General features: G+C 72.0%; 33 protein-coding genes, 1 tRNA gene and 1 pseudogene. 14 read left to right on the top strand and 21 right to left on the bottom strand.

All coding sequences use genetic code 11. The annotated features are described in order from the left end of the window. From B3G12_RS12055 to B3G12_RS12040, 4 genes are all read right to left on the bottom strand, one after another. Positions 1–1,724 (bottom strand): siderophore-interacting protein (locus tag B3G12_RS12055; protein WP_290500562.1); only part of this gene is annotated, 1,724 nt, incomplete at its 3' end. A gap of 135 nt (positions 1,725–1,859) precedes the next feature. Next, positions 1,860–3,167, bottom strand: a complete 1,308-nt coding sequence (locus tag B3G12_RS12050; RefSeq protein ID WP_290500560.1) for a lysine N(6)-hydroxylase/L-ornithine N(5)-oxygenase family protein — start codon at positions 3,165–3,167, stop codon at positions 1,860–1,862. A 52-nt stretch (positions 3,168–3,219) separates the two neighbouring features. Beyond that, positions 3,220–4,893 (bottom strand): (2,3-dihydroxybenzoyl)adenylate synthase, encoded by a 1,674-nt coding sequence (locus B3G12_RS12045; RefSeq protein WP_290500558.1) that lies wholly within the window; start codon positions 4,891–4,893, stop codon positions 3,220–3,222. Next, complete coding sequence (locus B3G12_RS12040; protein WP_290500556.1) at positions 4,886–5,551, bottom strand: isochorismatase family protein; 666 nt, start codon at positions 5,549–5,551, stop codon at positions 4,886–4,888. Before B3G12_RS12040 ends, B3G12_RS12045 begins: the two co-directional genes overlap by 8 nt. Before the next feature lie 62 nt (positions 5,552–5,613). Between B3G12_RS12040 and B3G12_RS12035 the strand changes: the two genes are divergently transcribed. Next, positions 5,614–6,810 (top strand): isochorismate synthase, encoded by a 1,197-nt coding sequence (locus B3G12_RS12035; RefSeq protein ID WP_290500554.1) that lies wholly within the window; start codon positions 5,614–5,616, stop codon positions 6,808–6,810. A gap of 122 nt (positions 6,811–6,932) precedes the next feature. On the opposite strand, the gene B3G12_RS12030 is transcribed toward B3G12_RS12035, so the two are convergent. Both B3G12_RS12030 and B3G12_RS12025 read right to left on the bottom strand, forming a co-directional pair. Then, the gene (locus B3G12_RS12030) at positions 6,933–7,157 is read right to left on the bottom strand and encodes an MbtH family protein (RefSeq protein ID WP_290500552.1); all 225 of its coding nucleotides are present in this window, start codon (positions 7,155–7,157) and stop codon (positions 6,933–6,935) included. Between the two features lie 64 nt (positions 7,158–7,221). Then, positions 7,222–21,786: a non-ribosomal peptide synthetase gene (locus tag B3G12_RS12025; protein WP_290500551.1), complete on the bottom strand. Its 14,565-nt coding sequence runs from the start codon at positions 21,784–21,786 to the stop codon at positions 7,222–7,224. A 96-nt stretch (positions 21,787–21,882) separates the two neighbouring features. Here B3G12_RS12025 and B3G12_RS12020 point away from each other — a divergent pair, with 96 nt between their 5' ends. Beyond that, the gene (locus B3G12_RS12020) at positions 21,883–22,104 is read left to right on the top strand and encodes a phosphopantetheine-binding protein (RefSeq protein ID WP_055082429.1); all 222 of its coding nucleotides are present in this window, start codon (positions 21,883–21,885) and stop codon (positions 22,102–22,104) included. Between the two features lie 103 nt (positions 22,105–22,207). Here the strand turns inward: B3G12_RS12020 and B3G12_RS12015 are convergent, their stop codons facing one another. The 3 genes from B3G12_RS12015 to B3G12_RS12005 form a co-directional block, all read right to left on the bottom strand. Further along, the gene (locus B3G12_RS12015) at positions 22,208–23,113 is read right to left on the bottom strand and encodes an SDR family oxidoreductase (protein ID WP_290500548.1); all 906 of its coding nucleotides are present in this window, start codon (positions 23,111–23,113) and stop codon (positions 22,208–22,210) included. A gap of 210 nt (positions 23,114–23,323) precedes the next feature. Continuing rightward, positions 23,324–25,006 carry an energy-dependent translational throttle protein EttA gene (ettA, locus tag B3G12_RS12010; protein WP_290500546.1) on the bottom strand — a complete coding sequence of 561 codons (1,683 nt, stop codon included), beginning with the start codon at positions 25,004–25,006 and terminating at the stop codon, positions 23,324–23,326. Positions 25,007–25,090: 84 nt separating this feature from the next. Next, entirely contained in the window at positions 25,091–25,789 is a 699-nt protein-coding gene (locus tag B3G12_RS12005; RefSeq protein WP_290500544.1) for a single-stranded DNA-binding protein, read from the bottom strand. Between the two features lie 241 nt (positions 25,790–26,030). Between B3G12_RS12005 and B3G12_RS12000 the strand changes: the two genes are divergently transcribed. The 3 genes from B3G12_RS12000 to B3G12_RS11990 all read left to right on the top strand — a co-directional run bounded on the left by B3G12_RS12000 (position 26,031) and on the right by B3G12_RS11990 (position 28,523). Then, a tRNA-Arg gene (locus B3G12_RS12000) sits at positions 26,031–26,106 on the top strand. Positions 26,107–26,241: 135 nt separating this feature from the next. Continuing rightward, entirely contained in the window at positions 26,242–26,991 is a 750-nt protein-coding gene (locus tag B3G12_RS11995; RefSeq protein WP_144942560.1) for a response regulator transcription factor, read from the top strand. Then, positions 26,988–28,523: a sensor histidine kinase gene (locus B3G12_RS11990; protein WP_290500523.1), complete on the top strand. Its 1,536-nt coding sequence runs from the start codon at positions 26,988–26,990 to the stop codon at positions 28,521–28,523. The genes B3G12_RS11995 and B3G12_RS11990 overlap by 4 nt, the downstream gene beginning before the upstream one ends. 27 nt (positions 28,524–28,550) lie before the next feature. Here the strand turns inward: B3G12_RS11990 and B3G12_RS11985 are convergent, their stop codons facing one another. The 3 genes from B3G12_RS11985 to glnA form a co-directional block, all read right to left on the bottom strand. After that, positions 28,551–29,324, bottom strand: a complete 774-nt coding sequence (locus B3G12_RS11985; protein WP_290500522.1) for a hypothetical protein — start codon at positions 29,322–29,324, stop codon at positions 28,551–28,553. A gap of 191 nt (positions 29,325–29,515) precedes the next feature. Continuing rightward, positions 29,516–32,587 (bottom strand): bifunctional [glutamine synthetase] adenylyltransferase/[glutamine synthetase]-adenylyl-L-tyrosine phosphorylase, encoded by a 3,072-nt coding sequence (locus B3G12_RS11980; RefSeq protein ID WP_144942557.1) that lies wholly within the window; start codon positions 32,585–32,587, stop codon positions 29,516–29,518. A gap of 9 nt (positions 32,588–32,596) precedes the next feature. Further along, positions 32,597–33,940 carry a type I glutamate--ammonia ligase gene (glnA, locus tag B3G12_RS11975; protein ID WP_094394173.1) on the bottom strand — a complete coding sequence of 448 codons (1,344 nt, stop codon included), beginning with the start codon at positions 33,938–33,940 and terminating at the stop codon, positions 32,597–32,599. Between the two features lie 283 nt (positions 33,941–34,223). Between glnA and panB the strand changes: the two genes are divergently transcribed. Continuing rightward, positions 34,224–35,072 (top strand): 3-methyl-2-oxobutanoate hydroxymethyltransferase, encoded by an 849-nt coding sequence (panB, locus tag B3G12_RS11970; protein ID WP_144942556.1) that lies wholly within the window; start codon positions 34,224–34,226, stop codon positions 35,070–35,072. A gap of 245 nt (positions 35,073–35,317) precedes the next feature. Here the strand turns inward: panB and B3G12_RS11965 are convergent, their stop codons facing one another. Next, complete coding sequence (locus B3G12_RS11965; protein ID WP_144942555.1) at positions 35,318–35,494, bottom strand: SPOR domain-containing protein; 177 nt, start codon at positions 35,492–35,494, stop codon at positions 35,318–35,320. Between the two features lie 182 nt (positions 35,495–35,676). Between B3G12_RS11965 and map the strand changes: the two genes are divergently transcribed. Together map and ppgK are read left to right on the top strand one after the other, a co-directional pair. Further along, positions 35,677–36,573, top strand: coding sequence for a type I methionyl aminopeptidase (map, locus tag B3G12_RS11960; protein ID WP_144942554.1), 897 nt, complete (start codon positions 35,677–35,679; stop codon positions 36,571–36,573). A 73-nt stretch (positions 36,574–36,646) separates the two neighbouring features. Then, the gene (gene ppgK, locus B3G12_RS11955; RefSeq protein WP_144942553.1) at positions 36,647–37,480 is read left to right on the top strand and encodes a polyphosphate--glucose phosphotransferase; all 834 of its coding nucleotides are present in this window, start codon (positions 36,647–36,649) and stop codon (positions 37,478–37,480) included. 125 nt (positions 37,481–37,605) lie between these two features. On the opposite strand, the gene B3G12_RS11950 is transcribed toward ppgK, so the two are convergent. From B3G12_RS11950 to B3G12_RS11940, 3 genes are read right to left on the bottom strand one after another with little or no spacing between them, the layout of a single operon-like run. Beyond that, positions 37,606–38,511 carry a Sir2 family NAD-dependent protein deacetylase gene (locus B3G12_RS11950; RefSeq protein WP_144942552.1) on the bottom strand — a complete coding sequence of 302 codons (906 nt, stop codon included), beginning with the start codon at positions 38,509–38,511 and terminating at the stop codon, positions 37,606–37,608. After that, the gene (locus tag B3G12_RS11945) at positions 38,511–38,972 is read right to left on the bottom strand and encodes a redoxin domain-containing protein (protein ID WP_144942551.1); all 462 of its coding nucleotides are present in this window, start codon (positions 38,970–38,972) and stop codon (positions 38,511–38,513) included. Before B3G12_RS11945 ends, B3G12_RS11950 begins: the two co-directional genes overlap by 1 nt. Before the next feature lie 44 nt (positions 38,973–39,016). Then, positions 39,017–39,433 (bottom strand): DUF3052 domain-containing protein, encoded by a 417-nt coding sequence (locus B3G12_RS11940; RefSeq protein ID WP_144942550.1) that lies wholly within the window; start codon positions 39,431–39,433, stop codon positions 39,017–39,019. A 366-nt stretch (positions 39,434–39,799) separates the two neighbouring features. Between B3G12_RS11940 and aceE the strand changes: the two genes are divergently transcribed. The 6 genes from aceE (at position 39,800) to B3G12_RS11910 (ending at position 47,807) form a co-directional block, all read left to right on the top strand. Continuing rightward, complete coding sequence (gene aceE / locus B3G12_RS11935; protein ID WP_144942549.1) at positions 39,800–42,538, top strand: pyruvate dehydrogenase (acetyl-transferring), homodimeric type; 2,739 nt, start codon at positions 39,800–39,802, stop codon at positions 42,536–42,538. Between the two features lie 120 nt (positions 42,539–42,658). After that, positions 42,659–43,894, top strand: coding sequence for a PucR family transcriptional regulator (locus B3G12_RS11930; RefSeq protein ID WP_144942548.1), 1,236 nt, complete (start codon positions 42,659–42,661; stop codon positions 43,892–43,894). A 91-nt stretch (positions 43,895–43,985) separates the two neighbouring features. Further along, positions 43,986–44,897, top strand: a complete 912-nt coding sequence (locus B3G12_RS11925; protein WP_186367284.1) for an ACP S-malonyltransferase — start codon at positions 43,986–43,988, stop codon at positions 44,895–44,897. Between the two features lie 62 nt (positions 44,898–44,959). Next, on the top strand, positions 44,960–46,027 hold the full coding sequence (locus B3G12_RS11920; RefSeq protein ID WP_144942546.1) for a beta-ketoacyl-ACP synthase III: 1,068 nt from the start codon (positions 44,960–44,962) through the stop codon (positions 46,025–46,027). Positions 46,028–46,175: 148 nt separating this feature from the next. Further along, positions 46,176–46,421, top strand: coding sequence for an acyl carrier protein (locus B3G12_RS11915; protein WP_055082136.1), 246 nt, complete (start codon positions 46,176–46,178; stop codon positions 46,419–46,421). Positions 46,422–46,544: 123 nt separating this feature from the next. After that, positions 46,545–47,807, top strand: a complete 1,263-nt coding sequence (locus B3G12_RS11910) for a beta-ketoacyl-[acyl-carrier-protein] synthase family protein (RefSeq protein ID WP_145009321.1) — start codon at positions 46,545–46,547, stop codon at positions 47,805–47,807. 324 nt (positions 47,808–48,131) lie between these two features. Here B3G12_RS11910 and B3G12_RS11905 read toward each other — a convergent pair whose 3' ends face one another. The 5 genes and pseudogenes from B3G12_RS11905 to B3G12_RS11885 all read right to left on the bottom strand — a co-directional run. Then, entirely contained in the window at positions 48,132–48,635 is a 504-nt protein-coding gene (locus tag B3G12_RS11905; RefSeq protein ID WP_144942544.1) for a DUF3145 domain-containing protein, read from the bottom strand. Positions 48,636–48,837: 202 nt separating this feature from the next. Beyond that, positions 48,838–49,752 carry a tyrosine recombinase XerC gene (locus tag B3G12_RS11900; protein WP_186366659.1) on the bottom strand — a complete coding sequence of 305 codons (915 nt, stop codon included), beginning with the start codon at positions 49,750–49,752 and terminating at the stop codon, positions 48,838–48,840. Between the two features lie 241 nt (positions 49,753–49,993). Further along, the gene (gene dprA / locus B3G12_RS11895) at positions 49,994–51,238 is read right to left on the bottom strand and encodes a DNA-processing protein DprA (RefSeq protein WP_144942543.1); all 1,245 of its coding nucleotides are present in this window, start codon (positions 51,236–51,238) and stop codon (positions 49,994–49,996) included. Then, on the bottom strand, positions 51,235–52,845 hold the full coding sequence (locus B3G12_RS11890) for a YifB family Mg chelatase-like AAA ATPase (protein ID WP_290500512.1): 1,611 nt from the start codon (positions 52,843–52,845) through the stop codon (positions 51,235–51,237). Before B3G12_RS11890 ends, dprA begins: the two co-directional genes overlap by 4 nt. Before the next feature lie 171 nt (positions 52,846–53,016). Continuing rightward, positions 53,017–53,311 (bottom strand): annotated as a pseudogene (locus tag B3G12_RS11885) (hypothetical protein); the annotation flags it as partial.

The raw sequence follows: 53,311 nt of genomic DNA, 5'->3' as shown, positions 1-53,311 counted from the left end.
GTGGGGATCTCGCCCCCGCTCAGGCACAGCCGACGCAGGTCCTCCTCCACGTCGAACTCGTCGGGGGTCTCGGTGTCCACGAGGGCGGTGATCACGACGACGCGCCCCACCCGCTGCACGGCCCGGTCCAGCAGGGCGGCGTGCCCGGCCGCGGGGGTGGAGCCGAACGGGTCGAGCAGCAGCAGCGTGGCGGTGCCGTCGGGAACGTCCGCGGGCTCCTCCGTGACGAGGGTCTGCACGTGCTCGCGGCGCACGGCGGAGACGTCCGCCAAACCCCGGCGCACCTCGGCGTCCGAGCCCGCCAGCACGGCACGCAGCCCGGGAACGCGGCGCATCGCCTCCTCGGCGTAGACACCGCATCCGGGACCCGCGAAGACCACGGTCTCGGACTCCTCCAGGCCCACGGCGGCGGGCACCGCCGGTGCGGTGAACCACGCCTCCTCGGCCACCTGGTCGTCGACCTGCGCCGCGAGGGCCTCGTCCTGGGAGCACAGCTCGTCCCAGTGGCGGCCGTCGGTGTCCACGGGCACGGCGGCGCCGGTGGCCAGGGCCCGGTCGAGTCCCGCGAGGGAGAGCTCCCGCACGGTGGCCGCCGGGGAGAGGGAGCGCACCAGCCGGGAGTCGGGGTCCGCGAGCAGGACGCCCGTCTCGCTCAGGGCCAGTACGGCGTCGTCGTCCCCGGTCAGCAGGTCGTGGACGCGCAGGGCGCGCACGAGCCGCCCGGTCGAGGTCTCCGGCAGGTCGAGGACGCGCGCCAGGGCGGGAACGCTCGTGGCGCCGTCGTCCACGTGGGAGAACACGCCCAGCGCGCACGCGGTGCGCACGAGCAGCGCCGGTGCCAGCTCGGTGAGCTCGTGCAGCCGGGCCTCCGCGGAGGGCCCGGTGGCGCCCACGTCCACGACGTCCGGGGAGTCCGCCACGCTGACCACGTCCCGTCGGCGCCAGTACCCGGAGATGTCCGTGTGCTCGCGGGTCACGCCGCGCTCCTCGCGCAGCCAGCGGCGCAGGGGCTTGATGCTCAGGGCCTCCCCGGCCACCCACGCGAAGGCCTCGCCGGGCAGCCAGTCGATGCCCTGCACCGCGGAGACCAGGTCCTCGCCCGCCTCGCGCACGGCCCACGTGAGGGTGACGTCCGCCTCGGTGCTCAGCTCGATCCGGTCCGCGGCGGTGGGGACCTCGACGACGGCGTGCACCCGGGTGCCGCGCGGCAGGTCCTCCAGCGCGCGGGCGATCGCGGGCAGGGCGGTGTCGTCTCCGGCCAGCAGCAGCCAGTCCACGTCCTCGGGTGCGGCGGCGGAGGCCTTGGGGCCCGCCACGTACACGCTCTCCCCCGGGCGGACGCGCCGCGCCCATCCCGAGGCCAGGCCCGTGCCGTGCAGCACGAAGTCCAGGGCGACCTCCCCCGCCTCGGTGTCCACGGAGCGCACCGTGTAGGTCCGGGCGAGCGCGACGGACTCGTCCGTCCACGCCACCGTGCCCCCGGGCTGGGGCTCCGGGATGGCGCACAGCCCCGTCACCGGGTCCGGGACGATGATCTTCACGTCGTCGTCGAAGCCCGTGCTGCGGAACGCCGGGACCGGGACCCCGTTGCGCTCGTGGGCCTCCAGGCCCGGCCCGCCCAGCACCACGCGGCGCATGTGCGGGCTCAGGTCCTCGATCCGCTGCACCTGCAGCTCGCGGATCGCGATCGGGTAGACGGTGGTCTCGCGGGTGGTGCGTTGCATGTGCTGCCTCTCTCTGCCTGCTGCCCGGGCGGGCCGTGGGCCGCCCGCTTCCGGCGTCTGTGGCTCCGGCCGCCGGGTGCCGGGGTGCGGTCTGGTGCGTGCCGGAGAGCTGACCGGCGCGGACCGGCGCGGTCTCTAGTGCGCGCCGGAGCCGACGGCGCCCGCGGCGTCGACGGCGTCGACGGCGTCGGCCACGGACTGCGCGGCACGGGCCGCGACCACGGAGTCCACGATCTCGCCACCGCGCACCGCCAGGTTGGACAGCAGCGACGAGGACAGGCCGTGGGTGTGCTCCACACCCCCGTTGAGGTACACCGGCGGTGCGGACTCGTCCGCGGGGATCCACTGGTAGTCCCGCGCGACCGCCGGTGCCGTGCCCTCGTGGCGGTACCACCGGGCGTCCGGGCCGAAGAGCTCGGCCGGGTCCGCCGGGCGGTAGCCGGAGGCGAAGACCACGAGGTCGGCCTCCAGGGTGGTGGTCTCCCCCGTGGTGAGGTCTCGGACGTCCACCTCCACGGCGTCGGGGGTCTCCCGGTAGGCCACGACCTCCGAGCAGCTGTCCATGAACAGCCGCCGGTGCCCGCTCACGCGCTCCTCGTACTCGACGTCGTAGAGCGCCTCCACGAGCTCCGGGTCCACCGCGGAGTAGTTGGTGCCGCGGTGGTAGTCGAAGAGCCGGCGCCGGACGTCCTCCGGGGCACCGTGCCAGCGGTCCACCGTGGCGGGGTCGAAGATGCGGTTGACGAACGGGCTGTCGTCCGCCGGGGTGTAGCCCACCTTGGCGAACACCGAGTGCACGGTGGTCTGCTCGTCCCGATCGTGCAGGAACTGCACGACCTCGGCGGCGCTCTGACCCGCACCCAGGACCACCGCGGTGCGCACGGGGGTCTCCAGGCCCTGCAGCGCGTGCACGGTCTGGGACGTGTGGATCACCCGGTCCGAGAGGCTCACGCCCTCGGGCAGCCGCGGCTGCAGACCCGGGGCCAGCACGGCCGCGCGGGCGTGCAGCTGCTCGCCGTCCGCGAGCTCGACCACCACGCTGCGGTCCTCGGGGTCCACGCGGGCGGCCCGCACCTCGGCGCCGTAGCGCACCTGCTCAGAGACCTGGTCCGCGGCCCAGCCCAGGTAGTCCGAGAACTCGGCGCGGGACGGGAAGAACGTCTGCTTGTTCACGAAGTGGTCCAGCCGGCCCCGGTGTTGCAGGTAGGACAGGAAGGACAGCGGGTGCGTCACGTCCCGGAAGGAGACGAGGTCCTTGAGGAAGGAGATCTGCATGGTGGCGTGCGGCAGCAGCATGCCGGGGTGCCACGCAAAGTGCGGTGAGCGCTCGAGGAACAGCGCCTCGATCCGCTCGGCGTCCGGGCAGCGCCGGTTGTGGTCGTCGATCGCGATGGCCAGGGCCAGGTTCGCCGGTCCGAAGCCGACGCCGATGAGGTCGTACATGGGGAAACTCGATTCGTGGTTCGTGGGAAAAGGGTGGGTCGGGCGGCTCGGCTCAGTCGGTCGCTGGGCCCCGCTCCGGCACCGCCATGCCCCGCTGGTCCTTCTTGCTGGTCTTGCCCACACCGGTGTGCGGGAACTCGCTGACGACCTCGAAGACGTCCGGCACGGCGAACGAGGACAGCCCGCGTCCGCGCAGGAACCCGCGCAGCTCCACGGCCGTGGGCATCCGCTCCCGGTGCTCCGCGCGCGGGATCAGGTAGGCGCGGATCCGCTCACCGAGGGCCTCGTCCGGGATGCCCACCACGGAGACGTCGTGCACCGCCGGGTGGGCGAGCAGCTCGTTCTCCACCGCCTCCGGGGCCACCTTCTCGCCGCCGCGGTTGATCTGGTCCTTGTCCCGGCCGACCACCACGATGTGCCCGCTGGGCAGCTGGCGCACGATGTCCCCGGTGCAGTAGAAGCCGTCCTCGCTGAACGAGCGGGCGTTGACCTCCGGGACGCGGTGGTACTGGCAGATGGTGTACGGCCCGCGGGTGTGCAGCACGCCGGGCTCACCGGGTGCCACGGGGGTGCCGTCCTCGGCGAGGATGCGCAGCTCGTCGTGCTCGGACATCGGCCGGCCCTGGGTGGTGACCACGAGGTCCTCGGGGTCGTCCAGGCGCGTGTAGTTCACGAGCCCCTCGGCCATGCCGAAGACCTGCTGCAGCGTGCACCCCAGCTCGGGGCCCACGCGGCGGGCGGCGGTGTCGCTGAGCTTGGCGCCGCCCACCCACAGGGTGCGCAGCGAGGAGAGGTCGTGGCGGGCCACCGCCGGGCTGTTGAGCCACGCGAGAAGCAGCGGCGGCACGAGCGCCGCCTGGGTGACCCCGTGCTTCTCGATTGCGCTCAGGCACGTGGTGGGGCTGGGGTCCGCGGCCATCACGATGGTCGCGCCCACGTGCAGCGCACCCAGGATCCCCGGGGAGCTCATGGTGAAGTTGTGCGCGCACGGCAGGGCCACCAGCATGACGTCCTCGGGGCGCACGTCGCAGACCTCCACGCTGCGCCGCACGGAGTAGAGGTAGTCGTCGTGGGTGCGCGGGATCAGCTTCGGCAGCGCAGTGGTGCCGCCGGAGAGCTGCAGGAACGCCAGCGACGCGGGCGAGACCCGCGTGGTGGGCATGGCGGCGTCGCGCACGTCGACGACGTCGCCGTCCACCGTGGCCTCGGCCCACGGTTCCGCCACGCGCTCGTCCACGGTGACCACGGCGACGTCGCCGCGGCGCTCCCGCACGGCGTCGGCCACCGCGAGCAGGTCCCGCGTTCCGCGGCGCGGACCCACGTAGGCCACGGCGTCGGCGAGGGCGCAGAAGTGCTCGACCTCGCGCGAGCCGTGCGCCGGCAGCGCGAAGACCGGCACCGCGCCGAGGGCGAAGAGCGCGCCCACGGTCTCGAGGAACACGGCGGAGTTCGGCAGCTGCACGACCACCGGCGAGCCCTCGCCCACGCCGGCCGCGCGGAACACGGCGGCGGCGCGCGCCATGCCCTCGCCGAGCTCGCGGTAGGTCAGGCTGCGGTGGCGGTCCACCACGGCGGTGTGCTCCGGACGACCGCTGATCGCGGAGTCGAAGAGGTCCCGGTGCGTCTGGCCCGTCCACAGTCCGAGCTCGCGGTAGTGCCGGGCGGCCTCGGCGGGCATGCCGTTGGGCAGCACCGGGGGAAGGTCCTGGGTGCTCGGCTCAGACACGGGCCGCCTCCCCGGCCTGCACGGCACCCACCGCGTCCCATGCGGTGAGGACGTCCGGGGTCTGCAGCACGTAGCCGCAGCGCTTGGCCACGTAGTCCACGGCGTCCCGGTGCTCCTCCCGGGAGAAGTCCGCCACGGCGTCCGAGACCAGGAACGGCTGGATGTCGTGCATGAACGCCTCGGTGGCGGTCACCTGGCAGCCCATGTGGCCGTAGACGCCCACGATCACCAGCTGATCCCGCTTGAGGTGGCTCAGCACCTGGCGCAGGTCCGTGCGCTGGAACGCGGAGTACCGCCACTTGGTCAGCACCACGTCCCCCTCCTGCGGCTCGAGCTCGGGGATGATCTCGGTGTCCACACCCTCGGTCATCCCCGTGCCCCAGAACTCGCTGAGCAGGCCGCGACGGTGCGGGTGCTGGTCCCCCGGCTGGGCCGAGTAGATCACCGGGATCCCGTGGGCCCGGGCGTCCTCGACCAGCAGTGTCATGTTCCTCACGGCGGTGCGCGCCGGTTCCGCCCCGCGGTCGTAGGCGGCGAGGAAGTATCGTTGCATGTCGTGCACCATCACAGCGCAGCGGGACGGGTCCAGCTGCCAGTGCACCCGGTTGGCCTCACTGGGCGCCGGGACGGCGTAGCTGTCGATGGAGGGAATGGGCATGACGATGTACTCCAGGGTGCGGTCGGTGGACTCGACAATTAGGTTAGCCTATCCTTAGCACCGTGTTGAACCAGCCGACAACTTCTCCCCGCACGGGCGTCCACCCCCTCGCCCCGGACCCCTCCTTCGTCCTCGCCCAGCACGGCCGCGGCGCCGTGGGCCACGGCGTCCGGCAGCGCTGGACCTCTGCCCAGGACGCGGCCCGCGCGCTGCGCACCGGCCGCGCCGACGTCGTGGTCGGGTGCCTGCCTTTCGACTCCCGCCAGCCGGCCGCACTCTTCGAGCCCGAGTCCTGGGACCCGGACGTCGACGACGCCGCAAGCGTCCTTCCTGGGCCCGGCACCTCGGGCGCGGGCGTGCCGTCGGTCCGCTCCTGGCACGAGGAGCCGGAGCCGAGCGAGCACGTGGCCCGCGTGGCCCGCGCCGTGGACCTGGCACGCTCGGGCGCCCTGGACAAGGTGGTCCTCGCACGCGCCCTGCGCCTGGTGCTCTCCGAGCCCGCGAGCGCGGTGGAGCTGCTGCGGCGGTTCGTGGCGGACGACCGCGAGGGCAACGGCTACCTGGTCCGCCTGCCCCGGGACGGCGCGGTGCCCGGCGGGCACATGGTCGGCTCGAGCCCGGAGGCGCTGATCCGCCGCGAGGGCCTGGGGGTCTACACGCACCCCCTGGCCGGCACGGCCGCGCGCCGCCCCGAGGACCGGGACCTGGACCGGGAGGCCGCGCTCGCGCTGCAGACCTCCCGCAAGGACCTCGACGAGCACCGCTACGTGGTGGACGCGATCGAGGCCGCCCTGCGTCCGCTGTGCGCCGAGCTGGACGTGCCGACCCTGCCCACGCTCGCGCACACCGAGCGGATCTGGCACCTGGGCACCCCCATCCGCGGCATCCTGGCCGATCCCGCGCACACGGCACTGGACCTCGCCGCGGCCCTGCATCCCACGCCCGCGGTGTGCGGGTCGCCCCGTTCCACCGCGCTCGACCACATCCTCGCCACCGAGTCCCCGCGCGGGTACTACGCCGGTGCCGTCGGATGGTGCGACGCCTCCGGAGACGGGCACTGGCGCGTGCTGCTGCGCGGCGGCCACCTGGCCGAGGACGGTCTCAGCCTCACCGCGCACGCGGGCGGCGGCATCGTGGCCGACTCCGACCCGGAGGCCGAGCTCGCCGAGACCCGGCTGAAGTTCACCCCCGTCCTCACGGCGCTGGGCGTGCAGGACCTGCTGGAGACCGTCCCGGCGCCACCCCGCCCCCGCGGCTGAGACGAGCAGCCGTTTGAGCCACCCCGTGCCCGTGAAAGGACGCCAGACGCCAGAACCACCCTGCAGAAGGCCGCCCCCGCACACATCGCGTGTGCGGGGGCGGCCTTCTTGCGCGGTGGGTGTCAGGCGCCGGTGGAATCCCCGCGCAGCGAGCGCGGGCGCATGTCCGTCCAGTGCTGCTCCACGTACTCCAGGCAGGCCTGGCGGGTGGTGCCTGCGTCCCGGCCGAAGGCCACCGTCCAGCCCTCGGGAACCGGCTTGAAGACGGGCCACAGCGAGTGCTGCTCCTCGTCGTTGACGAGCACCTGGAAGGTGCCGTCCTCGTCGTCGAACGGGTTGGTGCTCATGGTGTCGTCCTCCTGTGGGTCAGCAGTTCTGCGTCTCAGTGATGCGTCTCAGTGGTGCGGTGGCTCAACGACTCTGCGACCGGGCCGCGGTGGTGCGGGTGGGTGCCGGTGGCAGCAGCGGCAGGATCGTGTCCCAGCCCTCGGGGCTCGCGAGCCCCGCGTGCGAGAACGGCAGCCGGTGCACCGTGAGGTCCCCGTCGTGGCACGCGCGCCACGCGTACTCCGGATCCCAGTCGTCCTGCCCGGGGCGGGACACGCCCTCCTCCTGCTTCTCGGCGAAGCCGGGCCGCAGCCGGTCGGCGACGACGAGCGTCACCGGGCCGTCGTAGGCGCACGGTTCGGACGTGGTGAGCAGGGCGGTGCACCGCTGCAGGTTCTCGCGCAGGGCGTCCAGGACCTCGGGCGAGCGTGTGGCGAAGTCCTCGGCCAGTCCCGCGAGCTCGATCACGTGCTCGTCAGGCAGCTCCCCGCGGGTCCGGCGGGCCGCCGCCGAGCGGTGGGACGTGGCCCGTCCCGCGGGGTGGGCGTCCAGCACGGTCAGCGAGGACACGCGTTCACCCCGCGCCGTCAGCTCGGCGGCCACGTGGTGCGCGGCGGTTCCCCCGAAGGAGTAGCCCAGCAGGTCGTACGGCCCCTCGGGCTGCTCCTCCTGGATCAGGTCCGCGTAGAACCGCGCGAGTCCCCGCATCGTGTCGATGCCCCGGTCCGCCGCGTCCTCCACCGTGGGCAGCTGCACGCCGTTCACGGGCCGCTCCCCGAGCCGCGTCGCGAGCGGCAGGAACGGCCACGCGAAGCCGCCACCGGGGTGCAGGCACCACAGCGGAACCCCCTCGCCGCGCCGCAGGTGCAGCACCTCGCGGGCCGGCTGCGCCGGGGTGGGCGGGGTGAGCCGGGTACTCGGGGCCGAGAATGGCTGAGCGGAGGAGGGCTGAGCCGGAGTGGGAGCCCCGGGCACGGGAGTCTCCCGCTCCGCGGGAACCTCCAGGGGAACCTCCCCGGCGTCAGTCTCCGGCACCGTCGCGGTGGCCTCCGAGGCCGGGCCCCGGGTGTCGTCGGACGCGAGACCCGTCCCGTCGCCCGGGAAGGCGTCCCGTGCGGCGTCGTCCTCGACCGGGTCCTGCGACCCGTCCGACGCCTCGGCGATCCTTGCGAGGGACGTCCCCGCGAGCAGTTCTGCCACGGCCACGGTGAACCCGGCGTGGCGCTCCACGTGGCTCGCCACCCGCATGGCCGCCAGGGAGTCCCCGCCGTGGTCCGCGAAGGACCCGGTCACGTCCACCTCGGCGGCGTCGAGTTCGAGGACCGCGGCGACGGCGTCGCACACCCCCCGCTCGGCCTCGGTGCGCGGGGAGCCCGCCCCCTCGGCGCGGCCGGGCTCGTCCGGCAGCGCGGCGCGGTCCAGCTTGCCGTTGGCCGTGACCGGCATCTTCTCCACCACGGTGACGCGGCGCGGCACCTGGTGGGCGGGCAGCAGCTCTCGCAGCCGCTCGCGCAGCACCGCGGGATCCAGCACGGCGCCGTCGTCCGCGGTGACCCACGCGACGAGGTAGCGTGCGGCGTCGCCGCCCCGCACGTCCACCGCGCAGGAGGCGACGCCGGGCAGGGACTCGGCCGCGGCCTCCGTCTCCCCCGGCTCCACGCGCATGCCGCGGATCTTCAGCTGGCGGTCGCTGCGGCCGCAGTAGACGAGCCTGTCGCCGGGTTCCCGGCGCACGAGGTCGCCCGTGCGGTACATCCGCTGGCCGGAGCGCTGCGGGTCCGCGACGAACGTCGTGGCGGTGCGCCCCGGCATTCCCACGTAGCCGTGCGCGAGCCCGTCCCCGGAGAGGTAGAGCTCCCCCACGGCGCCCTCGGGCACCTCGCGGAGGGAGGAGTCCAGCACCGCGGCGCGCGCGTTGCGCACGGGGCGGCCCAGGCACGGCGAGGTGCTCTCCTCGACGGGCGAGCCGAACGCGTTGATCGTGAACTCGGTGGGCCCGTAGAGGTCGTAGCCGCTCACGCCCGGCGTCTCGCGCAGCAGCGTCCACAGCTCCTGCGGCACGGCCTCACCGCCCAGCAGCACGAGCCCCGGGTGGCGCGGCCCCTCGAGCAGGCCGTGGCCGAGCAGCTCCCGGGCGTAGGTCGGGGTCACGTTGACCACGTCGATCCCCACCCGGTGGTAGTGCGCCACGAGCTCCGCGGTCTGCAGCCGCAGCCGGTCGTCCACCACGTGCACCTGGTGCCCGTGGAGCATCCAGAACAGCTCCTCCCAGGACATGTCGAACGCGAAGTTCACGGTGTGGGCCACGCGCAGCCGCTCGCCCAGTCGGGCCACGGTGGGCTCGAAGATCTCGGCGGCGTGGTTGTGGTACATCGTGGTCAGCCCGCGGTGACCCACGAGCACGCCCTTCGGCCTGCCCGTGGAGCCGGACGTGTAGATCACGTAGGCCGGCTGGTCCGGGTTCGCGGGGCCGGTGAGCCGGTTCTGGTCCACGGCCGGGGCGGGCACGGTGCCGTCGAGCACGGCGCGCACCGCGGCGTCGTCGAGGTCGACGACGGCGAACGGCGCGTCCTGTGCCCCCGGCACCTCGTCCCAGTCCCCGCCGCGGACCAGACCGCTCGCGTGGGAGTCCGCGAGCAGCTGCGCGGCGCGCTCGACCGGCTGGTTGCCGTCCAGCGGCAGGTAGGCCGCGCCCGTGCGCATGACCGCGAAGATCGCCACGATGTGGTCCGCCGTGCGCGGCAGGCGGATGCCCACCACGTCACCGCGGCCGATCCCGCGGTCAGCAAGCACGGCGGTGAGGCGCTGCACCCGCTCGTCCACCTGACGGGCGTTCCACCGCACGTCCCCGCACACGAGGCTCGGGCTCTCCGGTGAGCGCCGCGCGAGGTCCCGCAGCAGGCGGTCCACGCTGCCGCCGGGCTCACCGGGTCCGGGCACCGGCACCGGGGCGGGTGCGAGCACTGCGCTGGGGCGCGGGGCGGCCACGGCCACCTCGGCCATCCGCGTGTGCGCGGCGTCGCCGCGGGCCAGGTCGGTCAGCGCCGCGAGGGTGCGGTCCAGAGCCCACTGAGCACGCTCGGTCGAGACCGTCTCGGGGTGGTGCTCGCACGTGACGGTCCCGGAGCCGGGAGTGCCGTCCCCGGGGTCAACGTCGAGCACCATCGCATAGTGGGTGGCGTCCAGGGCCTGCGCCCGCAGCACACCGGCGCCGGCGCCGGCGAACGGACCGTTCGGGTCCTCCCGGTCCATCGCGGTGTTGCGGTGCACCACGAGGGTGTCGAAGAGCGTGGCGTGACCCGCGGCCCGCTGGATCTCGCCCAGCCCGGCGCGGTGGTGGGCGCTCATCGCCCCCTGCTGCGCGAAGGCGCGGCGCACCACGTCCCGGACCGTCTGGTGCGGTCGGGTGCTCAGGCGCACGGCCACGGTGTTCAGGGCCAGGCCCACCGTGCGCTCGGCCCCGGGCACGGAGGGGTCGCGGCCGGTCACGGCGCTGCCGAGGACGACGTCGTCGCGGCCGGTCAGCTGCTGCAGCGTCACTCCCCACGCCACGTGGAACAGGGTGGCCCGGCTGACACCGAGCTCCCGGGCGCGGGCGGTCACGGCGGCGTCGAGCTCCGCGCCCAGGGGACGGGTAACGAGCTGCGGCACGGGCTCGGTCAGGGGCGCGGGGCCGGCCACGAGGGTCGGCTCGTCGATCCCGGCCAGGTGCTCGCGCCAGGCCGCGGTGTCCGCGTTCACGTCCCGGGAGGCCACGTGACGCAGGTGCTCACGGAAGTCCGCCGGCTGCGGCAGGACAGACTCGTCCTGGCCCGGGGCAGCGACGAGCGTGAACAGCTCCTCGAAGAGCACCGCCTGGGACCACGCGTCCGTGAGCAGGTGGTGCTGCGTGACCACCAGTTCGCTCGTGCCGTCCGGAAGGTGCACGGCGAGCGCGCCGATCAGCGGCGGGCGCTGCGGGTCGATGCGCCGGTGGAATTGCGCCGACGCCGCCCGCTCCACCTCGGCGGGCGAGTCCACCGTGGTCTCGTGCCACGGCATGGGCCCCTCCGGCAGCAGGAACTGCACGGGCGCGGGCACCCCGCGGTGGGTGAAGCCCGCCCGCAGCATCGGGTGACGCCGGTACACGGCGTCGCACGCGCGGTGCACGGCCGTGAGATCCACGTCCTCCCCCAGCGTGAAGCGGTGCTGGACCACGTAGGCGTCCGCGCCGTCCGCTCCGTCCACGAGCGACTGGAGGTACATGCCCTCCTGCAGCGGCGTCAGCGGCAGCACCTCCTGCCACTGCGGAGCCAGCCCCTCCAAGACCTCCCGCAGCTCGGGGGTCACCGGGACGGACAAGGCGTCCGCGGGGGTGGCCGTGCGCGTTTCGGCCCCGGTGCTGCCGGAGTCGACGGCGCTGTCACTGCCCTCACCGCTGGTGATGTTGGCGGCATTCCCGGAACTGGTGGTGCTGTCGGTGCCCTCGGCACCCTTCACACTGACTGTGCTCTGGGCCCCCGTGGCGCCCTCGGCATCCACCGTGCTCGCGGTGCGCCGGGCGCTCGCGGCCAGCTCACCCAGGCCGGGGTGCGTGAAGACGTCCGTGACCGTGAGGTCCCAGCCGCTCTCCCGCAGACCCGCGACCAGGCGCAGGGAGGAGATGCTGTCCCCGCCCAGCCCGAAGAAGTCGTCCTCCGGCCCGCTGCCGGTCAGGCCGAGCAGCTCGTCCACGGCGCTGCACACGGCACGCTCCACCTCGGTGCGCGGTGCGATCCCGCCCGCCGTGGAACCGTCCGGCTCCGGCAGGGCGGCGCGGTCGATCTTGCCGTTCGGGGTCGTCGGCAGGCACGGAACCACCGTGACGACCGCCGGAACCATGTACTCCGGCAGCAGCTCGCGCAGGGCGTCCCGGGCAGCCGCAGCGGAGCTCTGCCCCGCGGCGTCGTCGTCCCCGGTGGGAACCACGTAGCCGAGCAGCCGGTGCTCGCCGCTGGGATCGGGACGCACGCACGCGGCCGCGGCGCGCACGCCGGGCAGCGAGCGCAGCGCGGTCTCGACCTCGCCGAGCTCGATGCGGTACCCGCGGACCTTGACCTGGTCGTCCACGCGCCGCAGGAAGTGCAGCCGTCCCTCGCGGCGCACCACCAGGTCACCGGTGCGGTAGAGCCTGGCCCCCGGGTGCGCGGGGTCGGCAACGAAGCGCGCCGCGGTCTGGGCCGGTCGACCCAGATATCCCCGAGCCACCTGGACGCCGCCCAGGTAGAGCTCTCCGGCGACGCCGTCTGGCACGGGCCGGAGGGCGTCGTCGAGCACCGTGGCGTCCACACCCTCCCACGGGGTGCCGATCGGCACGGCGCCGGAGCCCTTGAGGTCCTCGGCCCTGACCGGCTCGTGGGTCACCCACACGGTGGCCTCGGTGGGTCCGTACACGTTGCGGACCTCCGCGCAGCGCTGCCGCATGCGCGCGGCGAGGTCCCGGTCCAGGGCCTCACCGCCCACGAGAGCGCGCACCCGGCTCAGGTCCACGTCCTCGTGCTCCGCGGCCTCCACGAGACCGCGCCACAGGGAGGGCGTGGCCTGCAGGACGTCCGCGTCCGCCCGGGCGACGACGCGCAGCAGGGCCTCGGGATCGCGGACGGTTGCGCGGTCCGCGAGGTGCACGGTGCCGCCCACGCACAGCGGCGCGAACAGCTCCAGGCCGGAGATGTCGAACGCCACGGTGGTCACCGCGACGAGCGCGTCCCGGTCCCGGACCCAGCCCAGCGCTGCCACGGAGCGCAGGAACGCGGCGATGTTCGCCCGCGTGACCATGACGCCCTTGGGCCGCCCGGTGGAGCCGGAGGTGTGCAGGACGTAGGCCAGGCCGTCGTCTGCGGCGGGGATCTCGGGCAGGGCCGAGGTGGTCAGGTCGCCGGCTGCCGACGCCGTCTCTCCGGCGCTGTCCACGCCTTCCTGTTCCGGGGCGCCGGGAGCGTCCAGCAGCAGCAGCACGTCCGCGCCGGCCGCGGGAAGCCCGGCGGCGAGCTCGGCCGTGGAGACTACGAGGGCCACCATGGCGTCGTCGAGCACCTGGCTCGTGCGCTGGCGGGGGTGGTCCGGGTCCAGCGGGACGTAGACCGCACCCACGCGCTGCACCGCGAGCAGGGCGGTCAGCAGCGAGCGGTCGCGCGGCAGGGCCACGGCCACCATCGACTGCTCCCCCACCCCGCGGGCGACCAGCCTCGCGGCGAGCTCGCGCACCGCGGCGTCGAGCTCGGCGTAGGAAAGGTCTCCCTGGGCATCCCGCAGCGCCACGCGGTGCGGTGTCCGTGCCACCTGGGCCGCGAAGGCCCGGGGAACGCTCGGCACGCCCTCGTTCGGGAGGCAGGGGACGACGTCATCGTGCGCGTCCGTCCCGCTCGGAACCCGGGTCTCCGCGGGGCCCGCGTTCACTGCCGTGTCCCGGTTCGCCGCGGGGCGATGACCCTCTGCCGCACGGCCGGACTCCGCAGGATCATGACGCTCTGCAGAACGGCGGGCCTCCGCAGAACGGTGGGGCTGCGCAGGCCGGTGGATCTCGCGGGAGGCCTCGTCCGCCACCGTCAGCGCGGCAACGGCGCGACGCGGGTCCTCGGCCAGCTGCTCCAGCACGCGCAGGACTCGGTGCGCGAGGGCGGAGACGGTCTCGGCGTCGAAGAGGTCCGCGAACCCCACGACGCGCAGCGAGGAGGTGTCCCCGTCCACGAGCCACACGCCCACGTCGAAGCGCGAGGTGGTGGTGCGCACGGTGACCTCGGAGGTCTCCAGTGCGCCGATCCCCGGGGTCGGGGCGGGTGCCTCGTGCGAGACGAGCGTCTGGAACAGGGGGTGCCGGGCGCGCTGACGCTGGGGTGAGACGAGGTCCACGACCCGCTCGAACGGCAGCCCGCTGTGCTCCAGCGCCCGCAGGGAGGCACCCCGCACGGCAGCCAGGTTCTCGGCGACCGTGCCGGTGGCGTCCACCGCGCAGCGCACGACCATCGAGTTCACGAAGTACCCCACGGCACGCTGCTCGTCCGCGAGGTCCTCGCGCAGGGCCACCGTGCTGCCGAGGGGAATGTCCCGCCCGGCGCCGTGCAGCCACCACGTGAGTGCCACGGCGTTGCGCAGCAGCATGAGGGGCGTGACGCCGTGCTCGCCGCACACGCGGTCCATGCGTTCGCGCAGCTCTGTGGGAACCTCCAGCACGTCCGTGTGGCCCTCGTGCCCCGGAGTCTCCGGGCGGGGACGGTCCAGGGGCAGGTCGAGCTCCGCGGGCAGGCCGCGCAGCTCCTCGGACCAGAAGCTCTCGTCCGCCGCCGTCTGCTCGGGGTCCTCGGCGGCGGGCTCGTCGTGCGGGGGCTCGGGCCACTGCGGTGCGCGCCCGGCGGCCCGCGCCCCGTAGGCGTCGGAGAGGTCCGCGAGCAGGGGCTGGACGGACTCCGCGTCGATCGCCACGTGGTGCACCACGACCAGCAGCAGCGCCGTGTCCCCGCCGGTCCACAGATCCGCGCGGGCCGGGGCCTCACGGGTGATGTCGAAGGCCTGGGCCGGGTCAGCCAGGTGCTCGGCGACGACGCCCTCCAGTGTCTCGCGGCTCGGAGCGGTCTCCGCCAAGGTACCGGGGAGGTCGTGCACGCGCAGCGCGGGCAGCTCCTCTCCCTCCAGCACGCGCACGCCCGCGGTGCCGTCACGCTGGGCGGGGAACACGGTGCGCAGGGCGCGGTGGCGCAGCACGACGTCGTGCCAGGCCGCCCGCAGTGCCTCCGCGTCCACGGCGCCGCGCAGTTCGAGGGCCACCGGCACGTCGTAGACCGTGGACGGGCCCTCCAGCTGCTGCACAAACCACAGCCGTTGCTGCGCGGGAGTCAGGACCGGAGCGGAGCTGGTCGGGCCCTCCGCGCCACCCCGTGCGCCGTCCTCGATCCGGGGCGTGTCCTGCGCGTCTGCACGGTTCTGTGCAATCGCATGGTCTTGAGGCACCGCGCCGTGCTGCGACACGGCAGGGTCGCGGGGCACCTGGTTGTCACCGGACACGGCGTCGTCCGGAGACGCCCCGTCCGCAGACGACACCGCCCCGCCCTCCGCGAGCCGCGCAATGGCGGCCGGGGTGCGGGCGTCGAGCACCTGCACGAGGGAGACGGTGATGCCGCGTCGCCTCAGCCTGCCGAGCAGGCGCATGGCGGTCAGGGAGTGCCCGCCGAGCGCAAAGAAGTCCTCGTCGACGTCCATTCCGGAGCGGCCCAGCAGCTCGGCCATCTCCGCGGCCACGACGGTGGCGACGCCGTCCGTCGCGGGCGACGTCGCCCTGGGCGTCCCGGAGGTGGATGACGGCGTACCCGCCGTCCCCGGCGCGGCGGCGGCCGTCCTGGCGCTCTCCGATGCCTGGGCCGACGCGCCGGTCGTCTCGCCCTCCGTCTGCCCGTCCTCGGCGGTCGGGGCCGCGCCCGTCACACGGGACGATGTCACCTGTTCCCCGATGGGGGTTCCACCGTGCTCGGGCGTCGGCCGCCCCTCCTCGGCCACAGATCCGCCGTGCCCGGCCGCAAGCTGCGCCACCGTCACGGTGGGATCCCCGGCCACGGCCTCGAGGGCGCGGGCCAGTTCCGCCCACAACCGCTGCGCGGTCTGCTCGGCCACGCGCGTCGGAACGTGCTCCACAACCACGCGGAACTCGTTCCCCGGCGGCACCATCACGTTGAGCGGGTAGTGGGTCCCGCCCGCGCTGCTGATACCGGTGACGCGCGGCAGTGCCTCCTGCCCGGCGTCGTCGGCCGGGGCGTTCTCGTAGACGACGAGCGAGTCGAAGAGCTCGCCCAGCCCCACGGCGCGCTCGATCTCGGCGAGCGCCGCCGACTCGTGCGCGGACATCCCCGCCTGCTCGCCCTGCAGCCGGGCGAAGGCCTCGAGCAGGGGCTCGTCGCGGCGCAGCGTGAGCCGGGCGGGCAGCGTGTTGGCGAAGAGACCCACGGTGTTCCCGATGCCGGGCAGGTCCGTGGGGCGCCCGGACACGGTGACGCCGAAGACGACGTCGTCGTGGCCCGTCACGGCGGCGAGCGCCACGGCCCACGCGCCCTGCAGCACGGTGTTGGGGGTGAGCCCGTTCGTCCGCGCCACCTCGACGAGGCGCTGCGCGGTCCCCGGAGCGAGGGACAGGTCCTGTCGGGTCTGCTCCGTCCTCCCACCGGCGGTCTCCGACGGCTCGGTGCCGAGCACCGTGGGGTGCTCGAGTCCGGCCAGGCGGGTGCGCCACGCCTCCAGGGCGGCGTCGGCCCCGGCGCTGATCCGGGCGACGTGCGCGCCGAACGGCAGGGCCGTGGGCAGCTCGTCCCCCTCGCCGCGGTACAAGGCCATGAGGTCGCGCACCATCAGGGGCGTGGACCAGCCGTCCGTGACCAGGTGGTGCGCGCCGAGGATCAGCACGCTGCGCTCCGGGCCCAGCCGCACCAGCGTGGCGGCCACGAGCGGTGCCCTGGCCACGTCCACCGGGCGGTGGGACATCTCGGTCAGCAGCGCCGTCACGGCGCGCTCGGCGGCGGCGTCCGGGGTCGCGCTCAGGTCCACGGTGCGCCACGGAACGGTCACCGCGCGCGGGACCACCTGCACGGGCTCGCCCACGGTGGTCGCGTCGAACGCCGCGCGCAGCACCGGGTGGCGCCGCAGCACGGCGTCAAAGGCATCCTGCAGCCGCTGCGGGTCCACGGCCCCCTCGATCTCCAGCGCGGCCGCGAGGACGTAGGCGTCCGCCTCTCCGTCGGAGAGCGCGTGGAAGAGCAGGCCCTCCTGCAGCGGGGACAGCGGCAGCACGTCCGCCACGGGGCCGTGCTCGCGTTCGAGGGCGTCGATGTCCGGCTGTGGGAGGCGGTGGGTCAGGTCCGAGGGACTCGCTCCCCCGGCGTTCTCGTTCAGGAGCAGGTGCACCGCGGCGGCAGCCTCGCGCAGGGACTGACCCAGGGTGTCGAGGTCCGCGGCGGAGAACACGCCGCCCGCGGCGCGCAGCTCGATCCCCAGCCCCGGCTCCGGGCCCGCCTTCTGGAAGACGTTGACGGTCAGCGCCTCGGTCAGGCGCCGCTCGGGGGACTCGACGACGGCGAAGGAGCGGTCACCGTCCGTGGACCAGCCATCCGGGTCCTCCTCGGACGCGGCGATCACGTTGAGCACGACCTCCGGCTCGGCCAGATCCGCGAGACGCTCCCGGCCCAGCGGGTCGAGGTGGCGCAGGATGCCGTACCCGGCGGTGTCCGGGCTCGTGCGGCGCGCCTCCTTGGCCGCGCGCAGCAGCGCGGAGAGTGCTGACCTGCCGCCGAGCATGTCGTCGAGGTCCTCGGCGCCGAGCACGCGGGCGCGGACGACGGCGTCAGTCCCGGAGTCGGTTCCGGAATCGTCGCCGACAACGGGGTGGCCGAGCGCGTCCGACGCCACGTGAACGGGCGACTCGGTGGTGAACCACCCGACCGTGCCCGAGAGGTCGCAGCCCGGGGCGAGGGTGTCACGGCCGTGGCCCTCGACCGTCACCGGCCGCAGCGCCGCGGCGGGCAGTCCGCGCGCGTGGTCGAAGCGGGCGAGGGCGAGGCTCACGACGGCGAGCACCACCTCGTCGGGGCGCATGCGGTACGCCTCGGGTGCGGTCTCACGCACCGCCCGTGCGACGTCGCCGGTGATCTCGAGGTCCGCCGTGCGGACGGTGGCCACGGTGTCGACAGCCGGGTCCAGGCGACGGCCGCCCAGGGGCGCGGCGGGGCCGGAGCGGAGCACACGCTCCCAGTGGGGGAGGTCCTCACGCACGGTGTCCGAACCGGCGCGGGCAGCCATCACATCCATGGCGTGGCGCCACGAGCACGGCACGTCGTCCGTCTCGGGAAGGGTCCCCGCCACGGCGGCCTCGTACGCGCACTCGAGGTCCGCGGTGAGGATCTGCCAGGAGACGGCGTCCACCGCGAGGTGGTGCACGACGAGCACAAGTTGGTCCCCCGTGGGCTGCTCCGCGACCACCGGCTGTGCGGCGTTCACGGCCACCACGGCCGCGCGGATCACGACGCCCGCGCGGGGGTCGAGCTCCGCCACGAGCGCCTCCGCGTGGTCCTCCACGCAATGCCCGGAATGGCCAGCGGCGCCAGTCGCAGCGGCGTCGTTCTCGGCGCGATGCTCCGACCCGGCGAGGACGTCCTCGGCGAGCACCGCACCGGCCCGGCGCACCAGCAGAGCGGGTTCCCCACCGGTGGTGTCGAGCACCAGGCGCAGGCAGTCGTGACGGTCCAGGACCGTCTGCAGCGCACGCGCGAGGGCGTCGCGGTCCAGGGAGGTGGCCGTGTCCAGCACGACCCACTGCGCGTGGCCCGCCAGTGCCCGGTCGTTCGGCGCGGCAGCGAGCTGGGTGCGCACCAACGGTGAGAGCGCCACGCGCCCCACGGGGAGGTCCACGTCGGCGCGGGAGGGGGCCGCGGCATCGTCGAGCTCCTCTCCCGTGCCGCCCTCGGCCCGAGCGGCCGCGAGCGCGGCAATGTCCGTGTTCGAGGCCGCGGCGCGCGTAGCGACCACGGCCAACGGTGTGCCGTTGAGCAGGTCCTGGGCGGCGATGTCCAGGCCCGCGCGGCGGGATGCGCCCACCACGCTCAGCGCGCTGATGCTGTCCCCGCCCTGGGAGACGAAGTCCCGGTCCAGTGCCACGGGAGCGCAGCTCGCCCCGCGGCGGCGGCCGAGCACCTCGGCCACCACACGCGTGAGCACTTCCTCCGCCGGGGTCCGTGCCTCGCGGATTCTCTCCTGCACGTGCGGTGCGGGCAGGGCGGAGCGGTCCACCTTGCCGCCGACCGTGACGGGGAACGCCTCGAGCACCACCACGTGGGCGGGCACCAGGTGCGACGGCGCGCGGCGTGCCAGGCCCTCGCGCACTGCCCCGGCCTCCAGGCGGGCACCGCGCGACGGCACCACGTGCGCCACGAGGCTCGCGTCCTCGTCCCGACCCTGCACGCCGACCACTGCCCCGGCCACGCCGGGGACCTCGTGCAGCAGCGCCTCCACCTCGGCGGGCTCCACGCGCTGACCGCGGATCTCCACCTGGTCATCTGCGCGGCCCAGCAGCAGGTAGCCCACGCCGGGCTCCCAGCGGGCGAGGTCGCCCGTGCGGTACAGGCGCCCACCCGGTGTGAAGGGATCGGCGACGAAGCGCGTGGCTGTTTCGATCGCACGGGTCCGGTAGCCGCGGGCGAGCTGCGGGCCGCCCAGGTAGACCTCTCCCGTTTCACCGTCCGGCACGGGCTGCAGATCGGTGTCCAGCAGGTGGGCGGTGAGGCCGGCCAGGGGCCTCCCAATCGTGGGGGTCTGCCCGGTCACCGGCGCCGCCACGGCGTCCACCGTGGACTCGGTGGGCCCGTAGAGGTTCCACGCGAGCTTCCCCGAGGCCACGACGTCGTGCCACAGGGATGTGGGCAGCGTCTCGCCGCCCAGGATCAGCGTGGTGGGCGCGGGCAGCTGCAGCAGGCCGAACTCCACAAGCACCCCGGCCAGCGACGGCGTGGAGTCCAGCACATCGATCCCGTCCTCCGCGAGCGCGTCCAGGAAGGCGAGGGCGTCCCCGGTCACGGTGGCGTCGTAGACGTGGACCGTGTGTCCGCCGAACAGCCAGGAGAGCTGGTCGATCGCGGCGTCGAACGTGAAGGACGCGGCGTGCGCCACGTGCAGGTGCGTGGTCTGCGCGTGCTGCTCGGACGGCGGGAAGAGCAGCGCGCGGTGGTGGGCGATCAGGTGGCCGAGCGCCGCCCGGGTCACCTCCACGCCCTTGGGGCGCCCGGTTGTCCCGGAGGTGTGCAGCAGATAGGCGAGGTTCTCCGGCCCGGCGGCGTCCGCGGGCTCGGACGCGGGGGCGTCCCAGCAGACCTGCTCCCACAGGATCCGGCGGGCACCCGGGCGCAGGGAGGCGTCGCCGTCCGCATCCGTGAGGACGACGTCCGCGCCGCCGTCCTCGGTGGTCGTACGACGCCGCTCGGCGGGGTGCGCGCGGTCCAGCGCCTGGAACGCGCCGCCCGCGAGCAGGGTGGCGAGCATGCCCAGGACCATCTCGTGGCCGCGCGGCAGGTCCAGCACCACGACGTCCTCGGGCCCCACCCCCGCCTCCGTCAGACGTCCCGCGAGCACGCGGGCCCGGTGCACGAGCTCTGTGCCGGTGAGGGAGGTGCGGGAGTCCACGAGCACGGGCTCGTCCGGGCGGTGGAGCTCGATCTGCGCGACGGCCTGCGTGAGGTCCACGGGAGCGAAGGACTCGCCGACCTCCGCGGCACCGGCCGACGGACCCCGACGACGCTCGAGCGCCTCCCGTTCCTCACCCGCCAGCGCGGACACCGCCCCCAGGCGGGGCGCGTTCTCAGCGAGGAGCCCGCGCAGCAGCGTGACGAACCCGCGCAGCCGGGCGAGCGCGCGGTCACGAGTCACCCGGCTCGGGTCCGTCTCGAAGCCCAGCTGGATCTCGGTACCCTGCCCGGTGGGCAGCGGCGTGACCGTGAGACCCATGTCCTCTGGCGGGCCTCCGGCCACGTTGCGCAGCAGCCCGGGGACGCCGTGGAAGTCCAGCGCGGGGTTGAAGACCTTCACGTTGGCGCCCACCCCGTGCAGCAGGCCACCGGCGCCGGGCACCCCGAGGGCGCCGGGCAGGTCCTCACCGCGGAAGCGCTGGTGCTCGCGCACGCCCACCATGGCTGTGAAGACCTTCGACGCGAGGTCCGCGGCGGTGTCCTCGGCGGAGACCTGCACGCGCAGGGGCAGCACATTGACCGCCATGGCCGGGGTCTTCAGCGCGGCCGTGGTGGTGCGCACCATCATCGGCAGGGCCATGACGACGTCGCGGCGCCCGGTCAGCCGGTGCACGTACCCCGCGTACGCGCCGAGCAGCACGTCCACCCAGTTGCTGCCAGCGCGCGAGCCCAGGCTCTTCAGGCGATCGCTGTCCTGCGGGGAGAGCGTCTGCGTGATGTGCACGGTGCGCCCGCCGGAATGCTTCTCACCGCCCTCTCTGCCGCCGACCGGGGGCAGCGGGGTCATGGCGTCCACCCAGTAGCGCTCGTCCTGCGCGCGCTGCTCGCTCTGCCGGTACTCGCGGTCCTCGGTCACCAGATCTCGCAACGACCGGTAGCCGGACGGGGCCGCGGAATTGCCGGTGGTCACGGCGCGGTAGAGGGCAGCGATCCTGCGGCTCAGCCGTGCCGCCGAGTACCCGTCGATCACGAGGTGGTGGTAGAGCTGCACGAGCCACACGTGCTGGTCCGTCAGGCGCAGGATCGTGTACCGGAACAGCTCCCGCTCCACCATCGGCGCGCAACGCAGGGCCATGTCCGTGCGCTGCTCGTCCACGACCGCCGCGGCGAGCGCGAAGGGATCTGGTGCGGCCCGCAGGTCACGAATCTCGGGCCGGTATCCCGTCCCGTCCGCGACACGCTGCTGCGCGGCGCCGTCGTGTTCACGCACGCGCAGCCGCAGGGTCTCGGTCTCCGCGACGGCTTCGGAAACCGCGTCCGTCAGCCTCTGCGGGTCGACATCCCCCGGGCCGATCTCCACGACCTCCCCCACCACGTAGTACGGGGACGTCGGATCGAGCCGCTGGGCGTTCCAGATCCCCTCCTGCGCGCCGGTGAGCGGAAACCACTCCGCGGGGTCAGGGAGGCTCGACGAGGACGCCATGCGAGACTGGGTTCCTTCCGGGGACGGGCTGGGACAACGCGTATTAGGGTAGCCTATCCTTAGCTAATTTCACTGTCGGAGCGAGAGGAACACACGGTGGCGGAGATCATCGAGGAGCTGCGCGGCGAGGTCGCCACGGCACTGGGCGTCGCGCCCGAGCAGGTGGACACGTCCGCGGACCTGACCGACCTGGGGTTGGACTCTGTACGCCTCATGGGCGTGGTCGAGGGGATCATCGCGCGCGGCTACGACGTCGACTACGTGGACCTCGCCGAGGACCCCCGGCTCGACGCCTGGCGGGGCCTGCTGGAGGCCTGAGCCCCGGCCCACGGGCGGGCCCGACGACCATGGGCGGCACGCGTTCTGCGCGTGTGCCGCCCATTGCGTTCCCCGCGGTTCGGGCCCCTCGTTGCCCGGCCGCTCAGTGCTGGGCGGCGCCGCCGTCCACCGCGAGCACCTGCATGGTCATGTGGCGCGAGGACTCCCCCAGCAGGAAGCCCACCACGCCGGTGACGTCCTCCGGCCGGCCAACCCTGCCCAGCGGGATGCCCGTCTTGAAGGCCTCCGGGTCCCCGGCCACCATCTGCGCCGAGCGGTCCTGCCCCTCCCACATGCCCATGACCATGTTGGTGAGAGTGGTCCCCGGGGCCACGACGTTCGCGCGCACCCCGTAGCGGGCGGACTCCAGCCCGAGGCTCGTGGTGAAGTGCGTGGCCGCCGCCTTAGACGCCGCGTAGGCCGCCATGTGAGCCCGCGGCACCACCGCGGAGTTCGAGGAGATCGTCACCAGGCTGCGCCGGTTGGACGGGTCCTGCGCGCACTGGCTGACCATCACCCGCAAGGTCTCGCGGGTCACCAGGAAGACCCCCGTGGCGTTGACGCCCACCACGCGGTGCCACTGCTCCTCGCCCGTCTCCAGGACCGTGCCGGTCTCCAGCGCGCCGGCCGCGTTCACCAGGCCGAGCAGCGGCGGCATGGTCGCGGCGATCTCGTCCAGCGTGCTCGCCACCTGTGTGCCGTCGGTCACCGAGCAGCTGCGGTAGCTCAGGCGCCCGGTCTCCGTCGCCTTGGCAGTCATGGTGAGGGCCTCGATGTCCTCCCCGGGTCCGCGCCGACCCTGCCACGGGTCACCCTCCGGAAGGTCCAGCGCGGCCACGGCATAGCCCCGCGCCAGCAGGTCCGCCACCACGGCCGTTCCCATTCCCCCGCCGGCCCCCGTGACCACCACGGTCTCGAACGCGGGCGGCGTCGGCCCAGTGCCGGTTGCTGCGGCTGCCCCACGGGGATCGTAGGTCGTCGGTGCCGTCGTCTCGTCGCGCGAATTCACAGAGGCAAGCCTAACCTTAGTCAGGGTGCGCCATGCACCGCGGTTCGTACGTGGGGCATCCCCCGTCCCGGGGCTCCGACGCCAGGCCCGGACCGATGAGACACCCCGTCTCCCACCCGTGTTCTGCCCGTCACCCGTGAGGTCCACCCGAGAACGAGGATCGCCCCGCGGAGCACGAGGGTCCACGGGGCGATCCGGAGGGTGCGACCGTCAGTCGCGCGTGAGGCGACGGTGCGTGACACGGTGCGGGCGGGCGGCGTCCGCACCGAGACGCTCCACCTTGTTCTCCTCGTACGCCTCGAAGTTGCCCTCGAACCAGTACCAGCGGTCGGGGTTCTCCTCGGTGCCCTCCCACGCGAGGATGTGGGTGGCCACCCGGTCCAGGAACCACCGGTCGTGGGACACGACCACGGCACAGCCCGGGAACTCGAGGAGGGCGTTCTCCAGGGAACCCAGCGTCTCGACATCGAGGTCGTTGGTGGGCTCGTCCAGCAGCAGCAGGTTGCCGCCCTGCTTCAGGGTCAGCGCCAGGTTCAGGCGGTTGCGCTCACCACCGGAGAGCACACCGGCCTTCTTCTGCTGGTCCGGGCCCTTGAAGCCGAAGGCCGAGACGTACGCGCGGGACGGCATCTCCACCTTGCCCACGTTGATGTAGTCCAGACCGTCCGAGACGACCTCCCACAGCGACTTCTCGGGGTCAAGATTCTCGCGGTTCTGGTCCACGTAGGAGATCTGGACGGAGTCGCCGACCTTCAGCTCGCCGCCGTCGAGCTCCTCGAGACCCACGATCGTCTTGAACAGCGTCGACTTGCCGACGCCGTTCGGGCCGATCACACCCACGATGCCGTTGCGGGGCAGGGAGAACGAGAGACCGTTGATGAGCGAGCGGTCCCCGAAGCCCTTCTGCAGGTCCTTCGCCTCGATCACCTGGTTGCCCAGGCGCGGTCCCGGCGGGATCTGGATCTCCTCGAAGTCGAGCTTGCGGGTCTTCTCGGCCTCCGCCGCCATCTCCTCGTAGCGCGCCAGACGCGACTTGGACTTGGTCTGGCGGCCCTTGGCGTTGGTACGGACCCAGTCCAGCTCCTCCTTCAGCCGCTTGGCCTGCTTGGCGTCCTTCTTGCCCTGGACCTCCATGCGCTTGGCCTTGGTCTCCAGGTACGTGGAGTAGTTGCCCTCGTAGGGGTAGAGACGACCGCGGTCCACCTCGCAGATCCACTGCGCCACGTGGTCCAGGAAGTACCGGTCGTGGGTCACGGCCAGCACGGCACCGTGGTAGGAGGCGAGGTGCTGCTCGAGCCACAGCACGGACTCCGCGTCCAGGTGGTTGGTGGGCTCGTCCAGCAGCAGCAGGTCCGGCTTCTCCAGCAGCAGCTTGCACAGTGCCACACGACGGCGCTCACCACCGGAGAGCACCTTGACGTCCGCGTCCGGCGGCGGGCAGCGCAGCGCGTCCATGGCCTGCTCGAGCTGCGAGTCGAGATCCCACGCGTTCGCGGCGTCGATCTCCTCCTGCAGCTTGCCCATCTCCTCCATGAGGGCATCGAAGTCCGCGTCCGGCTCGGCCATCTCGGCGGAGATCTCGTTGAAGCGGTCCAGCTTCGCCTTGATCTCGCCCACGCCCTCCTCCACGTTGCCGAGGACGGTCTTGTCCTCATTCAACGGGGGCTCCTGCAGCAGGATGCCCACGGAGTAGCCGGGGCTCAGCCGCGCCTCGCCGTTGGAGGGCTGGTCCAGTCCCGCCATGATCTTCAGGATCGTCGACTTGCCGGCGCCGTTCGGGCCCACGACGCCGATCTTGGCGCCCGGGAAGAACGACATGGTGACGTCGTCCAGAATGACTTTGTCGCCCACCTTCTTGCGGGCCTTGTTCATGGTGTAGATAAATTCCGCCATACCCTCCAGGCTACCGTGCCGACCCCGGGCCGGGTGCCACGGGCAGCGCCCCGCCCCCGGCCCCGGCGCGGGCGCGGGGCGGAATCAGCGGGCACCCTCGCCCACCGGCTGCTTCTCCTCCTCGGGTTCCTGCCCGTCCTGCCCCTGCGGAGTCCTCAGCCCGTCGAAGGTGTCGTCGTCCGGTGCAAGATCGAACACCGCACCGGAGCTGGTGCCCACGAATCCGTCCTCCCCGAGACCCAGCGACCGGCTGGAGCGGAACCTCGCGCCGTGGCCCTCGTCCTTCCCGGACCGTCCGCCGGAGCCGTCCTCGGCACCGCCGTCCTCCCCGTCGGTGCCGTGACGGGGCCCGGACTCGTTGCGCCGGTCCGACGACCCGCCGTCCCCGGCGTTCTGGGTCCCGTCCAGCGCCCCCTGCTGCGGACGACCGCCCGCACGTGCGAAGTTGGCGGTGCCGAAGGCGAGGTCGTGGCCGATGGACGTGGCGTCCACGCGGATCTCCGTGCGGGGCCCGTTCTCCGACTGCCACTCGTTGATGCCGAGCTTGCCGGTGACCAGGACGGGCTGACCGCAGCGGACACTGGCCCTGACGTGCATCGCCAGGGTGCGGAAGCAGCGCACGGTGTACCAGTTGGTGGTGCCGTTGTGCCAGGTGTTCGTGGCGGCGTCGAAGCGGCGGGAGGTGGTGGCCAGGCGGAACCAGGCGACGCTCGTGCCGTCGTCGAACATCCGGGTCTGCGGGTCCTTACCCACGAATCCGCGCAGTGTGACCTGTTCACTCATGGGGTGCTCCTTGTGTTCGCTGCGCCCCGGCGCGGTGGCCTGCGGGCGATCGGTGGCCCCGGTGCGGGGTGACACCACTCTCCGCGCCGTCCCCTGCGTTGACAGCACCGGGGCCGGGATCCGTGCAGAACGCGGGGCGGGCGGCGTCGCGTCCCGCGTTGTGCAGGGCGCACCGCACGGACCGGGCCGTGTCCGGCGGGCAGGCGCACCGTTGCTAAACTGAGTCGTCGCTTCGCGGCCCGCCCCAGTAGCTCAGTGGATAGAGCAGGAGCCTTCTAATCTCTTGGTCGGGGGTTCGACTCCCTCCTGGGGCACCACGCAACACCTGGTCAAGCGGGTGCAGAGGCGGGCCCGTTGACGCGGGACCCGTCGGCGTCGACACGGGACCGGGCAGAGGGGCGCCACGAGTGCTCCCGGTCTCCTGGTGGGCGCGTCGCCTATCATCGGAGGCCATGAGCCCCCAGAACTCACCCGTCGGCGTCGCCGCGTCCCTGCCTCCGCTCTCCCACCCGGACGGCTCACCCATCCGCGCGCTCGTGGTGGACGACGAGCGCATGCTCTCGGACCTGATCGCCATGGGGGTGACCATGCTCGGCTGGCAGCCCCACACGGCGGCGGACGGGCCCAGCGCCCTCGAACTCGCCAGAACGGCCCGCCCGGACGTGCTGGTGCTCGACATCATGATCCCCGGCTTCGACGGACTCGAGCTGCTGCGCCGGATCCGCGAGCTGGACGCGGACGTGCCGTGTCTGTTCCTCACCGCCAAGGACCAGGTGGACGACCGGATCGCCGGACTCGCCTCCGGCGCGGACGACTACGTGACCAAGCCGTTCTCCCTCGACGAGGTGCTGCTGCGCCTGCACCGCCTGGTCCAGCGCTCCGGGACCACCGTGGCGGACAGCGCGGAGCTCGTGGTCGGGGACCTCGTCCTGAACGAGGACACGCGGGAGGTCACCCGCGGTGGCGAGGACATCGAGCTCACCGCTACCCAGTTCGAGCTGCTGCGCTACCTCATGGAGAACGCCAAGCGCGTGGTCTCCAAGTCGCAGATCCTCGACAACGTGTGGAAGTACGACTTCGGCGGGCAGGCGAACATCGTGGAGCTCTACATCTCCTACCTGCGCAAGAAGATCGACGTGGGCCGGGCGCCCATGATCCACACCGTGCGCGGGGCGGGCTACGTCATCAAGCCCGCAGTATGAGCTCCGCCGCGACGGGCGCCCGCCCGGCCCGGCGTCGTCGGCTGCGGACCCGGTTGCTCGCCCTGCTGCTGGCCCTGCTCGTCCCCGCGGCGGTGCTCATGGGGCTGGCCAGCTACCTTGCCGTGCGGAGCGCGCTCACGGACCAGCTGGACCGTCAGCTCGTGGACGCCTCCCAGCGCGCCACCTCGTTCTCCGGCACGGACGGGTTCTCCGGCGGTGGCCCCTCCCAGAGAGCCGACCAGCAGGCAGGGCAGCAGCCCGGCATGAGCACGGCACCGCCAGATCCGCTGGACGCCCCCGGGCAGGCCGCCGGCACGCTGAACGCCCGCGTGGACGGCGGCACCCTGGTGCACAGCGGCATCCTGGACGCCAAGGGAGAAGTCACGGCGCTCTCGGCCGCGGACCGCTCCCGGCTGCAGTCACTCGCCCCAGACGGCATGGTCCGCACGGAGAGACTCGATGCGGGGAACTACCGTGTGCAGGCGGTCACCGCGCCAACCGGGGACGTGATCATCACAGGCCTGCCGCTGTCCCAGGTGAACACTCCCCTGGGCACCGTGCTGGCCGTGGTGACGGCAGTCTCCGTCCTCGCCGTGGTGCTCGTGTGCCTGCTGGGCAGCTGGGGCATCCGCCGCGCCCTGCGTCCACTGGAACGCGTCTCGGACGTGGCCACCGAGGTCTCCCGCCTGGATCTCGGCTCCACCCGGCTCCCGGAGGCCAACCGTGTGGAGGCGAGGGACGCGGATCCCCGCAACGAGGTGGGAGCCGTGGGCCACGCGCTGAACAGCATGCTCGACAACGTGGACGCCGCCCTGACGGCCCGCCAGGAGTCGGAGGACCGCATGGCGCGCTTCGTCGCGGACGCCTCCCACGAGCTGCGCACCCCCTTGGCCTCGATCCAGGGATACGCGGATCTGCTGCGCATGAGCGAGCCCCTGAGCGAGACCGGGGCGCAGTCGCTGGAACGCATCCGCGCGCAGGCCCAGCGCATGGGCGGGCTTGTCTCGGACCTGCTCCTGCTGACAAGGCTCTCGCACGAGAGCATGCCCGCGCGCCAACCCGTGGACCTCGCGGAACTCGTGGTGGAGTGCGTGGGGGACGTGGCCGTCGCGGCCGGGGACCACGAGTGGGACCTCGACCTCCCGGAGGCACCGGTGCTCGTCCCCGCGGACGGTGGGCAGCTGCACCAGGTGCTCGTCAACCTGCTCGCCAACGCCCGGAACCACACGGCCGCCGGCACACGGGTGGTCGCCGGCGTGCACCCCTCGCTCAACGCCCGTGAGGCCATCCTGACCGTCACCGACAACGGCCAGGGCATCGACCCTGAGCTGCTACCGGAGATCTTCGGCCGCTTCACCCGCGGGGACACCTCCCGGCGCTCGGACGGCCACACCACGGGTCTGGGGCTCTCGATCGTCAAGGCGATCGTGGAGGCGCACGGCGGCACGGTCGAGGTGCACTCCCGCCCGGGCCGCACGGAGTTCGAGGTGCGGCTGCCGCTGCAGAACCCGCGCGACGTCGTCGTCGACTGACAGCGGGTCCGCGCGGTGCCGCACGTCTCAGGTCACGGCGCGCTCCACGGGCATTCCGAACACGCGCATGTCGCTGCGGATGGCAAGCGCGAGCAGCTGCGCCTCGAAGGTGCCGGCCTCCTCGCGCAGCAGAGGCAGCACACGCATGACGGCGTCCGCGCGCACGGCCACCACGCCCGCGCTGGCACGACGACGTCGCACGGCACGGGCCGCGGGCGGGCGCCGGTGGGCGAACCGGGCGACGGAGCGCTGCGCGACCGTCCGCGCGAACCGCGGGTCCCGCACCGCGTCGGTGCCGAACGCGAGGTCCGAGTGGCCGCTGATGAGTGGAACCACGAGCGGGGCCAGGACGGCGAAGTCCATTCCGGGTGCGATCCGGGTGACGGCCACGACGGGCGCGGTCGACTCCGCCCACGCCGCACGCAGCGCGGTCACGGGGTTGTCCGAACCTTGGTGCACGGCGCGGACTCCCGGCATCTCCCGGGCGAGGCGCTCCGCGACCGCCAACGTCCGGTCCGAGGAGGCGAGGTCCACCACGCTGAGCCGGTACGCGTACGGGAAGTAGCACGTGAGGTAACCGTCCAGGCGGCGCACGAACGGTTCGAGCTCCCGCTGAGCGTCCCGCGCGGGGACCACCAGGTCCATCACGGCCCCGGTCACGGGCAGGCCCACGGGCTCACGCGTGACCGGCCCGACGGGCAGCTCGGAGCGGACCGCGGTGGAACGGCGACGGCGGGGTGACGGCGCCGCGGTGCGCTGACGTGGAGACGGCACCGCGCCGTGGGAGGGGAAAGCTGACATGACCCCACTGTCCGCCGCGGGTCTGAGCCGCCACGCATTCCAGCCTGTGCCCCGGCTGTGCACGCCTGGTCCGGACGGAAGTCCCGCGGCGTGCACGCAGAAGTCTGCCGCATGCGACCGTAAGTCCGGCGGCGTACGGACAGAACGCGCGCGGTGGGCGGCCAGCAGCCCCGGCAGTGTGAGGGAGGGACTCAGCGGCCGTAGAACAGCCGCTCGAAGACTGAGCGCGACTGCCGCGTGATCCGCAGGTAGTCCTCCTCCAGCTGCGTGGCGGAACCGGGCTCGTAGCCGATCCAGCGGGCGACCGCCTCGAGGTCCGCGCGACGGGAGGGCACGGAGTCGGAGGCACGTCCGGAGCGCAGCACGTTGCCGTTGCGGATGTCGGTGGCGAGCTTCCACGCGTGCTCGAGCACGGCGGCGTCCTCCGGGCCCACGAGCTCCGCGGCCACGGCGGCGTGCAGCGCAGGCAGCGTGGACGTGGTGCGCAGCTCCGGGACGTCGTGGCCGTGCTGCAGCTGCAGCAGCTGCACGAGCCACTCGACGTCCGAGAGACCTCCCCGGCCGAGCTTGACCTGCCGCGTGGGGTCGGCACCTCGCGGCATCCGCTCGCTCTCCACCCGGGCCTTCATGCGCCGGATGTCCACGAGCTGGCGGTCCGTGAACTCCGCGGGGTACCGGTAGCGGTCCACCACGCGGAAGAACGCCTGGGCCACCTCCTCCGAGCCGGCCATGTACCGGGCCCGGGTGAGGGCCTGGCGCTCCCACGTCTCGGACCAGCGTTCGTAGTACTCCGCGTAGGAAGCCACGGAGCGCACCTTCGCGCCGGACCGGCCCTCTGGGCGCAGGTCGTTGTCGATCTCCAGGATCCGCTCCGCCAGGATCGGTGGCGTGCACGGCTGCTTGAGCAGCTTGACCATGCGGGCGAGCACGCGTTCGGCGGCCTCCTGTGCCTCCTGAGGCTCTGCACCCTCCGCCGGCTCGTACGCGTACATCACATCCGCGTCCGAGCCGAAACCGATCTCCCGGCCGCCCTGCCGACCCATGGCCACCACCAGGATCTCGGCAGGCACCGACCGCTCGTTCTCCCGCTCGTACTCTGTGCGCGCGAGGTGCAGGGCCGCCATCACGGTGGCCTGGTCCACGTCTGAGAGCCCCGCCACCGTGGTCTCCACGTCCGCCACGCCGCTCGTGTCCGCCAGCGCGATGCGCAGCTGTTCGCGCCGACGGATCTGGCGCACCGCACGCATGGCCTCTGCTGCGTCCCGGTGCCGCGAGAGCTGGGCCCACATCTCCGTGACGAGCTCGTCGAGGGAGCGCGTGGCGAGCTTGGAGTCGTCCCCGAGCCACGCCGTGGACTCCGGGGAGGTCTCCAGCAGGTCCGACACGTAGCGGGAGCTGGAGAGGATGTGGCACAGCCGCTCGGCCGCGGCGTTGGAGTCCCGCAGCAGCCGCAGGAACCACGGGGTGGTGCCCAGCGAGTCGCAGACGCGGCGCAGGTTCAGCAGCCCGGCGTCCGGGTCCACGCCCTCCGCGAGCCAGTCGAGCAGCACGGGGAGCAGGGTGCGCAGGATCTCCGCACGTCGGCTCACTCCGCGGGACAGCGCCTCGATGTGGCGCATGGCGGCCTTCGTGTCCTGGTACCCCAGGGCGGCCAGGCGGTCCCGGGCGGAGTCAGTGGTCAGGGTCGTGTCCGCGGGGGCGTTGGCCAGCGCGGCTAGCATCGGACGGTAGAAGATGCGCTCGTGCATGGAGCGCACCGTCCGCTTGACCCGGGTCCACTCCTCCACGAGCCGCGGCGCCGTGGGGTGGGTGCGCGGTGCGGCGCCGTCCACGGAGCGGGCGACGACGGCGAGCTCGCGTTCGTCACGCGGCATCAGGTGGGTGCGGCGCAGGCGGAAGAGCTGGATCCGGTGCTCGAGCAGTCGCAGCCAGCGGTAGTTCTGACCGAAATCCTCGGCGTCCTTGCGCCCGATGTACCCGCCGGAGGACAGGGCGGCGAGGGACTCGGTCGTCGCGCGGGTGCGCACCGTCTCGTCGTTGCGCCCGTGCACGAGCTGCAGCAGCTGGACGGTGAACTCCACGTCCCGCAGACCGCCGGGGCCGAGCTTGATCTGCCGGTCCCGGTCGGCTTCGGGGATGTTCTCGGTGACCCGGCGGCGCATGGCCTGCACGGACTCCACGAATCCCTCCCGCTCGGCGGAGGACCAGATGAACGGGGCAATCGCGTCCTCGTATCGCCGCCCGAGCTCCTGGTCCCCTGCCACGCAGCGCGCCTTGAGCAGCGCCTGGAACTCCCAGGACTTCGCCCAGCGCTTGTAGTAGCGAACGTGGGAGTCCAGCGTACGAACGAGCGGGCCGTCTTTGCCCTCGGGGCGCAGGTTGGCGTCCACCTCCCACAGGGCGGGCTCCGGACCGGTGGCCATCATGGCCTGGGCCAGCAGGTGCGCGAGTTCAGTGGCGATCTCCGTGGCGGTGTTCTCGTCCGGGACCTCTCCGGACTCCGCGGCCCGGGTCTCCATCACGTAGACCACGTCGACGTCCGAGATGTAGTTCAGCTCGCGCGCGCCGCACTTGCCCATGCCGATCACCGCGAGGCGCACCTGCTCCACCACCGCGGGGTCCCACCGTTCGTTCGACTGGGCGCGGGCGAGGGCAAGACCTGCCTCGAGGGCGGCGCCGGCGAGGTCCGCGAGCTGGCGTCCGACCGCGGGCATGTACTCCACGGGATCGAGGGCGCCCACGTCGCGCACGGCAACCCGCGCCAGAGCCCGACGATAGGCCAGGCGCAACGCCTTCTGGCCGTCGGCACCGGTGACCGTGGCCACGGGGGTCTCCGCCTGCGGATCGGCACCCACCGACTCGAGCAGCGCGGCCCGCAGCGCCGCGGGCTGGTCCGTGCCGGGACGGACCTGAGGACGGATGTCGAGCAGGTCGAGGTTCTCGGGTGCGCGCAGCAGGAACTCTCCGAGCGCCTCGGAGGCACCGAGCAGCCGGAACATGGTCTCGGAGTCGGCGGGGTCCCCGTTGACGCGGCGGCCGATCTCCGGGTGCTGCTCCATGAGCCGCACCAGGAGCTGCAGGGCCACGTCCGGCGACGCGGCGTGGGACAAGCCCTCCAGCAGCGCCGGCAGCTCCACGGTGTCGAGTTCCGGGAAGCCGAGCCAGCGCCGGGCGTTCGTGACGTCCGCGAAACCGATCGCGATGAGCTCCTTCGCGGAGATCTTCTCCGCCCGTTCCTTCGCGCTGCCCGTCGCCCCGCTCACCGCGGCCACCTACAGGATGCCCAGGTTGGTGCGCAGCTCGTACGGCGAGACCTCCTGGCGGTACTGGTCCCAGTCGCGGCGCTTGTTGCGCAGGAAGTAGTCGAAGACCGTCTCCCCCAGCAGCTCCGCCATGAAGTCGGAGTCCTCCGTCTCACGGATGGCGTCGTGCAGGCTGCTCGGCAGCGGCTGGTGGCCCACGGCGCGGCGCTCGGCGCTGCTCATGGAGAAGACGTCGTCCATCTCCACTGGGGGCAGCTCGTACTCGTTCTCGATGCCCTTCAGCCCCGCCCCGAGCAGTGCCGCGTAGGAGAGGTACGGGTTCGTGGCGGAGTCGATGCCGCGGTACTCGATCCGCGAGGACTGCACCTTGTCCGGCTTGTAGAGGGGCACGCGCACGAGCGCCGAGCGGTTGTTGTGACCCCAGGACATGTAGGACGGGGCCTCGTCGCCGGCCCACAGCCGCTTGTAGGAGTTCACGAACTGGTTGGTCACCGAGGTGAACTCGGGTGCGTGGCGCAGCAGCCCCGCAATGAAGTGCCGCCCAGTCTGGGAGAGCCGGAACTCGGCACCGGCCTCGTAGAACGCGTTGGTGTCCCCCTCGAAGAGCGAGAAATGGGTGTGCATGCCGGAGCCCGGGTGGCGCGAGAACGGCTTGGGCATGAAGGTCGCGTAGATGCCCTGGGACAGCGCCACCTCTCGCACGACCGTTCGGAAGGTCATGATGTTGTCCGCGGTCTGCAGGGCGTCCGCGTAGCGCAGGTCGATCTCGTTCTGCCCCGGCCCGGCCTCGTGGTGGGAGAACTCCACGGAGATGCCCACGGCCTCCAGCATGCTCACGGCGCGGCGCCGGAAGTCCTGCACCACACCGCCCGGCACATGGTCGAAGTAGCCCTCGTAGTCCACGGGCACCGGCTCGCCCGTGGCGGGGTCGAGGTCCGGGGAGCGCAGCAGGTAGAACTCGATCTCGGGCGCGGTGTAGCACGTGAACCCCATGTCGGAGGCCTTGGCCAGCACGCGCTTGAGCACGCCGCGCGGGTCCGCTGCGGAGGGCTCGCCGTCCGGGGTCTTCAGGTCACAGAACATCCGGGACGTGGGCTCGTCCTCGCCGCGCCACGGCAGCAGCTGGAAGGTTGAGGGGTCCGGCTGCAGCAGCATGTCCGACTCGAAGACGCGTGAGAGTCCCTCGATCGAGGAGCCGTCAAATCCCAGGCCCTCCTCGAAGGCCGCCTCGACCTCCGCCGGGGCGAGCGCCACGGACTTCAGCGTGCCCACGACGTCCGTGAACCAGAGCCGGACGAAGCGGACGTCCCTGTCCTCGATCGTTCGGAGCACGAACTCTTGCTGACGGTCCATCGGTCCACCTCGGATTCCTCGGGCGTGCGGCACAGCGGTCTGGGAGCCCGAGCCGGTCCCCGGCCGGGCGTCGCCCCCACTCTAACGACACCCACCGACATCCTCGGCGCGCCCCGCAGCCCCGCCCTCGAACCCCGCGGACGACGCCGCCCGCACCCCGCCGCGGCGCCGGCCCCGCGAATCTCGGGGAATCTCGGGGCCATGCACCGCCGCGGCACCGCACCCGGGAGCTCAGGCCGACGGCCGCATCCGGGGCCCATGAAGCGCCCGGTAGGCTGGAGCCATGAGTGCTCCCCAGCCCGGTTCCGCGTCCGCCCGTCCCCTCGCTGAGGTCTCCCGCGTGCGCACCCTGCACCTGCAGCGCGCCAAGGACACCGGTGAGAAGTTCTCGATGCTCACGAGCTACGACGTCCTCACCGCCGGGATCTTCGACGCCGCAGGCGTGGACGTGCTGCTGGTCGGGGATTCGCTCGGCAACACCGTGCTGGGGCACGGCTCGACCCTTCCGGTGACGCTCGATCAGATGATCACGTTCGCCGGGGCCGTCGTGCGCGGCACGAACCGCGCCCTGGTGGTCGTGGACCTGCCGTTCGGCAGCTACGAGGAGTCCCCCGAGCAGGCGGTGCGCAACGCCGTGCGGGTGATGCGCGAGACCGGGGCGCACGCCGTGAAGCTCGAGGCGGGTGCGGCCCTGGCCGGGCATGCGGCGGCTGTGGTGCGCGCGGGCATCCCCGTGATGGGACACATCGGCTTCACCCCGCAGTCCGAGCACGCTCTGGGCGGCTTCCGGATCCAGGGGCGGGGCGACGCCGCCGCGCAGCTGCACCGCGACGCCCTGGCCGTGCAGGATGCGGGGTGCTTCGCCGTCGTCCTGGAGATGGTCTCCGCGGACGCCGCACGGGACGTCGAGCAGGAGCTGCGGATCCCCACCGTGGGCATCGGGGCCGGGAACGTGACCACCGGCCAGGTCCTGGTGTGGCAGGACATGCTGGGCCTGCGTACCGGGGCCATGCCGCGGTTCGTCAAGCAGTACGCGCAGCTGGCCGAGACCGCGCACGACGCCGTGGCGCAGTACGTGGCCGAGGTCCGCTCCGGCGCGTTCCCCGGCGAGGAGCACTCCTACCGCGGCTGATCAGGGGAAGCACGAACGCCCCGGTTGTCCTGTGGCCGGGGTCCCCCGACCGGCTGGACCGGTTGCCGGACCGGTAGGTGGGCTCGCGTACCTGCCGCGGACTGGCGCGTGGCGCGCCACCCGGGCCGGGGCTGGGAAGCCGTGCCGGCATCGTCGCCCGCCCCCACCCCGCGAGGCCTGTGAAGCACCGTGCAACCCTGAGGCCCGTGAGACCCGCGATGCCCTTGAGGCGCGTGACGAGGGACTCAGTCGCCGTTGAAGGCGGCGTCCTCGTCATCCCAGCGCTTGGTGTTCTGAGCCGCGCGCTCCAGGGCGTGTGCGGCCTCCTCGCGGGTCGCATAGGGGCCGATCAGCTGGCGGTAGTCGTCCTTGGCGCCCTCCTCGACCTGCTTGGTGTAGAGGTTGTACCAGTACTCGGCCATGTGCTTCCTCACTCTCCGGCGCCGCGCGCCGCATGCCCGCCCGGTTGGCGGGGTCGCGAACGGCCCGGGCGGAACGAGCCCGGGACCCAAGGCTTAGGGTAGTTGGTGAAGCAGGTGTTCGGCGCGCCACCACGTGCCCGGACCGCCCACCACGTGAACGCCCCAGGAGGCAGAGACCCACCGTGACCAGCCACAACCTCGAACCCGCACCCGGATCCACCGCGCCCCTGGGGGCCCTGAGCTCGGGAACCCTCACCCCGATGCGCCCGGTCCCCCGGAGCATCGAGCGCCCCGAGTACGTGGGCCGCGCGGAACCGGATGAGGGCCGTGCCTCGAACGTCTACACACCCGAGGAGATCGAGCTCGTCCGTGAGGCGGGACAGATCGCCGCGCGGGCGCTGCAGGCCGCCGGTGCCGAGGCGAAGCCCGGTGTCACGACCGACGAGCTGGACCGCATCGCCCACGAGTACATGTGCGACCACGGCGCCTACCCCTCCTGTCTCGAGTACCGCGGCTTCCCCAAGTCCATCTGCACCTCGCTCAACGAGGTGATCTGCCACGGCATCCCGGACTCCACGGTGCTGGAGGAAGGGGACATCATCAACCTGGACGTCACTGCCTACAAGAACGGGATGCACGGGGACACGAACGCCATGTTCCTCGTGGGGGACGTGGACGAGGACTCCCGCCTGCTCGTGGAGCGCACGCTGGAGGCCACCAACCGTGCGATCAAGGCGGTGCGCCCCGGGCGCGAGATCAACGTGATCGGCCGCGTGATCGAGAAGTACGCCAAGCGCTTCGGCTACGGGGTGGTGCGGGACTTCACCGGTCACGGTGTGGGCCGCGAGTTCCACACGGGTCTGATCGTGCCGCACTACGACGCCGCACCCTCCTACGCCACCGAGATGGTCCCGGGCATGATCTTCACGATCGAGCCCATGCTCACGCTCGGAACCATCGCGTGGGACCAGTGGGACGACGACTGGACGATCACCACCCACGACCGCATGCGCACCGCGCAGTACGAACACACCATGGTCGTCACGCAGGACGGTGTGGAGATCCTCACCCTCCCGTAAACTCGACGCGGGGGACGACGGCGTTCCGATCGGCCCCGCTCCAGTTCTCCACCGTGAACCGAAGGGACCGTTCATGAGCTCAGGTACTCCGCAGGGCGTCGTATCGCGGTACGGCATCGGCATTGACATTGGCGGCACCGGCACCAAGGGCGGGATCGTGGACCTCACCACGGGCCAGCTCGTGGGCGAGCGCTTCCGGATCCCCACGCCGCGTCCGGCCACCCCGGAGGCCGTGGCGGGTGTGGTCCGGCAGATCGTAGACGAGCTGCAGTCGCGACCGGAGGCCCCCGAGCCGGACAGCCACGTGGGCATCGTGTTCCCCGCCATCATCAAGAACGGCGTGGCGCTGTCTGCGGCGAACGTGGACAAGTCCTGGATCAACACGGACGTGGACGCCCTCATGACCGAGGCGCTGGGCCGCGAGGTCGAGGCCCTCAACGACGCCGACGGCGCCGGGCTTGCCGAGGCGCACTACGGTGCGGGCAAGGGCAAGAAGGGTCTGGTCATGGTCATCACCCTCGGCACCGGCATCGGCTCCGCAATGATCCTCAACGGCCAGCTCGTGCCGAACGCCGAGCTGGGCCACCTGGAGATCGACGGGCACGACGCCGAGACCCGCGCCTCCGCGGCCGCTCGTGAGCGCGAGCAGCTGCCCTGGAAGAAGTGGGCCACGAAACGGCTGCAGCGCTACTTCGAGCACGTGGAGTTCCTCTTCTCCCCGTCCCTGTTCGTGATCGGCGGCGGTGTGTCCAAGAACTCGGAGAAGTTCGTTCCCTACCTCGAACTGCGCACGCCGGTGGAGATCGCCGCGCTGCGCAACAACGCGGGCATCGTGGGGGCGGCACTGTGGGCGCAGCAGTGCCGTGAAGCGCAGGCCGCAAAGCCGGTCATCGACCCCGTGAAGTAGGCCGGGCCAGCACACGGCGGGCTAGGAGCCCGTACACAGAGCGAGACCCCGATGGTTTCCGCGGCTTCCCCTCCGCAGACCCTCGGGGTCTCGTTTCTGGAGTCTATGCGCTGATCCTGACGGGATCAAGCCCCCAGGTTCCGGGCCAGTTCCGTGAGGAAGCGGTCCACCGGCGCGTCCACCTTCACGGTGGCCAAGGCGTCTCCGCCGGTCACCCCGTGGTTGACGATCACCACGGGCGTCTGCGACCGCGCGGCCTGGCGCACGAACCGTCGTCCGGAGTTGACCGTCAGCGAGGAGCCGGCCACCAGCAGCACGTCCGCGCGCTGCACGATCCGCCGGCTGCGCGCCACCTTCTCGGCCGGGGCGTTCTCGCCGAAGAAGACCACGTCCGGTTTCAGCACCCCCTGGCACACGGGGCAGTCCCAGACCCGGAAGCCCGCCGTGTCCTCCACGGTGGCGTCCGCGTCCGGTGCGTACTCGATGTCCTGCGCGGAGGCCATGCCGTCGTAGAAGCCCGGGTTCAGCTCGTCCAGGTAGCGCGAGACCTGCTCGCGGGGGAACCGTGAACCGCACGCGGTGCACAGCACCCACGCGTAGGTGCCGTGCAGGTCCACCACGTCCACGGTCCCGGCCTTCTGGTGCAGCCGGTCGATGTTCTGGGTGATCACCCCGTCCACGTGTCCGGCGGCCTCGAGGCGGGCGATGGCCGTGTGCGCGGCGGTGGGCTCGGCGTCGGCGACGAAGTGCCAGCCGTACTGGTTGCGGGCCCAGTAGTGACGCCGGTTGGACACGCTGGACATGAACTCCTGGTACGTCATGGGCGTGCGCGGCGTGGCGTCCGGACCGCGGTAGTCGGGAATGCCCGACGGCGTGCTGACCCCGGCTCCCGTGAGCACGGCGATCCGCCGCCCGTCGAGCAGCTCGATCGCCCGGGGCAGACCGGCACGGGCGTCCAGCGCGTGCGGGTCCGGGAACTGGTCCTGCCGCGAGGGAGAGCCGTATCCGGCACGCAGCACCCGGAGGGGCATCAGGAACGCTGCAGCGACTCGAGGACCCGCCGCAGGTCCTCCCAGGCGCGCGGCTCGGTGATGTCCGCCGCGCTGACGTCCACGACCGTCCCGGCGGCGTCGACCACCACAGTGTGGCGCCGAGCGCAACCCTCCTCCGCGTCCATGACGCCGTAGGCGGAGGCGACCTCGCCGTGCGGCCAGAAGTCGGAGAGCAGCTCGAAGTCGTAGGACTCCTGGCGCGCGAAGGCGTCCAGCGCAAAGTGGCTGTCCGTGGACAGGCACAGCAGCGTGGCGTCGAACTCCTCGAACATGTCCGTGTGGTCCTGCAGGTGGCACAGCTCCTGCGTGCACACCGGGGAGAACGCGAACGGGAAGAACACCAGCACCACCGGCCGTCCCCGGTACTGGGAAAGGCTGCGGGGCTCGCCGTGGCGGTTGACCAGGGTGAAATCGGGTGCGGTGGAACCGATGACGCTCATGGGAGCCTTTCTTGCGGTGGGATCTGGGATCTGCCCGGCGCGGTTCAGAAGTTGCGCTTGGGTGCCAGTCGGGAGACCGACCAGTCGGAGGAGACGCGCGCGGTACTCGTGACGTGCAGCCCTGCGGTGGACGCCGCCTCCTGGATGTCCGCGGGAGAGACGTGGTCGTCGCGCCCGGCCTTGGGCGTGAGCAGCCAGACCACACCGCCGTCGTCGAGCGTGGTCTGCACGTCCACGAGCTCGTCCACGAGGTCGCCGTCCCCGTCACGCCACCACAGCACGACGGCGTCCACGACCTCCTGCGCGTCCTCGTCGAAGAGCTCCGCGCCGATGGCTTCCTCGATCTGCTCCCGCAGCCGCGCATCGACGTCGTCGTCGTAGCCGAACTCCTGGACGTAGTCGCCGTCCTTCAGGTTCAGCTGCTCCGCAATGCTCTCTTCGGGGGCTTTCGCCTCGCTCACCGTGTCTCTCCTTCTGCGCCGCGATCTCCGTGCGCTGTGATCCGGGGGTTCCACAGCACCGCGGAACGGTGGTGCAGAACCGTCGTCACCGTGACGGGAGTGCCAACGGTGCGTAACAAAGACAACACCGGATCCGGTGCACGTTCAAGCCCACGGGCGCCGGGCGGGGTGAGACACGCCCCGTGTGACGGCGTGTCCTCCGGGCGGTGTGACGGGCGGAACCGTGTTGTCGCAAGGGCTGAGCACGTAGCCTGTGACACGATGGATGGATGACGGGACCGGTCTGTGCAGGCCCCTTCCGTCGCACGGCACACCGCTCCGACACCGGGGATCCCGCAGCGCGGAGCTGACGACAGAGAGGTTCACGTGTCTTCTGACAGCAATCACCACATTTTGAGTGGGTTGACGAACAATCTCCAGGACGCGGACGCGCAGGAGACCCAGGAGTGGATCGAGTCCTTCGACGCCCTGATTAAGGCCCAGGGCACCGAGCGCGCACAGTACGTGATGCGCGCCCTCCTCCAGCACGCGGGAACGCACTCCGTGGGTGTGCCGATGGTGACCACCTCGGACTACGTGAACACGATCCCCGTGGACCAGGAGCCAGAGTTTCCCGGTGACGAGGAGATCGAGCGCCGCTACCGCGCGTTCCTGCGCTGGAACGCGGCCGTCATGGTGCACCGCGCGCAGCGTCCCGGCGTGGGCGTGGGCGGGCACATCTCCTCCTACGCGGGCGTCGCCACCCTCTACGAAGTGGGCCTGAACCACTTCTTCCGCGGCCCGGAGCACCCGGGCGGAGGGGACCAGGTCTTCTTCCAGGGCCACTCCTCCCCCGGCAACTACGCCCGCGCCTACCTCGAGGGTCGCCTCACCGAGGACCAGCTGGACGGGTTCCGCCAGGAGAAGACCATGGCCCCGAACGGCCTGCCCTCCTACCCGCACCCGCGCTGCCTGCCGGACTTCTGGCAGTTCCCCACGGTGTCCATGGGCATCGGTCCCATGAACGCGATCTACCAGGCGCAGTTCAACCGGTATCTGCACAACCGGGGCATCAAGGACACCTCGGACCAGCACGTCTGGGCGTTCCTGGGCGACGGCGAGATGGACGAGCCGGAGTCGCGCGGCGTGCTGCAGCTGGCCGCCAACGACAAGCTGGACAACCTGACCTTCGTGATCAACTGCAACCTGCAGCGCCTGGACGGGCCGGTGCGCGGCAACGGCAAGATCATCCAGGAGCTGGAGGCGTTCTTCCGCGGCGCCGGTTGGAACGTCATCAAGGTCGTGTGGGGCCGCGAGTGGGACGCCCTGCTCGAGGCGGACCACACCGGTGAGCTCGTGCGCATCATGAACGAGACGCTGGACGGCGACTACCAGACGTTCAAGGCGGAGTCCGGCGGCTTCGTCCGCGACCACTTCTTCGCCCGCTCCGCGGCCACCAAGGAGCTCGTGGCGGACTACACGGACGAGGAGATCTGGAACCTCAAGCGCGGTGCGCACGACTACCGCAAGGTGTACGCGGCGTACAAGGCGGCGCTCGAGCACAAGGGCCAGCCCACCGTGATCCTCGCCCAGGGCGTCAAGGGCTACGGCCTGGGCCCCCACTTCGAGGCGCGCAACTCCACCCACCAGATGAAGAAGCTGACGCTGGAGGACCTGAAGACCTTCCGCGACCACCTGCGCATCCCGATCACGGACGAGCAGCTCGAGGCGGACATCTACAACGCCCCGTACTACCACCCGGGCCAGGACTCGCCGGAGATCAAGTACCTGCAGGAGCGCCGCAAGGAGCTCGGCGGCTACCTCCCGGACCGCCCGCACCAGCAGCCGGAGATCACCCTGCCCTCGGACAAGGCGTTCGCGTCCGGGAAGAAGGGCTCCGGCAAGCAGCTGGCCGCCACCACCATGGCGTTCGTGCGCATCCTCAAGGACCTCATGCGGGAGAAGGACTTCGGCCATCGCATCGTGCCGATCGTCCCGGACGAGGCCCGCACGTTCGGCATGGACGCGTTCTTCCCCACGTCCAAGATCTACAACCCGAACGGTCAGAACTACCTGTCCGTGGACCGCGAGCTCATGCTGGCCTACAAGGAGTCCGCGCAGGGCGTGATCCTGCACCCGGGCATCAACGAGGCCGGTGCGACCTCCGCGTTCACCGCGGCGGGCACGTCCTACGCGACCCACGGCGAGACCATGATCCCGGTCTACATCTTCTACTCGATGTTCGGCTTCCAGCGCACCGGTGACGAGTTCTGGGCCGCCGGGGACCAGCTGGCCCGCGGGTTCATCATTGGAGCCACGGCGGGGCGCACCACGCTGACCGGTGAGGGCCTGCAGCACGCTGACGGCCACTCCCCGATCATCGCCTCGACCAACCCCGCGGTGATCCACTACGACCCGGCCTACGGGTACGAGATCGCGCACATCGTCAAGCGCGGCATCGAGCACATGTACGGGTCCAAGGACGAGGACCACAACGTCATGTACTACCTCACGGTGTACAACGAGCCCATCCACCAGCCGGCGGAGCCGGAGAACGTGGACGTGGACGGGATCGTCAACGGCATCTACCTCCTCAAGCCGGCCGAGACCGAGGGCCCCCGGGCCCAGCTGCTGGCCTCGGGCGTGGGCGTGCCGTGGGCGCTGGAGGCCCAGAAGATCCTGGCCGAGGAGTGGGGCGTCTCCGCAGACGTGTGGTCCGTGACCTCGTGGACGAACCTGCGCCGGGAGGCCATGGCGTGCGAGCACGCCGCGTTCATGCACCCGGAGAGCGGTGCGGCCACGCCGTACATCACGCAGGCGCTCGCCGGTGCCACCGGCCCGGTCGTCGCGACCACGGACTACGCGTCCGAGCTGCCGGACTTCGTGCGCCAGTACGTGCCCAACGACTGGGCCACGCTGGGCGCGGACGGCTTCGGCTTCGCGGACACGCGCGCCGGTGCCCGCCGGTTCTTCACGATCGACGCGCACTCCATGGTGGTGCGCACGCTCGAGATGCTGGCCAAGCGCGGCGAGATCGACTGGTCTGCTCCGGCCGAGGCCATCACGCGCTACGACCTCGCCAACCCCGCCGCGGGGAAGTCGGGCAACGCCGGGGGCGACGCCTGATCCCCTCGTGATCCTGGGCCACGACGACGCCGCCCCCGCGCCTTCCACGGTGCGGGGGCGGCGTCGTCCCCGGACCCGTGGGGGCGGAGCGCGCGTGCGCGCATCGACTACCCTCGACTCATGCCCACCGACGCCTCCGGGCCAGCCTCCCGCAAGTCACGCTCCAGCCGCCGGGTGACCTGGCCGCTGCGCAGCCGCCAGCAGGGCACGCCCCACCCGAAGACCCTCGAGAACCTGAAGGCAAACCTCGGGCAGGTATCCACGGTCGCGGTGCAGCGCCTGGACAACTCTCTCCCCTGGTTCTCGCAGCTGCGCCCGGACGAGCGCTCCGAGCTCGGGCTGCTCGCGCAGCGGGGCATCGCGTCCTTCGTGCGCTGGTACGAGAACCCGCAGGAGCCCGTGTGGGTGCTGACCGAGATCTTCAAGCAGGCGCCCACGGACCTGACCCGCTCCATCACACTGCAGAACGCGCTGCAGGTGCTGCGGATCGTCGTGGACGTGGTGGAGGAGAAGGTTCCGGAGCTCGCGCAGCACAACGACGAGGTGGCGCTGCGCGAGGCCGTGCTGCGCTTCTCGCGGGAGGTCGCGTTCGCCGCCGCGGACGTCTACGCCCGGGCCGCCGAGAACCGGGGTTCGTGGGACGCCCGGCTCGAGTCCCTGGTGGTGGACGGGATCATGCGGGGGGACCACTCGGATTCCATGCGTTCCCGCGTCTCCGCGCTCGGCTGGACGGACGCGGGGGACGTCACGGTGATGGTGGGCCGCGCGCCGGCCACCACTGGACCGGTGGGTGTGGAGCGCATCCGCCGCGCCGCGGGACGCCACGCCGCAGAGTGCCTTGTAGCCATCCAGACGGACCGCCTCGTGCTGGTGCTGGGAGGGTTGCGTGACCAGACCCAGTCCCTCGCCCGGCTCGCGGCCGTGTTCGGGGACGGCCCTGTGGTCCACGGTCCGACGGTCGGCTCCGTGTTCGACGCCAAGCAGTCCGCCGACCGCGCCCAGGCGGGGCTGCGGGCGGCGTCGGCGTGGCCCCAGGCACCGCGGCCCACGGCCTCCGAGGACCTGTGGCCCGAGCGCGCCATCAACGGGGACCCGCTCGCGCTGCGCTCCATGGTGGAGGCGGTCTGGCAACCGCTCTCCGCCTCCTCCACCGGTCTCGTGGACACGCTGACCACCTACCTCAGCGTGGGGCACTCGCTCGAGGCCACCGCGCGCGAGCTGTTCGTGCACGCCAACACGGTGCGCTACCGGCTGCGCCGCGTCAGCGACATCACCGGCTGGGACCCCCTGCTGCCCCGGGACGCCTTCGTGCTGCACTGTGCGGTGCTCGCGGGGCGCCTGAATCCGGGCGGGTGACACGCAGTTGTAGGACCTCCACAAATCTTGCCCCCCGGCTTGGTGACACCGCATGGGCGTCATGTGCCGCGTGACTTGGTGGAATGAACTGGTGATTGCAGTTGTCTGCCCCGGACAGGGGTCCCAGAAGCCAGGTTTCCTCACCGAGTGGTTGACCGTCCCCGGCGTCCAGGAGCATCTCGCGCAGCTCTCGGACGCTGCCGGGCTGGACCTCGCGCACTACGGCACGGAGGCGGACGAAGAGACGATCAAGGACACCGCCGTCGCCCAGCCGCTGATCGTGGCCGCCGGCCTCGTGGCGGGGCGCCTGCTCGCCCCGCAGCTCGAGGCCCGGGACGACGTCGTGATCGCCGGACACTCGGTCGGCGAGATCACTGCCGCGGCACTCGCAGGGGTGCTCACCGAGGCGGACGCAATGCGTTTCGTGCGCGTGCGCGCCGCGGAGATGGCCCGAGCGGCCGCCGACACTCCCACGGGGATGGCCGCAGTGCTGGGCGGCAAACCGGACGATGTCGCCGCCGCCTTGGCCGCGGCGGGGGTCACCGTCGCGAACGCGAACGGGGGCGGGCAGGTGGTCGCGGCCGGTACCGAGGAGCAGCTCACCGCGCTGGCCGAGAACCCGCCCACCCGCGCCAAGGTCGTGAAGCTGAAGGTTGCGGGCGCCTTCCACACCAAGCACATGGCGCCCGCCCTCGCACCCCTGCGTGAGCTTGCGCCGCAGCTGAACCCCCAGGATCCCCGCGTCACGCTGCTCAGCAACTTCGACGGCGCTGCCGTCACCGGCGGAACCGCCGTGCTCGAGTCTCTCGTGGAGCAAGTGTGCCGCCCGGTGCGCTGGGACGCCTGCATGGAGACGATGGCCGAGCTGGAGGTCTCGCAGATCGTGGAGCTGCCCCCCGCTGGGACCCTCGTGGGACTCGCGAAGCGCGGTCTCAAGGGCGTGCCAGCCACCGCGGTGAACACACCGGAGGATCTCGAAACGGTGCGGAGTACCCTGACCTGAGACGTGTGCCCACCGCACACCCCACTCGCCGAGAACCGCACCTTGTTAGGAGTCGACCTTCCGTGGCGACCTTGAAACAGAACACCCCGAACGCCCACACCCGGATCCTGGGTATCGGCGCCTACCGCCCCTCCGAGATCGTCACGAACGAAGACGTCTGCCAGTGGATCGACTCCTCGGACGAATGGATCGTCAAGCGCACCGGCGTCCACACCCGCCACCGCGCACCGGCGGACGTGTCCGTGATCGACATGGCGGAGCACGCCGCCCGTGAGGCCATGGCCGCCGCCGGGGTCACCGGCGAGCAGCTGGACGCGGTCATCGTCTCCTCGGTGACCTTCCCGTACCTCACGCCGTCGTGCGCCGCCCTGCTCGCGGACCGCCTGGACGCCACTCCCGCCGCCGCGTACGACATCTCCGCCGCGTGCGCAGGCTACTGCTACGGCGTGGCCCAGGCGGACGCCCTCGTGCGCTCCGGGGACTCGGACCACGTGCTGGTCATCGGCGTGGAGAAGCTCTCCGACGTCATCGACAACACCGAGCGCTCCATCTCCTTCCTGCTGGGCGACGGCGCCGGCGCCGTGGTCATCGGCCCGTCCGACGTTCCCGGGATCAGCCCCTCCGTGTGGGGCTCGGACGGCTCCAAGTGGGATGCCATCCGCATGACGCACCCCCTCACCGATATCCGCGCCGTGGAGCAGGGCGGGCAGCGCACCTTCTCCAAGGACCTCGTGGACCCGGAGACCGGCGAGATGCCCGAGGACGCCACCCTGTGGCCCACCCTGCGCCAGGACGGGCAGACCGTCTTCCGCTGGGCCTCGTGGGAGGGTGCCCGTGTGGCCAAGGAGGCGCTGGAGGCCTCCGGTCTGGAGCCCGAGGACCTCGCGGCTTTCGTGCCCCACCAGGCCAACATGCGCATCATCGACCAGATGGTCAAGGTGCTGAAGCTTCCCGAGTCCGTCGTCGTGGCCCGGGACATCGCGGAGGCGGGCAACACCTCCGCCGCGTCCATCCCGCTGGCCACCCACCGCCTGCTCGCGGAACACCCCGAACTCTCGGGCAAGCCCTCGCTGCAGATCGGTTTCGGGGCCGGTCTCGTGTACGGAGCGCAAGTGGTTCTTCTGCCCTGATCCTCCCCCGTGCGTGTCGTAGGGTTAGACCGCACACCTCTTGTCCTGCAGCGTTCCGAGTGATCGGACGCCCCGCCCGGAGGTTCTTCCGAACCCCCGTGTGACTCAGTACGGTTGCGCACTGCGACCTCTAGGAAAGGAAGCCGATATGGCGAGCAAAGACGAAATCCTGGCCGGCCTGGCCGAGATCGTGAACGAGGAGACCGGACTCGAGACCGAGGCCGTGCAGCTCGAGAAGTCCTTCACCGAGGACCTGGACATCGACTCCATCTCGATGATGACCATCGTGGTCAACGCCGAGGAGAAGTTCGACGTGACCATCCCCGACGAAGAGGTCAAGAACCTGAAGACCGTCGAGGACGCCGTCAACTTCATCGACAACGCCCAGGGCTGAGCCCACGGCGCGCGGTGGCGTGCCCCTTGTCAGCACGAGGGGCACGCCACCTCCGTCCTACCAGGCGGTTGGTCATCCCCGCCCCTGGAACACCTGCGATTTCGGACACGAGGAAGTGCAAACATGTCCCGCAAAGTAGTGGTCACCGGTCTCGGCGCCATCACGCCGATCGGTGAGAACGTCCAGGAGACCTGGAAGAACGCTCTCAAGGGCGTCTCGGGCGTCCATGCCCTGACCCAGGACTGGGTGGAGAAGTACGACCTGCCCGTGCGCATCGGTGCCACGTCCCCGAAACCCTCGGAGGACGTCGTCTCCCGTGTGCAGGCCAAGCGCCTGGATCCCTCGGGTCAGCTGTCCGTGGCGGCCGCGCGCGAGGCCTGGACCGACGCCGGGTTCTCCGGTGCGGACGCCGACACGAGCGACGAGCTGGACCCCACCCGTGTGGGCGTGGCCTTCGGCACCGGCATCGGTGGCGTGTGGACGCTGCTGGACGCGTGGGACACCCTCGTCGAGAAGGGCCCCCGCCGCGTCAAGCCCATGACGGTCCCCATGCTCATGCCCAACGGCAACGCCTCCTCCGTGAGCATGGAGTTCAAGGCCCGCGCGTGCGCCATCACTCCCGTGTCCGCGTGCGCCTCCGGCACCGAAGCCTTCTTCCAGGGCCTGAACCTGATCCGCTCCGGCAAGGCGGACGTGGTGATCGTGGGCGGCGCCGAGAGTGCGATCCACCCCATGACCATCGCCGCGTTCAACTCCATGCAGGCTCTGTCCCGCCGCAACGACGACCCCGAGCACGCCTCGCGTCCCTTCGACATCGACCGCGACGGCTTCGTGATGGGTGAGGGCGCCGGTGCCATCGTGCTCGAGTCCGAGGAGCACGCCCGCGGCCGCGGAGCCCGCATCTACGCCGAGCTCGCGGGTGCCGGTCTCAGCGCGGATGCCCACCACATCACGGCGCCGGCCACCGGCGACGAGGGCGGCCCCGCACGCGCCCTGCGCGAGGCCATGGTCTCCGGGGACATCGACCCGGCGGACATCAAGCACGTCAACGCCCACGCCACCTCCACCCCGGTAGGGGACGTGCCCGAGGCGGGCGCGCTGCGGGCGGCCTTCGGATCTGCCGTGGACGACATGGCTGTCTCGGCCACCAAGTCCATGACCGGTCACCTCCTGGGCGGCTCCGGGGCCGTGGAGGGTGTGCTGACCGTGCTCGCTCTCACCGAGCGCATGGCACCGTGCACCATCAACCTGGACAACCAGGACCCGAAGATCGACCTCGACGTGGTGACAACTGCCCGTGAACTCCGCCCAGGGGACATGGTCGCGATCTCCAACTCGTTCGGCTTCGGCGGCCACAACTCCGTGGCGGCGTTCCGCTCGCTCTGAGATGCTGGACACGCTGACGCCCTGGAGGCTCTAGAGGCCCTGACTCCCCGAGTGCGGAGAACCCCGGTCACCTTTTACGGAAGGTGACCGGGGTTCTCTCACGTCCGTGGCAGGTCCCGCTTCTCGACACTCGGTTCGCCACACGCTGTTCTCGGCGCAGCGATCTCCACGCAGGGTTTGCTCTGCACAGCTCACGACGAGCAGTCATCCAGGCACGGTCGTCGCAGTGCGGGCAATGACGCAAGCCCCCGCAACGGAACGGGGACAGGAAAGCTTGGACGGCCGCGCCGGGCGGCTCACAGAGAACGTTGGAAGGTCTCGGTCTCAGCCCACGCGGTGCAGCCAGCGCACCGGAGCTCCCTCTGCGGCGTGACGGAAGGGCTCGAGCTCCTCGTCCCAGGCCTCCCCCAGCGCGAGGGAAAGTTCGGAGACGACGGCGGAGGGGTCCCCCCCAGCCGCCTCGAAGGCGTAGCGGATGCGGTCCTCACTCACGCAGATGTTCCCGGCGGCGTCCGTGGTGGCGTGGAAGATGCCGAGGTCCGGGGTGAAGGACCACCGGGAGCCGTCACTGCCCTGGCTCGGGTTCTCCGTCACCTCAAAGCGGAGGCGTCCGAGCGTGCGCAGGGCAGAGGCGAGAAGGGCGCCCGTCCCTGCGCGGCCAGACCACTCCAGTTCGGCCCGCACGCACCCGGGTTCGGCGTTCTGCGGGGTCCACTGTAGATCCGTTCGGCCACGCGAAACGGCTTCCAGGGCCCACTGGATGTGGGGGCACAGCGCCTGCGGTGCGGAGTGCACGTAGAGCACACCCCGCGTGGTGGGTGAAGACATAGCCTGTTCCTCCGTTGTGTAGGTACGTCTTCCCCAACGTCCTGCACGGAGGCCCCAGCCGTGTCACCCGGCGCCCATGTTCAGTTTTCGGAGTCAACCGGGTGGAGCTGTGCGGATTCGAGGCCGCGCGAGCCGCCGGTCGCTCTCATTGTCCAGCAGGGCCCATCGACGGTCAACCCGGAGTCTGCGGGGAGGGCAGAAGTCAAGCCCGCGGGTGCGCCTGTGAGTAAGCACTCTTCAGCCGTTCCACGGAGACGTGCGTGTAGATCTGCGTGGTCGCCACCGTGGAGTGTCCGAGGAGCTCCTGCACCGTTCGGAGATCCGCTCCTCCGTCCAGCAGATGTGTCGCCGCACTGTGGCGCAGGCTGTGCGGCCCGCGGGCACTCGTGTCCGGGACGCCGCGCAGGGCCTCGCCCACGACGCGCCGCGCCACCCGGGGGTCGATCCGGGCGCCGCGGGCCCCCACGAACACGGCGTTGCCGGCCGCGGGTCGCGCAAGGGTGCGGCGCCGGTGGAACCACAGGGCCAGTGCCTCCCCCGCGGCGTCTCCGTAGGGGATCCTGCGCTGCTTGTCGCCCTTGCCGGTGACCGTGAGCACGTGGTTCACGGCGTCCACGTGCGAGCTGTCCAGGCCCACGAGTTCGCTGATGCGGGCCCCGGTTGCGTACAGCAGCTCGAGCAGAGCCCAGTCGCGGGCGGCGCACGCGGCGGCCTGCTCGTCGTCGTGCTCCCCGAGGGCTGCATCCGCAAGGTCGTCCAGCATGGTGGCCAGTGCCGCGGCTCCGACCACGTCAGGGAGGTGCCGTGCCGGTCGCGGACCGCGCAGTCCGGACGCGGGGTCGTGCCGCAACCCCTGGGTGTCCACAGCCCAGCGGAAGAAGGTGTGCACGGCGGCGATCCCCCGGGAGACGGAGCTGCGCGCGAGCCCCCGCTGGTGACGCTGCGCGAGCCAGCCCCGGAGCGCGTCGCGGTCCAGGAGGTCCATGGCGTCGATCCCGGTGTCCCGCATCCAGTTCGAGAGGTCCATAACATCGCTCGTGTACGAGCGCACGGTGTGCTCGCTGCGGGAGCGCTCCAGCGCGAGGTGTGCCCGGAACTGCGGCAGGTACGCCTCCAACGGTCCCGGCGCAGGGCTGTCACCGTGCGGCGAAGCGGACTCCCCCGGGGTTACGGATCGGCGCTCCTCCTCAGCTCGGCGCTCCCCATCACCTCGACACACCTCCGAAGATCGGCTCACCTCCGGGACAAGCCCGGTCGAGCCTTCCGCGCCACGACGCTGCGGTGGGGCTTCCCGCCCGCGCCGCTGCCCAGCGTTCTCCCCTGCCCGGTCAGCGGCTCGAGATGACGACGCGCGCTGCTCACGAGCCACCGCTGCGTCGTGTGCCCAATCGTCCATGCGGTGAGCCTACCCGTCGCCAGCCGAGCAGCGAGTCCGTGGCCAGCCCAAGCTCCCGCAGCTGCGCAAGACTCGTGAGCACCTCCCCCGGCCCGAGTCCGGAGACACGACACAGCTGGGAGGGGTCCGCATCCGTGTGCAGGGGCAGGGCATCGAAGACCCGAAGCTGCACGGGATCCAGTCGGTCCTCAGGCCTCTGGTCCCGGCCCGCCCTCTGGCTGCGGACCTCCTCAGCTGCCGCATTGCCGAGGGAACCCAGGAGTTCGAGCACCTCTCCGCCGGTGCTCACGAGCACCGCGTGGTCCTCCCGCACGAGCCGGTGGCATCCCGCGGATCCCCCGACGAGCACGTCCCCCGGCACGGCGGCTACCTCCCGGGAAAGACCTGCCGCGTGCCGAGCGGTGTTCAGGGCACCGGAACGCCACGCAGCCTCGGTGACGACCGTGGCGCGGGTGAGGGCAGCGATGATCCTGTTGCGTTGCAGGAACCGGTACCGAGTGGGAGCGCACCCCAGGGGGACCTCGCTCAGGACCGCGCCGCGGTGGCAGATCCGACCCAGAAGTTCGGCGTTCGCCACGGGGTAGACCCTGTCCACCCCGCAGGCCAGCACGGCCACGGTGGTTGCGTGCTCCGCCCCGGTCTCGAGGGCGGTCTGGTGGGCGACGGCGTCGATCCCGTAGGCACCGCCGGAGACCACGCACCAGCCCGCCTCGCACAGCTCGCCGGTGATCATGCGCGTCACTGCGGAGCCGTAGGCGCTGGCATTGCGCGATCCGACCACGGCCACGCTGCGCTCCAGACGGTTGAGGGCCGTGCGCTCGCCCCTGCCCCACAGCACGATCGGCTGCTGAATCCCCAGGAATGCGAGCTGGGCCGGCCAGTCGGCATCCTCTGGGATCACGGTCCACGCGTCGATCTGCTCCGCGTGGCGCGCGTCCGTCGCGGGATCGGGCACGGGCAGCCGCGCACGCCACGCCGCGAACCGGTGGGCGAGATCGGGAGTCCCCGCACCGGGCAACGCCTCCTGCGCGGCCTTCCGGTACACGGACACGAGCGCCGCGCTGGGTGTCTGCAGCTCGCTGATGCTGCGCCACAGCACCTCGGGACCCAGGGCTTCCAACAGGAGCAGACCCGCGACGTCGCTAGGCTCGATCACCCGCGCCAGGCGCACGCGGCAGGCCCGGACGGAGGAGGAATCAGCGCTCATGCCGTCACCGTCGTCTTGAAATAAAGAGCCAGCTGCACGTGCTCCGGGGTGGGGACGGTGCTCCCGGCCAGGTCCGCGAGCGTCCACGCCACCCGGAGGACCTTCACGAATCCCCGGGCAGTGAGTGTCCTGCGCTCCATGGCGGCACGCAGGGGCTGGACGGCACGCGTCCCCGGGGACAGCCGCCGGTGCAGCAGCGAACCGGGAACGGTGCTGTTGAGCCGACAGCCCACGGCCGCGAGACGTTCCACCTGGGCCCTGCGGGCCGCGAGAACGCGTGCGGCGACGGTCGCGCTGTCCTCGGGCCTTGTGTCCCCGGTGGAGCTGAGTTCCCGGTACGTGACGGCCGGCACCCGCAGCTGCAGGTCCACCCGGTCCAGCAGCGGCCCGGAGAGCTTGCCAAAGTAGTGCCGTCGTTGCACCGCGCTGCACGTACAGGTCTGACCGGTTCCGCCGGCGTTGCCGCACGCACAGGGGTTGGCGGCCAGCACGAGCTGGAACCTGGCGGGATAGTGCGCCACGGACTGCGCCCGGGCAATCGTCACGCTTCCCAACTCGAGGGGCTGCCGCAGCGCGTCGAGGACCCGCCGGTCGAACTCGGGTGCCTCGTCCAGGAACAGCACCCCGCGGTGGGCCAGGGAGATGGCCCCGGGACGGGGCATGCCGCTGCCACCTCCGCACAGGGCCGGGAGCGTGATGCTGTGGTGCGGTGCCTGGAACGGCGGACGCCGCACGAGGGCCGAGCACCCGTCGTCGCCGCGCAGGGAGTGGACCGACGTGACCTCCAGAGAGTCCTCGTCCTCGAGGTCCGGCAGGATGCCCGGCAGCCGCTCGGCGAGCATCGTCTTGCCCGCACCCGGCGGGCCGACCATCAGGAGGTGGTGCCCGCCCGCCGCCGCAATCTCCAGGGCCTGACGCCCTTCGACCTGCCCGACGACGTCCCGCAGGTCACGGACCGGCTCCTCCCCGGCCCCGCTCCCCGGGGTGGGACCCCGTCCCGCGCGGGTGACAGATGACACACTCAGGCGCTGGAGCAGCGCGGGATCGGCCCCGTGCTCCACCAGCAGCTCCGCGAGGTGACGCGCGGAACTCACGGAGGCGCCCGACACCAGCTCCGCCTCGGCCCTGTTTTCCTCCGCGACCACCACACGGGTGATTCCGGCCCGCACGGCGGCCAGGACCGAGGGAAGCACGCCGCGCACGGGCCGCAGGGACCCGTCCAGGCCCAGCTCCGCGTAGAACACGGTGTCAGGGGGTACGCGGATCACCCTCTGCGCGCTGAGCACGGCCATGACGACGGCCACGTCGAAGTGCGAACCACGCTTGGGCAACGTGGCGGGTGAGAGGTTTACCGTGATCTTGCGAGGGGCCAGTGGCACCCCGGCATGTCGTGCCGCGGAACGGATGCGCTCCTTCGACTCGTTCACCGCCTGGTCCGGCAGCCCGATGATCGTGAAGGCCGGGAGGGACTGGCCGATGTCCGCCTCCACCTCCACCACGTGGCCATCCAGCCCCACGAGGGCCACGCTGCGGCTGCGTGCAAACCCACTCACGTCCCCACCACCGCTGCCGGCCGGGCCCCGCGCAATCACCCCTGAAGTAGTCATGCGTCCACCGTGCCCGAGGGCCCGCCAGAGGGCCGGAGCGCGTGAGAGATGTGCAGTGCGCACGCCGCGGGGTGGGGACCGGGGATTCGCGCGGCGGGCAGGTCGCCGGAACGCTGGACGGCCGCGCACTGTCCGCCTCACCCAGCGGCTCAGCCGACTTCTACAGGAGGATTATCCAACGTCCACCACGCGACCCTGTGGGCTGGAGGCAGCGAATTCTCCCGTCGCGCCCGACGGATCGGCAGGACGCAGGGCCCCGGAGGCGATCTGGGTGCCTGTCGGCACCGGCTCGGGCTGCTCAGGCGCTGTCGCCACGGGATCGGTGACCGCCGCATCCGTGTCGACAGGGGCTGGCGTCTGAGGGTCGAGCGCACCCGGGTTCGGGGGATCCGGCACCGTGGGCTGCGAGAGTTCGGGGTCCGGATCGACGGGGTTGGGGTCGACGGGGCCCGGATCGACGGGGTTG

This window comes from Kocuria sp. UBA5001, from assembly GCF_002398425.1.
In the GTDB taxonomy this organism is placed as follows: Bacteria; Actinomycetota; Actinomycetes; order Actinomycetales; family Micrococcaceae; genus Kocuria; species Kocuria salsicia.
The sequence above is the reverse complement of the archived record's forward strand: the minus strand, read 5'-3'. Positions and strand labels throughout refer to the sequence as shown.

Coding starts and splice junctions, on each gene's coding strand:
- B3G12_RS12050 (WP_290500560.1), bottom strand. CDS start 3,167: ATGTACGACCTCATCGGCGTCGGCTTCGGACCGGCGAACCTGGCCCTG.
- B3G12_RS12040 (WP_290500556.1), bottom strand. CDS start 5,551: ATGCCCATTCCCTCCATCGACAGCTACGCCGTCCCGGCGCCCAGTGAG.
- B3G12_RS12030 (WP_290500552.1), bottom strand. CDS start 7,157: ATGAGCACCAACCCGTTCGACGACGAGGACGGCACCTTCCAGGTGCTC.
- B3G12_RS12025 (WP_290500551.1), bottom strand. CDS start 21,786: ATGGCGTCCTCGTCGAGCCTCCCTGACCCCGCGGAGTGGTTTCCGCTC.
- ettA (WP_290500546.1), bottom strand. CDS start 25,006: ATGGCGGAATTTATCTACACCATGAACAAGGCCCGCAAGAAGGTGGGC.
- B3G12_RS12005 (WP_290500544.1), bottom strand. CDS start 25,789: ATGAGTGAACAGGTCACACTGCGCGGATTCGTGGGTAAGGACCCGCAG.
- B3G12_RS11995 (WP_144942560.1), top strand. CDS start 26,242: ATGAGCCCCCAGAACTCACCCGTCGGCGTCGCCGCGTCCCTGCCTCCG.
- B3G12_RS11990 (WP_290500523.1), top strand. CDS start 26,988: ATGAGCTCCGCCGCGACGGGCGCCCGCCCGGCCCGGCGTCGTCGGCTG.
- B3G12_RS11985 (WP_290500522.1), bottom strand. CDS start 29,324: ATGTCAGCTTTCCCCTCCCACGGCGCGGTGCCGTCTCCACGTCAGCGC.
- glnA (WP_094394173.1), bottom strand. CDS start 33,940: ATGGACCGTCAGCAAGAGTTCGTGCTCCGAACGATCGAGGACAGGGAC.
- panB (WP_144942556.1), top strand. CDS start 34,224: ATGAGTGCTCCCCAGCCCGGTTCCGCGTCCGCCCGTCCCCTCGCTGAG.
- B3G12_RS11965 (WP_144942555.1), bottom strand. CDS start 35,494: ATGGCCGAGTACTGGTACAACCTCTACACCAAGCAGGTCGAGGAGGGC.
- ppgK (WP_144942553.1), top strand. CDS start 36,647: ATGAGCTCAGGTACTCCGCAGGGCGTCGTATCGCGGTACGGCATCGGC.
- B3G12_RS11950 (WP_144942552.1), bottom strand. CDS start 38,511: ATGCCCCTCCGGGTGCTGCGTGCCGGATACGGCTCTCCCTCGCGGCAG.
- B3G12_RS11945 (WP_144942551.1), bottom strand. CDS start 38,972: ATGAGCGTCATCGGTTCCACCGCACCCGATTTCACCCTGGTCAACCGC.
- B3G12_RS11930 (WP_144942548.1), top strand. CDS start 42,659: ATGCCCACCGACGCCTCCGGGCCAGCCTCCCGCAAGTCACGCTCCAGC.
- B3G12_RS11915 (WP_055082136.1), top strand. CDS start 46,176: ATGGCGAGCAAAGACGAAATCCTGGCCGGCCTGGCCGAGATCGTGAAC.
- B3G12_RS11910 (WP_145009321.1), top strand. CDS start 46,545: ATGTCCCGCAAAGTAGTGGTCACCGGTCTCGGCGCCATCACGCCGATC.
- B3G12_RS11905 (WP_144942544.1), bottom strand. CDS start 48,635: ATGTCTTCACCCACCACGCGGGGTGTGCTCTACGTGCACTCCGCACCG.
- dprA (WP_144942543.1), bottom strand. CDS start 51,238: ATGAGCGCTGATTCCTCCTCCGTCCGGGCCTGCCGCGTGCGCCTGGCG.
- B3G12_RS11890 (WP_290500512.1), bottom strand. CDS start 52,845: ATGACTACTTCAGGGGTGATTGCGCGGGGCCCGGCCGGCAGCGGTGGT.